Below are 55,666 nucleotides of genomic sequence, written 5' to 3' on the forward strand. Positions count from 1 at the left end.
AAGCATCATTGCTTCGTCGTAAAAGAAAGGCTTTGAATAAGCTGCTTTTAATAAGGAGTTTGAGCGTTGTACTACTCGGGTATTAATTGCGGCCATGATGAAGGGCGCTGTCCAGCTCCCTGAAATCTTGTCGAATTGCGCTAGGCCGGGATTAGTTTGACGTGCTTTTGTATCTTCGTCGGGACATAAAGAATAGGGATCAGCCATTTCCTTACGTAAGGCGGGGTTGGTAGATGCCTCTTTCATTAGGTTAAGCACGCTGGCAAAGGTGCCACCAGATAAGCCACCTTTAGCGGCTTTTACACGCATGCTAATGGTGTTGCAATTTTCGCCAAAGAGTTCTTTGCTTTGTTGTTGGGTGTAGTACACGCCGAGATCTGACGGGATGGAGTCGAATCCACAGCAATTTACGATGCGGGCACCGGATGCCTTAGCGGTGGCATCGTAGCGCTCGATCATTTTTCTAATCCACTGATTTTCACCAGTAAGGTCACAGTAGTCGGTGCCTGTTTCGGCGCAAATTTTTAATATGGTTTCGCCATATAGTGCGTAGGGGCCAACGGTCGTGGTAACGACACGGGTTTGCGCACAAAGTGCCCGCAATGCCTGCTCATCAGAGGCATCTGCAATAATGATATCTAAATCAGGCTTGCCGAGTTTGGCTTTGACCGCCTCTAATTTTGCGCTAGAGCGCCCCGCAATCGCCCAGCGTACGGCAGGCTCCTCGCGATTTTTACTTAGGTACTGGCACAGGATTTCGCCGACAAAGCTGCTGGCGCCGAAAACCACGATATCGTATTTATGCTCTGCCATTACTTTCCCCTTCTAGTCTGAGCGCATTGCGCTAAGAATTGAATTAGCGACATTCAGATGAATAGTGACTTCTTGTGGCAGGAGCTTAGCACTATTTGTTCACTGTAAACATTGTTCTTGAAAATGCCGAATATCATTCAAAGCTATAGGGTGGCGCTTCGGCGGATAAGCGTCATCTTGTAGCTTATTTATAATATGGAGTGTTGGTTTTACAGTTGCCGCGATCAGCGTCATCGAGAATTTTCTCGCATTCTTGTAGGCGCCATTCTCGTGATTGATCATAGGAGGATATTCCGCACGCACTGAGTAGGCTGATGAAAATAAGTAGCAGCAGAAACCGCATAAATTGAGACCTGTGTATAAATGAGGGTAAAGATTGTAACCGACCGTGAGCGACCAGAGTATGTATGAGGTTAATATTGGCTAAGCACAGTACCAAGCATAGCAATGGCAAAGCCAATGACGGCCCCTAGCGGTGGGCCGCGGTGTTTGCGGATGGGTATTTGTGGGGCAATATCTTGGAATATTAAATACAAAATTCCACCGCTGGCGATCAACATAATACTGCCTAGAATTTCATCTTGGCCGCCGAGAAAAGTGTAACCTGCTAAGCCAAATAGCGGGCCGAGTGGCACTAGAGCGAGCATCATCATTAATACTTTATTCGAGCTGCGGCCGGTGTCGGTAAGCTCTTTGAAGGCGTTGAAGCCTTCTGGCAAATTTTGTAAGCCAATGAGTACTGCAAGCAGCAATGTGGTATCGGCACCGCTTGCGGCAATGCCACCGAGTGCTAATGACTCAGGTATATAATCTAGCAACATGCCGGTCAATTGTGGAGCAGATCGACGGTGAATATCTAAATACTTTTCCAAGCAATAAAAAATGCCACCGCCAATTAGTAGTAGCGCGATAGCCCAGGGTGAATGGTGCAGGTGATCTAGCGCATCGGGCACTAATACCATGGCGACAGCACCGAGTAAGATTCCTGCGCCTAACGAGATAATAGAGTGGCGAAGCTCTTCATCTAACCAGTGCTGTTGAATTCGAGTTCGGCTGGCAATAAAACCGCCGATAGGAATACACACGCCGGCTGCAGCGGTTAACAGAATAATATTGAGTATGCCGTGCATAAAGATTTCTATTTATTAAGTTGTGGGTGGCAGAAATACGCTAAAGCGCGGATCTAGGCTGCGAATAAAGTGTTCTATATTTTTGGTGTAAAGTGAATCGTCACCTAGATTTGAATTTATTTGGGTGTGGGACAAATCCACACCTAATTGTTGTGCCTTCACTCCAAGTGTTTGTGCTTTTGTAACGAAGGAATGTGCCTGCGCGCAGCTATCATCGCGCTGAGTAGAGCACACTGCTAGCATCGGTTTCACATTGCTGTGGAGATGCTCAATGGCAGAGGTTTTACGCCAATAGACGGGATCTTTACCAAAGGCCCGATCATAGAGACGAGAATGTTTTCCACTCATAATTTTAGTGATGTCTAGGGCCGCGCTGTCGAGGAGAATACCACCTTGTAATTGCTTCATCGCCTCGGCGTCATAGAGGGCGGTATCAGTTAATAATAACGATACAAGATGCGCGCCGGCGGAATGACCCATTACGATAATTTTGCTTGAGTCTGCGTTCCATTCAGCACTGTGTGCCTGTACATAAGCAAGGGCTTTGGCGACGTCGCCGGCCTGTTGATACGGATCAGTATTCGGCAGCATGCGGTAATTTATTGAAACGAATACCCAGCCCTGTTTCACCCAGCGTTCAACTTTGGCTTTTACAACGCTGCGATTTTGTTTGTCGCCGATACGCCAGGCGCCGCCGTGAACCATAAATAACACGGGGTTATTCAGGGATTTTGCGGGTATGTAGATATCAAGTTTTTGCTCTTTGGCCGTGCCGTAAGGAATATCTACTAGAATTTCAGCTTGGCTGTGGGCGGCGAGAAAAAGAATAACAAAACAGCTGAAAAGAGTGACAAGTTTCATCAGAGTACTCCTTTAAGCTGTGTTGTTTAAAGGACGCCGCTGCGGAATGTAGTAGCGGCGATGTAATTGGCGTTTTACTGTTTTTCGTTGGGTAGGTCGCAAGTGGCTCTATTGGCCCAAAGCGATTCTAAAATAGCGCTGCGGGTAACTAGGCCGATTAATTTACCCTCTTCAATCACGGGGTAAGATTTAGGTTTGTTCTTACCCATTTTCTGCGCGAGGTCGATAATAGATGAATCGGCTTCAACTGCTAATACCTCCCTACTCATTACATCGTCGACAACGGGCGAGCCTTCGCAGTGATAGCTGCTGACTAATACCGCGTGTATGCAGTCTTGCTCAGAAACAAAGCCGACTAGCTCGTTGTTGTCGTTAATAACGGGCAGGCCAAAAACACCGTGTTTAAGTAGAGTTTGGACGACTTCACCGAGATCACAGCCTTGGTTTACCAGTGGTGACGGTGAGGTCATTACGTCGCGGACGAGTATTGACGTTGTCATAAGATACTCCTGTAGAGCTGAGCCCTAATATATCCCGCGTGAATTAATAGCGTAAATACAATGTTTTGATTAAAACAAACGCTTTTAGCTATTAATTGGCGAGAATTGACGAATGTGCCCATTTCTAAGTGTATTTGATGCTTGTCGATTCCGCTAGGTTCTTAGGTTTTAGGCGATGGCAAGTACGCCGTCTCGATAGTCTTTGAGTGCCTGTTCAATTTCATCTTTGCTGTTCATCACAAAGGGGCCGTATTGAACAATGGGTTCGCCAATTGGCCGCGCTGCTAATATCAGTAGCCGAGCGCTACTTTTGGCTTTTACGATTAATGTGTCGCCGCTGCTGAGTATGGCGCTGGTATTGAGGTCGAGATGTTGGTCGCCGATTGTTACGTCACCTTCGTAAACGTATACCAAGGCATTATGGTCTATCGGCAATTTGAAACTTGCGCTTTCTGCGGCGCCAAGTCGCAGGTCGATATAAATCGGGTCGGTGCTCCGCGACCGACTGTCGCTGCCATTGATATAGCCGACGGCGTCGCTGTCATTAATATTGCTGCGGCCGGCAATAAGCACGGCTTCGCTGTGCTCGCTTAATTTTAAATGCGGAATGTTGTCAGCCGAAATATCTTGGTAACTTGCGGGCTGCATTTTTTCCGCTGCGGGTAGATTGATCCACAGCTGAAAACCACGCATGCGACCGGCCTCTTGCTGAGGCATTTCTGAATGAATTACCCCTCGCCCAGCGGTCATCCATTGTACGCCACCGTCGCGTAGATGACCTTTGTTGCCGAGATGATCCTCGTGGAGCATATGCCCCTCCAACATATAGGTCACCGTTTCAAAGCCGCGGTGTGGATGTGAGGGAAAGCCAGCCAGATAGTCAGCGGGTTCATCGGAAAAGAATTCGTCCAGCATTAAGAACGGGTCATGACGAGTGGCGTTCGACTGGCCTAAGCTGCGCTTTAGTTTCACACCGGCACCGTCAGACGTTGCCTGTGCAGGAATAATGCGGGTTACGGTGCGAGTCGTCATGATTGTTCTCCAGGATGATTTGGCTAACGAATGTTTAAGCGGCTTTTTCAAGCAATTGCTTGCGGGCGTCTGCAAGTGCTTTGTCAGCGACCTCTGGCCCCATGTTTAGGCCTTCTGCATAGACGAACTCAATATCGCTGATCCCCATCAAACCTAGAATATGGCGCAAATACGGTGTTTGCGTATCCAACGGGGTGTCTTTGTATTGGCCGCCACGGGCTGCAAAGACGTAGACTTTTTTGTTGCTTAACAAGCCCTCTGGGCCATTAGCGGTATAGCGAAAGGTTTCGCCGGCGCGAGCGACGTGGTCAATATAGGCTTTAAAGGTAGACGGTATACCGAGATTGTAGAGCGGTATGCCAAGGACGATGATATCGGCATCGCGTAGTTCATTTATCAGCACATCTGATTCGGCCACGACGCCTTTCTGGGCGTCGTTTCTATCATCGGCTGGCGTAACGAATGCAAAAAAGCGTTCGCCATCTAAGTGCGGAAGTGGATTGGCATGTAGATCGCGGGACACCAGTGCAGAGCTATCTAACTTGCTGCGCAGAGCTTGAATAAATTCATTCGCCATTTGGCTAGATTTGCCACCTTCACCAAATAAGCTGCTATTTATATGAAGAATATTAGTCATGATTTGCTCCAAAACGGGTATTTACGGTTAGTATTCGATGACTTCATTAAACTATTGATAAAGTTGTTTAAAAAGCGCAATTTATTGACATTAATGATCAGAAAAGTTGATTTATATGTCTGGGCCTAGAACAAATCTTGAGCAGTGGCATTGCTTTTTGGCAGTTGTTGATGAGGGTAGCTATGCCCGCGCAGCGGAGGTTTTACATAAAAGTCAGTCGGCGGTGACCTATACCATTCAGAAGATGGAGGAGCAGCTTGGGGTAAAGGTGTTTGAAATCCGTGGGCGGAAGTCTGAGCTAACGGAGGTGGGGCAAATGCTGTATCGCCGTGGCAAGGCGTTGATTGATGAGGCGCTGCGCTTAGAAAAGTCAGCTAAGTCCGCCGCCCTTGGCTGGGAGCCGCAGTTGCGAATAGTGTGCGATACCCTGTTTCCCAGTCATGCAATGCTAGATTGTCTAGCAGATCTTAGCGAAAGCTGCCCAGATACTCGCATCGAGTGTGTTGAAAGTGTGTTAAGTGGAGCTGAAGAGGCTTTGCTTGAGCGGCGTTGCGATGTTGCGATAACAGGTATTGTGCCACCGGGGTTTTTAGGCGATCACTTATTACGGGTTAAGTTCGTTGCGGTTGCACACCGAGATCATGCGCTACATAAACTGGATCGCATGCTAGATTATCGAGATTTAAGGCCGTTTCGGCAGGTTGTGGTAAGGGATTCGGGGGTGCGGCGTCAGCGTGACTCGGGCTGGTTAGAGGCGTCTCAGCGCTTGACCGTTAGTCGCATGGAGGTGTCGATAAATGCCGTGGCGCGGGGCTTGGGTTTTGCGTGGCTTCCCGAGTTGGTTATGCGAGCAGAATTAGACCGTGGCGAAATTGTCCCACTTCCGATGATGGAGGGCGGTGAGCGTTTTGCCGACTTGTTTTTGATTTTGCCGAACCGAGATCTTGCGGGGGCGGCGGCGTTGCGTTGTGAACAATTATTGAAGGCCTCTGCGGCAAGTTTGTCGTGTTGAAATTGGGTGGCTTTGGCCATGTGTTGGACTAGTGGGGTTTGAGAAATGGGGCGTCAGCAACAATATGTTTTGATGGGCCGTTATAACCGCGATATGAATCAGCGTCTTTATGCGGCGGCACAGTCCTTAAGTGAGGCGCAGCTGGCAAGCAATGTGGGGGCGTTTTTCCAATCTATATTGGGGACGCTAAATCATCTTCTGGTGGCAGACATTATGTGGCTACAGCGCTTCGCACAGCGACCCTTTGCGGCGGCTTCGGCACTGACTGGGATTGCAGCGATGGCCGCGCCATCTGCCTTGAATGAGGTTTTACACGAGGAATTTGATGCTTTATTTGGTGCTCGCCGGCTGATTGATGCTCAGATTTGCCGTTGGACCGAGGCTTTAACAGAAGACAGTTTTGATCATCCCTTAGATTATAAAAACAGTAAGGGCCACGATTTCAGTAAGCCATTTGGTTTGGTGTTGCAGCACTTCTTTAACCACCAGACTCATCACCGAGGGCAAGTCACTACCCTGCTAAGTCAGCAGGGTGTGGATGTGGGGGTTACCGACTTATTGCTGTGGATCGACGAGTTGCCGAATGGTGACGACGGTGCTCGTAGCAAATAGATTAATTTGAGGCGACGTTATTTGATGCAACGGTCGCGCGGTTGTAAAACTCTGCGATTTCGTTGTATGCCTTGGCGACTCTTTCCATACGACCTAGGGCAATATTGTGGGCGAATGGTGAAGCTTTGCGGCCGCATTCCTGCAGTCTTTGGTCGGCGTCTTCTATATAAAATTTGACTTCTTTTTCAAGCTGAATGGCCTGCTCAAAGCTTGTTTCATTTAATTCTGGGATTTCTGGGGCGCGGTAAACGGCGCGGGAGGCACATTCGGCGAATACGCTGGTACTGATTAAGCACAACAGCAAGCTGCCGAGTAAATACGTGGCTTTTTTCATTGGTCATACCTCTTAAAAAAATGACACTGAAAGACAGTAAGGAGATGTAAGCGAGGGTGTTGATACCTATATACACAAATATTGTTACCGAAATTCGCGGAACAATCAATCGCTATTAGATTTAGATTGATAATTGATGCCCTGTTCTGCGTCGATGCGGGATATCAACTAGCTTTAAATTACAAAGAAGTGTTACTAGTGGTAGCGAGTTAGGCTAGGGTGACTTTTAGCTTTTGTAGAACGCTGCGTTTAAACATTAGGGCTAGGCTCAGCCCGCGGGCTAGATTAAAGGCGGAGAAGGCAAGCCATAGGCCGTTATTGCCCCAGTGCAGGGTTGCACGCCACAGCGGTAAAAACACAAGGCAGACGCAGAACAACATGCACCATTGCATGGCTTTGGTTTTGAGCGTGCCAATATAAATACCGTCTAATAGATAGCTTGGGGCGCACAATAACGGCAGCCATATAAGCCAGCTGTAGTATTCGCTTACTAATTCTTGAACGACAGCTAAATCCGTCATCACGACGACAATAGGCGATTTGAGTAGAAATAGTACTGCGCTCATGATGGCGGCCGTCATTACGCAGTATGTAGCACAGGCCCGGCAGGTGCTGAGTAGCATGTGGGCGTCTTGGCGTTTATAGGCCTCTCCGACTAGCGCTTCCGCGGCGTGGGCAAAGCCATCTAAGCCGTAGGCGCTAATCATCATAAGTTGTAGCAATATGGCGTTGGCTGCGAGTTGGTTTTGTCCCAATGCGGCACTTTGGGCGGTAAAAAATGCAAAGCTGAATAGAAGTGCTGCGGTGCGGATAAAAAGCTGAAAATTACTGCTAAGCAATTGCTTTATTTGGGGGCCGTAACGCCAAACCTGCTTGATACCAAATGAGGCCATGTGCCTTAAACTGTGGCGTACAGCCCAAAGCGCGAGGCCTAAACCGCCATATTCACTAATGGCGCTGGCAATCGCAGCGCCGTCGCTGTGAAGGTTTAGTTTGATAATAAAAAAATAATCTAGCGCAATGTTGAGAATGTTTGTGCTGATGGCGATGATTAAAGGCCATCGTGTGTTTTGTTGTCCAATAAGCCAGCCAATAACGACGTAAGTAGCTAACACTGCGGGAGCGCTGTATAGGCGGATATGTAGGTAGCTTTTTGCCAGCGGCAGCAATGTGTCGTCGGCATTCATAAGGCTGAGGCCAAGATAACTGAGTTTGTGGCCGGCCAGCAGTATAAATAGTGATATCAGTAAGCTTATGAGCAGTGCCTTTAATAGTAGGCCTGCACCTTCTTGTTTGTTGGCGGCCTGTGCGCTGGCGCCGGTGGTTCCCATGCGTAAAAAACCAAAACCCCAATACAGGAAGGCAAGTAGGCTGGTGCTGATGGCAACCGCGCTCAGGTAGCGGCTATCACCAAGGTGGCCGAGGATGGCGGTGTCCACGATACCGAGAAGTGGAACTGACAAATTGGCAAGAATCATGGGCCATGCGAGCGCTTTGATGCGGCGGTGAATCTGGTGGTCGCGTGGGGGCATGATCAGTTCTTAGTGCTTGCAGCCGATGTTGGGGTGAATTGCACAGAAATAGGGCGGATAGAAATTGATCTCAAGATCAAAAGCAAAATAGATTTTACCCCATATCTAGTGGTTCTGCTTGAAGAATAACCCTTTAATTGGTGGGGATAAGGCAAAAGAGCGGGTGTTACTTAGAAACTCTCGTGGTATTCCTGTGCAGTGGAGTAGCGCTGGTGCATTTAACGGGTTTATAATTGCGGCGTTTTGTCGCACCCAAAGCAGTGTTAACGGGTAATGTGATGCACAAATTACGAATGAATCTCAATACGGATTTTACAAAATTCGCACTGGGATTTGTTTGTGTCTGCTTAAGAGTTCAATTTAACGATTGTGTTCCCCCCGCAGATCAAAAACGTGTGCATCGCTTGTCCTAGCCGGCTAAGGGGTCTTTATTAACTGTACATGGAGACACGGGAATGTATTTACAAGCGAAACGGCTTTTCAAGCTGGCGCTTAGTCCTGTGCTAATGCTGCTAAGTCTGTTTAGTACCGGCGCGTGGGCCGAACAGGCCGAGCGTTGGCAAACCAATATGGCCCCCGGTATTACCGAGGTAGGTCATCAAATTTACGATTTGCATATGTGGGTTTTCTACATTTGCGTTGTAACAGGCATAGTGGTTTTTGGCGTGATGTTTTACTCGGTTTTTGCTTACCGCAAAGAACGTCATCAGGAGCCGGCAACTTTTCACGAAAATACCCGCGTGGAAATTGCTTGGACAATAGTTCCATTTCTAGTTTTGCTGTTTATGGCTGTTCCAGCCACAAAAACACTCATCGAAATCTACGACACCGATGACGCTGATCTTGATATTTTGATCACCGGCTACCAGTGGAAGTGGAAATACGAATACATCAACCCGAATGGCGACAACATCAGTTTCTTTTCTAATTTGTTAACCGATGGCGCAGAAATTGCGAACACCGAAGACAAAGGTTCTAACTATTTGTTAGAAGTTGATGAGCCCGTAGTTATTCCAGTTAACAAGAAAGTACGTTTCTTGGTTACTGCAAACGACGTATTACACGCTTGGTGGGTACCTGCACTGGCTGTGAAACGCGATGCAATTCCTGGGTTTATCAATGAAGCATGGACTAAAGCTACTGAAACCGGTGTTTTCCGTGGTCAGTGTGCTGAGCTATGCGGACGTAACCACGGCTTTATGCCGATTGTGGTTAATGTTGTTGAAGAGCCTCAATACGAAGCGTGGTTGGGCGAGAAGCAAGCCGCCGCCGCTGAAATTAAAGAATTGATGGCGAAAGACTTTTCTTTGGAAGAGCTGGTTGAGCGCGGCAAATCAGTTTACACCAGCAGCTGTGCAGCGTGTCACGGAGCAAACGGTGAAGGCGGCGTCGGTAAAGCGATTGCTGGCAGCCCAATTGCGACGGGTGCAATGAAAGAGCACACAGCGCGTGTTGTAGACGGTGTGCCCGGCACAGCTATGCCGGCATTTGGTAGTCAGCTAAATGAGGTGGATCTTGCTGCTGTAATTACATATCAGCGCAACGCCTTTGGTAACAACATGGGTGACATGTTGCAGCCAGTTGATATTTACAAATTCAAGAAAGGTCAGTAGGGGGATTACACCATGGGTGCTCATCACGGACCTGCTAAAGGTTTAACGCGGTGGTTATTTACCACCAACCACAAAGACATCGGTACGATGTATTTGTGGTTTAGCTTTGCGATGTTCTTACTTGGCGGCTCGTTCGCCATGATTATTCGCGCCGAGCTATTTCAGCCAGGCTTACAAATAGTACAGCCTGAGTTTTTCAACCAAATGACGACCATGCATGGTCTCGTTATGGTTTTCGGTGCCATTATGCCGGCCTTTGTTGGGCTGGCTAACTGGATGATTCCGATGATGATCGGTGCGCCAGATATGGCTCTGCCACGGATGAATAACTGGTCGTTCTGGATCCTGCCGCCAACATTCTTGTTGCTGGCATCTACCCTCCTAATGGAAGGTGGTGGTCCTAACTTTGGTTGGACGTTCTACGCGCCATTGTCTACAACTTATGCGCCTCCAAGCGTGACCTTCTTTATATTCGCGGTTCACGCCATGGGTATATCGTCGATCATGGGTTCTATTAACATCATTGCAACTGTAGTGAACATGCGCGCGCCTGGCATGACCTATATGAAAATGCCAATGTTTGTATGGACTTGGTTGATCACTGCGTTCTTGTTAGTTGCTGTTATGCCAGTATTGGCGGGTGCAGTAACCATGATGTTGATGGATATTCACTTTGGCACCAGCTTCTTCAGCGCTGCCGGTGGTGGTGACCCAGTATTGTTCCAGCACGTGTTCTGGTTCTTTGGTCACCCAGAAGTTTACATCATCATTCTGCCTGCATTCGGTGTGGTGTCAGAGGTTATCCCAACCTTCTCTCGCAAGCCTTTGTTTGGTTACGACTCAATGGTTTACGCAACTTCATCAATCGCATTCTTGTCGTTCATCGTATGGGCTCACCATATGTACACGGTAGGTATGCCGATTGCTGGCGAACTGTTCTTTATGTACGCCACGATGTTAATTGCGGTGCCAACAGCGGCTAAGGTGTTCAACTGGATCACCACTATGTTCAAGGGTTCTATTACCCTTGAAACGCCAATGTTGTTTGCGATTGCCAAGGTGTTCTTGTTCACCGTTGGTGGTTTCTCTGGTCTGATGCTGGCTATTGCGCCCGCTGACTTCCAGTACCACGATAGCTACTTTGTTGTTGCTCACTTCCACTACACCATGGTTGCTGGTGCGATCTTCGCCCTGTCTTCTGCTGTGTACTATTGGATTCCAAAGTGGACCGGCAAAATGTACAACGAGTCTATGGGTAAAGCCCATTTCTGGATCTCGTTCATTGGTTTCAACCTGACCTTCTTCCCGCAGCACTTTGTGGGTCTGGCGGGTATGCCGCGTCGTATTCCTGACTACAACCTGATGTTTGCTGACTTCAATATGATGTCATCCATCGGTGCGTTTATTTACGGCGCTAGCCAACTGTTGTTCTTGTTCAATATCGTTAGAACAATTACTCACGGCAAGCCGGTCAGCGATCCGAAAGTATGGGAAGGTGGCACAACTCTGGAATGGACAGTGCCTACGCCTGCGCCATACCACACCTTTACGACTCCACCGGAACTGAAGTAAGGACTGGATGTAATTATGGCGACTCAGGCAGACAAAAATATCAAAAAGCTTAGCATTAAGCTGCTGGGCTTGGTGTTTATTATGTTTGCCTTCGCCATGTGGGTAATGCCCCCGCTTTACGATGCTTTGTGTGAAGCGTTAGGTATTAACGGTAAGACCGGTCGACAGTACACAGCTGTAGAGAGTCAGGTTGATACAGATCGTATTGTGAAAGTGCAATTTGTTGCGCAAAACAATGAAATGATGCCGTGGGAATTTGCACCAAACACCAGTCAGGTTGAGGTTCACCCCGGTGAATCTAGCCAGGTCACCTACTATGCAAAGAACACGCAAGATAGGTATATGGTGTCGCAGGCGATTCCCAGCATTGTTCCGTCCCGCGCTGCTGAGTACTTTCATAAAACAGAGTGTTTTTGTTTTAATCAGCAGCCCTTAGCGGCAGGCAAAGACGCTGATTTGGCGCTACAGTTTATTATTGATCGTGATTTACCCAAAGATATCCACGTAATTACCTTGTCATATACAATTTTTGACGTAACCGAGATGGCGGCGAAGCAGGATTCTGTTGCGGCGTCATCGAAATAGAAAAGAGATTTTTCTCCCCCGAGAAAATGGAGATTTAACAATGGCGGGTCAAAGCAATACAGGGCACGAAACCTACTACGTGCCCGACAGTAGTAAGCTTGCTATCAGCGCATCGATTGGCATGACAACCATCGTTTATGGCGCTGCCAGTGTCATTAATGATAATAGTTACCGTGCAGGCGAAGAAACCAACTCCGGCTTTATTTTATGGGCTGGTTTATTTTGGCTTGCTGCTACTTTGTTTGTTTGGTTTAGCACGACGATTCGTGAAAACCGTGCAGGCATGAACAGTGCGCAGCTTAAGCAATCCTACGTGATTGGTATGCAGTGGTTTATTTTTTCTGAAGTGATGTTCTTCGGCGCTTTCTTCGGTGCCCTCTTTTACATCCGCAACCTTTCAGCGCCTTGGTTGGCGGGTGAAGGTGCAGGCACAATGAATACCCTGTTGTGGCCTGGCTTTGAATATTCCTGGCCATTGCTGGAAACACCGCAGGACGCAATTGGTGGTGTGCAAGCACAAGCGGCAGCGGGACATTTGGCAAATAACGGCGAGTTCGTTGGTGCTGAGCACAGCTTGTCGTTCCCAGGTTTTGCAAATATTGCTCACTGGTTACCGCTCTACAACACAGTAATTCTGTTGGCATCGAGCTTTACCTGCCACATTGCCCATATGGGCATTAAACAGAATGACCGTAAAAAGTTTAATTTGTGGTTGTTTATAACCGTAGCTCTAGGTTGTATTTTCTTGTACTTGCAGTACATGGAATACCACGAAGCACTTTTTGAATACGGTATTCGTCTGAATAGTGGCGTTTACGGTACCACCTTCTTCATGTTGACTGGTTTCCACGGTTTCCACGTGGCGATGGGTACCTTCATGTTGTTGGTGCAGTGGTTACGTTCTAAAACCAAAGGTCACTTCTCTGCAGAAGACCAATTTGGTTTTGAAGCATCCTCTTGGTACTGGCATTTTGTAGACGTGGTATGGGTATTCTTGTTCTTGTTCGTTTACATTCTGTAAGCGCGCACTACTAGCAGCTCAATAAATTTGGCCGGTACATCTGTTTACTTTGGTAAACAGGTGATACCGGCCAAGTTCCCTATTAAGTGTCTATGGTGTTTGTAGGACGGCTTTACCTGAATCTAAATAGCGTTGATCCCAGGGCGCGTTAGAGCCTAATTTTCCGGTGAAAACACCATAAAACAGGAAGCCCATCAGCAATGCGGCAATTATCAAGCGAACCTTTAGCGACTGCCAGGTTCGCATAGTTGTACCGCGGTCTTGTATTAAAAAGATCAGCCCGCTAAATAGGCTGATGACGAGTGCGATAAACAGCACGACTATGACAATCTTTAACCACATACCGGTAAGCCTCCTCTATTGTTTGCCGCAGTATACACAATAGGATTTCATAAATGGCCAGCCAGCGGACCAAGTTTCAATGGCAGCTCGATTGGAAGTCAGTGCTGGCAATCATTTTAATATTGCCGGTGTTGGTGAGTCTCGGGTGCTGGCAATTGCGCCGCGCGGATGAAAAACAAGCCTTGTTGGCTAATTTTGAAGAGCGTCGTTTACTACCAGCAGTGAATGTTACTGGGCTAGATGATTTTCTCAATTACCGCCCCGCTTACGCTGAGGGCAAGTTTGATTCTGAAAAATACTGGTTGTTAGATAATCGAATTTCTCACGGCCGATTCGGATATGAGATAATGGCGGTTTTTATCCTGAACGATGGAAAAGAGCTGTTAGTTGATCGTGGTTGGATTGCGGGTGATGCTTCTCGCCGCACATTGCCGGTGGTGTCCATACCCGAAGGCCTTGTGAGGATTAGTGGCGAATTGTATCGCAGCGACGAGAAGAATTTTAGCTTGGGTAGTGAAATTCAGACTGTGTGGCCGCGTCGTCAGCAGTGGTTAGATATAAATACAGCAAAGCAGGAATTTGAAAACATGCTTCCGACTAGTCTGCGACTAGATGGTAGCAGTGTTGGGGCATTGCAAACTGAGCGATTGATTGTGAATGTCTCGCCGGCAAAGCATACCGGTTATGCCGTGCAGTGGTTTGGGATGGCTATCGCCTTAGGCATTATTTTTATTTTTCTTAACACAAATCTGGCGGTGCTACTTAAGCGCGGCAAAGATGAAGAGAACAAAGAGTTATGACAACAGCAGCAGATCCAAAGCGTGGCAAGCGTCTTCTTAGTTTGATATTAGGTATCCCTATCGTCGTCATTTTATTGTCCAGCGCTGTTTATTATTTGGCGAAGGAAAATATTATTAATTTTCGCACTGTCAATCGCGGCACCTTGATTGATCCACCTGTGCAGCTTGGCGAATTACATCCCCAGCGTAGCGACGGTGGTGAGTTCTTATTTAACCGAGCAGAATCGCGTTGGGTATATATGGTGGTTGGTGGTCAGGATTGTGTTGATGCCTGTGAGCGTATGCTTTATCTAACGCGACAAACTCATACTGCGCTGGGTAAAAAAATGGATCGTGTCGAGCGTATTTATCTCGCTGTTGACGGGCCATTGTCGCCAAAGTTACGCGACTTCATCGAAGCGGAACATAGCGATATTAATGTTTTATATGCGGATGGCACGCCGTTTTTAAGTAAGTTAAAGAATCTAGAAATTAATCCTTTTGATTCGCGGGCCTTCTATGTTGTTGATCCGATGGGCTGGGTAATGATGTATTACCGCGCAGGAGATACTGAGCAGCAAACACTGACTACACTAGGCAAGGACGTCCTCAAAGACATGGGGCGCCTGATTAAGTAATCGGCGCGGAAAGAATAGCGAATACGGAATTTATCAATGGCTCTTTTTAATACGCCGGCGCAGCGCAAAGCAGGTTTTCGTCTGACATTTATTGCCTGTCTTGTCGCCGTTATTGTGCTGGGAATGGGCGTTTTTACTCGTTTAGCTGACGCCGGATTGGGGTGCCCTGACTGGCCAACCTGCTATGGCCATGTGTTGTGGCCTAGCGAAGATCATGAAGTTGCACGTGCTAATGAGGCATTTCCAGAAACACCCGTTGAGCATGATAAGACTTGGCCAGAGATGATTCATCGTTATTTGGCATCAAGTTTGGGTTTGTTCACTATTGGGATTTTGGTGTTTTCTCTACGTAGTCGTGAGCCTAAGCAGCCTGTGAAACTGCCCATGTTTCTGTTGGCTTTTATTATATTACAGGGCATGTTTGGCATGTGGACCGTAACCTTAAAGTTATGGCCACAGGTGGTTACCGCTCATCTTCTTGGTGGATTCACAACGCTTAGTTTACTGTGGCTACTTACTCTCCGGCTCAATAATTTTCATTGGCAAATTCCAGCTATTGCTGAAGATAAATTAAATTCGATTCGACCATTGGCCGTCATTGGTTTGTTGGTTGTTGTAGCGCAGATTGCTTTGGGTGGCTGGACGACGTCGAACTATGCCGATATCGCTTGCCCCGATTTTCCAACCTGTCAGGGTGCGTGGTTGCCGCCAATGAATTTTGCGGAAGGCTTTAATATAACCCAACATATTGGCCCTAACTACTTGGGCGGCACGATGGACAATGCTGCGCGGGTGGCCATTCATTTTAGCCACCGAGTAGGCGCGATTGTGACAGCAGCGTATTTACTGTTTTTAGCAATAAAACTCTGCGGCTTGGGTTTGGCGGCGGCGAAAAAACTTGCTGTTGTAATTGTAGTTGTGCTGATGGCGCAGATCAGTTTGGGTATTAGCAATGTGGTGTTTAATTTTCCGATTGACGTTGCCGTCGCACATAATTTAGTAGGTGCCCTACTGCTCCTTACTCAGGTTACGACCACTTATCTTGTTTATACAGCGGCGGTAAACCGCGGGGGAATTCGAGTATGACGCAGCCAAAGGCCGAGTCAGCAAACTGGCGAGATTATTACGAACTGTGTAAACCCAACGTTGTACTCTTGATGTTGCTAACCTCGGTAATCGGCATGTTTATGTCGGTACCGGGTATGGTGCCTTGGGAGGCTTTGGTTTACGGCAATCTCGGTATTGCGCTGTGTGCTGGTGCGGCGGCGGCGGTAAACCATTTAGTCGACAGCCGTATCGATTTGGTGATGGCCCGTACCCACAACCGCCCTATTGCGCAGGGGCGGGTGAAAACCCGTGACGCTGCAATTTTTGCGGCGGTGATCGGCGGTTTAGGTATGGCGGTTTTACTTATTAAAGTGAATGCCTTAACTGCGTGGCTGACTTTAGCGTCGCTACTCGGATATGCCGTTGTATATACCCTCTTTCTTAAGCGCGCGACACCGCAGAACATTGTGATTGGCGGCATTGCTGGTGCAGCGCCACCGCTATTGGGCTGGACGGCGGTAACTAATCAGGTAGACGGTCATGCATTGTTGCTGGTGCTGATTATTTTTATTTGGACGCCGCCGCATTTTTGGGCCCTGGCTATTCATCGTCGCGATGATTATGCCAAGGTCGAGATTCCGATGTTGCCAGTCACCCACGGGATTGGTTATACCAAATTACACACCCTGCTTTATACAATACTCTTATGTGTTGTTACGCTGCTGCCGTTTGCAACGGGCATGAGTGGATCTTTGTATTTACTCGGTGCAGTGTGTTTGGGAGCTGGATTTCTATACTGGGCGATTGTGTTGATGCGCGGTAATGATCCGAAGGCACCGATGGCAACGTTTAAGTATTCCATTATCTATTTGATGGCATTGTTTATGATCATGTTATTGGATCACTATCTATTGCCGGCGATGACTATTTTTGAGGTTGAATACTGATGACTGAAGAGAAGCAGCTTAGTTCGACTGCGAAGCGTGATCGCGGTATACGTTTAACGGTGTTGGCTATCGTTTCAATCGCTATTATTTTGGTGGGTGGATTCTTTTATGCCTTTACCCGCGCGCGGGTAATGACGACGGAAGAACTTAAATCCCAAGGCGCGTATTTGTACGAAAATCCGCGGTTATTACCTAATTTTACCTTAGAAAATGATCGCAGCGAGCGCGTTACGCCCACGACTTTTCAGGGACAGTGGGGCTTAGTGTTTTTTGGTTTTACTTATTGCCCAGATGTTTGTCCAACAACCTTGGCGCAATTAAAGGCGTTTTACCAAGAGTTGGATCCTGAGGTGCAGGCCGACACGCAAATTTGGCTCGCGAGTGTAGATCCTGCCCGTGATACGCCGGAACAATTGCACAGTTATTTGGATTTCTTCCATCCTGCGTTTCGCGGTATTACTGGTGATTTCTTAGAGATCCACCGTTTTGCAACCTCACTGAATATTCCATTCACTAAGGTGCCGGGTGGCGGTAGCAATTATTTGGTTGAGCACAGCGCCAATGTTGCCTTGATTAATCCCAAGGGACATTCTGTTGGCTTTTTTAAAGCGCCCTTAGAAATTAGTAAACTGAAGCGTGCCTATCTATCTATTCGGGAATATTATTGAGGCCTTTGCGCGGATTTATTTTGCCAGAGAATAAAATATTAAAGGCCTTTATTATCTCCAATTTAGTTACGGCGTCGGTAGCTTGGCGCCAATTGTCCTAGTACAAATAAACTCCCAGCCCCAAGTACAATACTTGGGCCTGCGGGGGTATCCCAGTACCAAGCTCCAGCTAAACCACAAACTACGGCAATTGCACCGCAAATAATGGCGAGTACCGCAGCTTGTTCTGGGCTGCGGGCAAAGCGACCTGCTGCAGATGCCGGAATAATTAGCATCGCGGTAATAAGCAAAACCCCCACTATCTTCATAGCGACCGCGACGGTAGCGGCAACCATCAACATTAGCAACAAGCGCAGACGTTTTACCGGCAGGCCTTCTATTTCCGCCAGCTCCGCGTGGGCGGTAATGGCAACAAGAGCAGGCCAGTAGCGTAGTAGTAGTGCAATGACCAAAACACAAATGATGCTTAGGCTGATTAAGTCTTCGCGCACAATGGCTAACAAATCTCCGAATAAAAAGGCATTTAAATCCAATTGTTGGCCGTCTAAAAACGACAGGCAGACCAAACCGAGGGCAAGGCTGCTGTGGGATAAAATGCCGAGCAGGCTATCTAGCGCAATATCTCGCCACCACTGCAGGGCAAACAATAGGCTGGCAATTAGCAAGCAGGTGATTAACACGCTGTACTGTAAATTTACTTGCAGTGCTAAGCCTAGTGCTAGGCCCAGCAGCGCAGAGTGAGCGAGCGTGTCGCCGTAATACGCCATGCGTTGCCAGGTTACCAGTGCGCCGAGTGGGCCGCACAAGACAGCTACCAGCAAGCCTGCGAATAAGGCGTTTAATAGTATGTCAGTCATGGTGATGGTGCTCGCACACAACATCGCCGTGGATGTCGTGCTGATGATCATGGTCGTGTTGATAGAGCGCGACTGCCTCGGCGTGGCGGCGGCCAAACAGCGATAAATAGGCGGGATCGTTGCTCACATGTTCTGGGTGACCGTGACAGCAAATATGCTGATTTAGACAAATAACGGTGTCGGTTTGCGCCATCACCCAGTGAAGATCGTGTGACACCATCAGTACCGCGCAACCTAGTGAGTCGCGCAATTGGTTTATCAATTCATAGAGCTCAGTTTGGCCGTTGATATCGACTCCTTGGGCGGGTTCATCCAGCACTAATAAATCTGGCTCACTCAGCAAGGCGCGGCTCAATAGTACGCGCTGGGTTTCACCGCCAGATATGTCGTGTAGCGGGCGCTTGCGTAAATGGCTAATGCCTGTGCGCTCAAGTGCGGTATCGATATTGCGGGTATTCGCCATTGCTAAAAACCGCTCCACGCTTAGGGGCATGAGGGGGTTGAGTGAAAGGCGTTGTGGCATATAGCCGATCCGTAGATTCGGCTGCTTGAGTACGGTGCCGCTGTCTGGTTCGATTAGACCCAGGGCTATTTTGACTAAGGTGCTTTTTCCTGCGCCATTGGGGCCGATAATGGTCATGATTTGGCGTGGCGAGAGGCTAAGGCTAACGTCGTCGAGCAGGCTTTGTTGGTGATGCTTTAGCGATATGTGGCTGAGTTCCAGTAGTGGCGGATTATTCATTGTCGCTTAACTCCCGGCAGCCCGCGCAACAACCGACGACTTCAACGCAGGGTGTTTCGACCACAAAGCCATATTGGGTGGCTGCGGTGCTAATTGCGCTATTAATGATATCGGCATCCAGCTCTATTACATTTCGACATTGCCGGCATATTAAAAAGTGGCCCTGATGGTGATGGCTAGGATCCTTGCAGCCAACAAAGGCATTTAACGAGGCAATGCGGTGTACAAGGCCATTGTCGAGTAAGAAGTCGAGGGCGCGGTATACGGTGGGTGGCGCGGGGCGACGATCGCTCTCTTTCGCAATTTCTTCGAGAATGGTATAAGCCCCTACCGGCTGATGGTTTGCCCACACGCAGGCCAAAACTTGCTCGCGAATGCGGGTAAATTTTACTTGGCGGCGCAGGCATAACTCCCGTGCGCGGGCCATGGCGTCATCAATACAATGCTGATGATCGTGCGGTTGGGGCATATTGTGCATCGAGTTCTAATTCGCGCCGAAATAAAATGTTATAATATTGCATTAGCGTGGTAATAAACAATGGGGAAGATCAGTTGAAAGCAGTAGTTTGGGGTGTATTAACAGCTTGGATGCTCAGTAATATCGCGTGGGCAGACAGCAACAAGCCCGTTGTGCTGTCCAGTATTATGCCGCTGCAATTAATTGTTCAAGATGTTGGTGGTGACGCCATTAGCGCGGAGCTTCTCGCGCCGGCGACGGTGTCGCCCCATGACTTCCAGCTGCGTCCCTCAGATGCTCAGCGCGTGCATTCTGCAGACTTAGTGATATGGATTGGGCCTGTTCTGGAGACTTACCTAGATAAGCTGCTGCGTAAACAAGAGAATGCCGTCGCCCTTTACCCTGATCTAAAGCATGATGAAGATCCTCATTTGTGGATGGATGCTGAGGAAGTGCAAAGTATAGCGCGGCGTGTTGCGCGTTTGTTATCAGATCGCCTTCCGTCTCGCGGTGCGTATTTTCACGCCAATGCGGCGCGGTTTAGCTCGGAATTTCGACAATATGATAAACAGCTGCGGGAGGAAATAGGCCGTCGCGAAAGACGTCCTTACTTGCTGTTACATGATGGTTTTAGTCGTTTTGAAAACCACTACGGTTTGCCCGCTGGAGAGATGGTTATATCTGGCTCAGATCGTCTGCCAGGAGCAAGGCATATTGTTGAATTGCGCAAACGTTTGCAGGCTGAAGAGTTTGCCTGTGTGTTTCGCGAGCCGCAATACGCACCGGCGATGCTTAAAGCATTGACCGTAGGCCTTGAGATACCTGTGATTGAAATAGACCCCTTGGGTGCGAGAAGCGTCGCTGGGGCAAAGGAAGGTGCTGACGGGTTTCTGGAGTTATACCGTCAGCTCGGGCAGGCATTTCTGACCTGTTTTGATCATTAGCAGCCAGTAAAGACGCGTCATAAGCGGTTAGCGCTTAGTCGTCTATACGTGGTGTCATCACACTGCTGATTTTGTCATCTAGCTCTAAATTTAAGCTGGCGGCAACAACATCCAAGTTTTTCTCAAGAAAGCGCGCTGCTGAGTTTTCGCTAGTGTACTCGACGGCGGGTTCTAGTGGCTTGCTGCCGTTAGTCTGGTTGTAGGCTAAGACCATCGGCTCAGTAACTGCGACATTGGGTTCTGCGGCAATTGCTGTGGCACTGGCAACCAAGATAAGGACTGCGCTGATAGTTTTGTTCATGTGAGTTACTCCTCTCAATATGGGCATGTTTGGCCCTGCACAAGATAAAAGGTTACCTTGTGTTACGTAAGGTAACACAACAGAAAAAGAAGTCTGCTTAATTTTTGTTAATTTCCCGTTAATGTGGCAAATTGCCAAGTTTTAGTGACTGTGGGGTTGAGAAAATCAGTAACACATCTCCGATTTAGATTGGTTAATGATGCTGGTGCTGGTGCTGGTGCGGGTCGTGGTACACTGCCGACTCCCAATTATCGACGTGCCAATTCGCTCCCATGACAGCAATAAAGCCCCTTGTTTTAGTAGATGGTTCCTCTTATTTGTACCGTGCTTTCCATGCCCTGCCGCCGCTAAATAACTCAACGGGGCAGCCTACCGGTGCAATTAAGGGCGTCATCAATATGCTGCGCCGTTTAAAAAAGGACTATCCCGGCAGTCCGATTGCAGTGATATTCGACGCCAAGGGCAAAACCTTCCGTGACGATATGTACCCGCAATACAAAGCGCAACGCCCGCCCATGCCTGATGATTTACGCAGCCAGATTCAGCCGATTAACGACATTGTTGACGCAATGGGCTTGCCGCGATTGGTTATTGAAGGTGTTGAGGCCGATGACGTGATTGGGACTTTGGCGGCTCAGGCGGGAAAGGAGCGCCCGGTATTGGTATCTACCGGTGACAAGGATATGGCTCAGCTGGTAAATGAGCATGTAACCCTAGTCAACACCATGACCGATACCGTGATGGATATCGCGGGTGTGAATGAGAAGTTCGGAATTCCACCAGAGTTAATTATCGACTTTTTGGCGCTAATGGGCGACAAAGTCGACAATATCCCCGGTGTTGCTGGCGTGGGGGAGAAAACTGCACTGGCCTTGTTACAGGCATTGGGCGGCTTAGATGATATCTATAAAAATCTCGACAAGGTGCCGGATTTACCGATACGCGGCGCCAAAGGGATTGCGAAAAAACTAACGGATAACCACGAGCAAGCCATGCTGTCTTATGCTTTGGCGACGATCAAATGTGATGTGCCCTTAGAGGTGTCGGTAGCAGATTTATTGCCTACGGAGCCTGATAATGCGCGTTTATTAAGCCTGTTTACGGAGCTTGAGTTTAAAGGTTGGGTTGACGAAATAAGTCGGGCTGATCGTGCGGAGTCTTTGGTTCAGGCGGTGCCGCTGGCGCAAGATGACGACGCGCCTAGCGACAATGAAAGCGCAGCGCCGTTGTTTTCTGGCGAGGCGGACTATCAGCTGATCCTCTCTCAGGCACAGTTGGATGAGTGGTTAAAAAAGTTGCAAGCCGCCCCGCTTTTCGCCTTCGACACCGAAACTACCAGCTTAAATTATATGCAGGCGCGGGTTGTTGGAGTGTCTTTTGCCGTGGAGGCGGGTCAAGCCGCCTATTTACCTTTCGGGCACGATTATTTAGATGCGCCTGATCAGCTCGATGAGTCAGCCGTATTGGCTGCCCTCAAACCGATTCTTGAAGACACCAACAAGCGCAAGCTGGGGCAAAATTTAAAATACGATGCCAATGTACTTGCGAATCACGGCATTACACTGCGCGGCATTGCTGAAGACACCATGTTGGAGTCCTATGTGTTGGACTCCGTGGGCAGTCGCCACGATATGGATTCTTTGGCCTTAAAATATTTAGATCACACCACGATCCACTTTGAAGATATTGCCGGTAAAGGCGCAAAGCAAATAACGTTTAATCAGATTGCTTTGGAGCAGGCTGGGCCCTATGCCGCCGAAGATGCTGATATTACCTTGCGGCTACATCAAGCCATGTCACCACAACTTGAAGCAAGTTCGGCGCTGATGTCGGTTTATCGCGACATTGAGCTGCCATTGGTGCCAGTCTTGTCTCGTATTGAGCGCAATGGCGCGCTGGTGAGTCGCGACTTATTGAGAGTTCAGAGTCACGAGCTGGGTTTGAAAATGCAGGCTCTAGAAAGCGAGGCCTATGAGTTGGCGGGGGGCGAGTTTAATTTGGCGTCGCCAAAGCAGTTGGGCGAAATCCTGTTTGAGCGTTTGCAAATCCCTGTTATTAAAAAGACCCCGAAGGGTGCGCCCTCCACTGCGGAAGAAGTGTTGGCTGAGCTTGCGCATGACTACCCCCTTCCCAAGGTCATTCTTGAGCATCGTGGCATGGCAAAGCTCAAATCCACCTACACCGACAAATTGCCGCTGCTGATTGCCCCCGCTACAGGTCGCATACACACTTCATATCATCAGGCCGTAGCGGCTACCGGACGTTTGTCGTCCTCTGATCCAAATTTACAGAATATTCCAATTCGCAGTGCTGAGGGGCGAAGGATTCGTCAGGCTTTTATTGCGCCAGAGGGCTATATCATTCTAGCGGCAGATTACTCTCAAATTGAGTTGCGTATTATGGCGCATTTGTCGGGAGATCGCGGTTTAATCGACGCATTTGCCGCAGGTGAGGATATTCACAAGGCCACCGCCGCAGAGGTGTTTGGGGTTGCCCTAGATCAAGTGAGCGATGATCAGCGCCGTAACGCCAAAGCCATTAATTTCGGCTTAATTTATGGTATGTCTGCCTTTGGCCTTGCGCGGCAGCTACATATTGGTCGTAAAGAGGCGCAGGAATACATCGATCTGTATTTTGAGCGCTACCCTGGGGTGCTGCGCTATATGGACGAAACGCGTATGTTGGCGTCGGAAAAGGGCTATGTAGAAACCCTGTTCGGCCGACGTTTATACCTGCCCGAAATTAATGCCAGCAACGGTATGCGCCGTCAGGCAGCGGAGCGAACTGCGATTAACGCGCCAATGCAGGGCAGCGCGGCGGATATTATTAAGCGTGCGATGATTTCAGTAGACCGCTACCTTAGCGACAGTGGGGTTGACGCAAAAATGATTATGCAGGTGCATGACGAATTGGTCTTAGAGGTATCCCCTGCGGCATTAGACACAGTGAAGAAAGACGTTGTGGCGCTAATGATGGCGGCTGCGGATTTATCGGTGCCATTAGAGGTGGGGGTAGGCACTGGCGCGAATTGGGATGAGGCACACTGATTTGCATAATCGCAAATCTGCGTCTACTTTTAATAGGCTGTTGCTCTTAAATGTATGTAACAGCCCCGCGTTAGGAGACTTGTCTCCCCCTGACTCCTGAGGAGTAGGATTGCCCGGTGAGTTCAGCGCGCCGGGCCTTTTTGCGTCACTTCTTTTTAAGTTTCACCATTGCTTTCCAATCCATCGGTATCAGCGCTTATCACTTCATCAAATGCTCGTGTGTCTAGCCACTGATCTAGTTGGTTGCGCAGATCTTGCAAGCCGTCGCCGTTGTGGGCAGAAAATAATTGCACACTAATTAAATCTCCATATTCCACTAGATCTTTACGCACTGACAGCAAGGTTGCCTGCGCTGGCCCGCGTTTGAGCTTGTCAGATTTAGTGAGCAAGATGTGCATGGGCATGGCGCTTTTGGTGGCCCAGCCCACCATTTGGCGGTCGAATTCTGTGAGCGGATGGCGAATGTCCATCATCAGTACCATGCCACGCAGCGACTCGCGCTTTTGCAGATAGGCTTCAAGATTACGTTGCCACTCGTTTTTTACCGCCAAGGGGACTTTGGCAAAGCCATAGCCCGGTAGGTCGACGAGTCGTTGCCGGCCGGTTTCATCTAAGACGAAAAAATTTAATAATTGCGTTCGCCCAGGTGTTTTACTGGTTTTGGCTAGTTTTTTGTTCTCGGTCAAGCGATTGATTGCGCTGGATTTTCCCGCATTTGAACGGCCGGCAAAGGCAACCTCAGCCCCAGAGTCATCTGGGCAGTGCATGAGGCCGGGTGAGCTTTTTAAATAGCTGGCGCGACGGTAGTTAAGCGTGGGCGAAGAATCCATAATATGTCCGAGAAAATTGCTAATGCAGGGGCATATTAGGGCAATAATTGGCCCCCATGCCGACTAGTTGTGTATAATGCCGCAGTTTTTGTGCGGGGTCACTTTAGCTACTAAATAGCCCCCTGCTTTCTGAAAAGCGGTGTTTGCTTACTGAAATTTGGAGACGTAGATCATGTGTAAATGGTTAGTAGCGGCACTGTTTTTGGTATCTAGTGTATTCGCAGTTGCCGCCGAGCAGGCGATTGTAGATCGTTATCAGGCATCCTGCTATGCCTGCCACGGATTTGGTGCGAACGGTGCGCCAAAAACGGGTGTTGCGGCAGATTGGGCGCCGCGCATGGAAAAAGGTATGGAAACCCTAGTGAAACATGCTGATGAAGGTTTTAATACAATGCCGCCAAAGGGCTTGTGCTTCAGCTGCAGCGCTGACGAATTTAAAGCATTGATTGAGTATATGGCGACGCCAAAATCTTAAGCTGTGCATGACAGAATTATCTTGATTAAAGAGTGTGTGACAATGAATAAACCACTACTAGTAATGATTGCCTCATTAATGTTTGCCGGTTCTGCTATGGCATTAGAGGGTAATGCCTCAGCCGGTAAAGCAAAGGCAGCACCTTGTGCAGCTTGCCATGGTGCTGACGGCAATAGCGCAGCACCAACCTTCCCCAAACTAGCGGGGCAAGGCGAACGCTATTTGGCCAAGCAAATTCATGACATTAAATCTGGTGAGCGTCCTGTGCCAATGATGGCTGGACAGACCGACAATTTGTCAGACCAAGACATTGCCGATATTGCCGCGTTTTACGCGAGTAAAGCCGGCAGCACTGGCCAGACCGATCCTGCATTGCTAGAAAAAGGCGCGGCTATTTACCGCGGTGGTATTGCTGACCGTAGCGTGCCAGCTTGTGCAGCGTGTCACTCACCTACTGGACGTGGTATGGCGGCGGCTGGTTTCCCTGCGTTGACTGGTCAGCATGCGGATTACACGATTGCTCAGTTGAAAGCTTTCCGTGCTGCGGCCGATGGCCGTGAAGGACGTGAAAATGATGGTGATACCCAAATTATGCGTTCAATTGCCTTTAAAATGAGCGATTCTGAAATTGAAGCGGTAGCAAGCTTCATTCAAGGTTTGCATCAATAAGAGCAAACAGATAAAAAAAGGCGGCTTAGGCCGCTTTTTTTATTGCTGTAAGATGGTGGCATGTCGGAATCATTGGGTTTTAATATGGTCTCAGACAACTTATAACAATTTTATTAATATTTCTTTGCCATTCTCCAGAGTGTGACTGGTAAGACGTTTTTAAATGAGGGGGCTTCATGTTTAAGAAAATGTTCTCACTGGCGACGGTATTCAGCTTTTTGTTATTGGTGTCTGCCTGCAGCGACGGCGCAGAGCCTGCGGCTGCCAAGGTCGTGCCGCCAGCGGCAAGCGCCGCCCAAACCCAAGCTCAGCCGACGGATGCTGGTGACAAAGGCGAGCGCTTTATTCGTATTGCCCAGCCGGTAAGAACAAGCAATCCAGATAAAATAGAAGTGGTAGAAGTGTTTTGGTACGGCTGCAGCCACTGTTTTCATTTTGACCCCATGTTAGAAGCGTGGAATAAGCAGCTGCCTGCAGATGTTGATTTTCATCGCTCCCCTGCCATGTGGAATGACTTGATGGTGGTGCATGCCAAGGCCTACTACGCGGCGTTGACCTTAGGTGTGTTAGATAAGGTGCACGAGCCTATTTTTAATGCCATCAATGTTGATCGCAATATGTTGAAGGACGCAGATGCGCTGGCGAAATTATTTACCGAGCATGCGGGGATTGATGCGGATACTTTCCGTAAAACCTTCGATTCTTTCGGTGTGAATAGCCAAGTGAAGCAGGCTGATGCGCGGGCTCGTTCTTACGGCATTGCCGGCACACCAGAATTGATCATTAACGGTAAGTATCGAGTAACGGGTCGCTCAGCGGGTGGTCGTGCGGAAATGCTAGAAGTTGCCGAAGAGTTGATCGCTAAAGAGCGTGCAGCAAAATAAGTTCTGGGCGATCTGAATTCGGTCGCCTTCGCTCTTAGATTATTATTCTGCCTTGGTTTTTATCTTCGCGCAGAATATGAGCCAGACATAAAAAGGCCGCTTAGCACATCGCGCTAAGCGGCCTTTTTCGTTTGAAAAACTATGGATTACTCGGGGGGGAGTCCATAGCCTCATTACTTATGCTGGACAACACCTCAGTCGCTAAGGGTTCGTTACGAGTGATTAATGATGGTTGCGCAAATTCACGCTGGCAGAAAGCTAAGCGCTTTGCTGGTGAGGGTTTGTGTATACCCTTGGCCGCAAGACGATCAATTTCTTTTTCTACGGTGCGGCAGCGTGCGGCTAGCCCTGCGTCGTTGGCGATCTGAATATTGAGACCGGGACGGGCATTTAACTCTAGCATGAGTGGGCCGCGGTCCTTATCTAGCACCATATCTACACCCAAGTAACCCAAGCCTGTAAGCTCATAGCAACGGGTGGCTAGCGACATAAATTCGTCCCAGAACGGCAGTTGTACGCCGCGTACCGGATTGGTGGTGTCTGGGTGGCTGTTAATGAATTTGTTCAGCCACGTGCCGTCTAGGGTGATGCCTGTAGCCAAATCAACACCAACACCGATTGCGCCTTGGTGAAGGTTGGCCTTGCCGCCGGACTGCCGCGTAGGTAGGCGCAGCATCGCGAGTAAGGGGTAGCCTTTCAAAACGATAATACGAATATCCGGCACGCCTTCGTAGCTGATGGCGCTAAAGATGGGGTCGGGGGTAACCCTAAATTCAATTAGTGCGCGGTCGCGGTGACCGCCCAGCGAGTAGATACCAGATAAAATGCCAGACAGGTGAAACTCAAGGTCATCGCGGCTTAGTAAGCGACCAGACGTTGTGCGGTAATAACCTTCGAACTGATCGGCAATCACAACAATACCGTCCCCACCCGCACCTTGAGCGGGCTTAATCACAAAGTCGCGGTGGTCTTTTACAATCTCAGAGAGTTTGCTGATTTGCTTGTCGGAGTCTATAACCCCATACATGGGTGGTACATGAATACCGGCTTGCACCGCGCGCTCTTTGGTTTTAATTTTGTCATCGACCAGCGGGTATAAATGGCGTTGGTTATAGCGCAACACAAAATCTGCATTGCGCTGGTTAATACCCATCACCCCTTTTTTACGTAGGTCTTTCCACGTGCTGAATAAGGACATGTTATTTGCCTTTAATCATGGCGTTAAAGCGGAATAGTTCGGTTAGGCGATAGCCTCGGTAGTGGCCTAGTGCCAGCATCAGCGACATAAACACCAGTAACATGCCTGGGAAGGTGAACACGAAATAGGCCCAGGGCTCGTAGGTCATCATTAAGTGCGACAGCGTCGCAGCGATAAGGGTGCCGATGCCCACTTTGCCGGCATGAACGCCACCGCGCTCCTCCCAAACAATCGACATACGCTCAATCGACATGGTCAAAATAACCATTGGGAATAAGGCGATAGAGAGGCCGCGATCTAGTCCTAAACGGTGACCAAGTACGCTGATCAGTGCCATGATAATGACCACGAAGGTCAGCACCACAGACAGTCGTGACAGCAATTGTAAGTGCAGATGTTCGAGGTAGGATCGCAGCGACAAGCCGAGCGCGGTAATGAATGTAAATAGAATGACACCCCAGAAAACCTGGGTTTCCCTAAATGCGAGACCAATCAAAACCGGCGTAAAAGTGCCCAGTGTTTCTAAACCGATGACATTGCGCAGCAGCAAAATAAGCATAACGCCAATGGGAATCATAAGAATGATTTCAAAGGTTTGTTGCGATTGAAGTGGCAAATCATACAGCGACAATGCCCACAGTTTATTCTCTTTGCGCTCGGCAATAGACTGCGCGAGCATAATGGAATTCATGGTTCTTTGATTAGCGGTGACTTCAATTTTAAGATTGCGTCCGCCCTCAACAGAGGCCATTGGCTCGTCACCGGTCCACCACACAACGCGATCATTGGGGAGGCCTTGGGTGCCGGTTTCTGGATTGAAATACAACCAGCGTTTGCCGTTGTAGCTGCGCATCCATAATTCCGACACCTGCGCTACGCTGCTAACTAACCGTAGGGTATGAACCCGTTCAACGGGAATATGTGCAGACGACAGTAGCAGTTCAAGAACGCGGGATTTATTGTCCTGTGTGTAGTCATTACCCAGCAGCAAGCGGGAATTGTCGTTGCTGGGTTCGTTAATAAGTTTAATGGCTTCGCGAATAAATGTTTCGATATCGGCAGATTGTTCACGAATAGGCTTGAGAAGTGCTTCTACCGCGACTTTCTCAACACCGATAAGCTCAGGGCTTTCGCTGAATTGTGGCCCAGGCTCAGACTCTGAGAAGCGTGAATTACTGCGCTTGGTGAGCATTAATCGGTAAAACAGTTGTTGGTTGCCGTCAGCGCGTCGAGCAGACCAGACCGCTTGACGATTATCGCCAACAACATCGGTATTCACGCCGTAACTTTTAGAAATAAAACTTTCGTTCAGGGTGATGAATTTGCTCCACACCGGCGGCAGGTACATTTGTACCTTTACGGGGCTATTGTCGCGGGCATTAAAGCTGAGCTTGGCGTCGATCACCCATACCGGTTCGGTGGTTTCTGAGGATACTGGAATATTGAGAACAAAAATCTGCCATGCGGTGCTGGCGACACCAATAAATAATAGTGCCAGCGCCAGTACCCTGACATGCAGTTTTACGCCCTTCATTCTTTTTGCTCCTCGGATTTATCTTGTTTGGCGCAGAGCGTTTTGTCCTGCAGATATTTTTTACTGGGGTCGACTAAGGCATTAAACGCAGATAGCGGCTCCGAGCCAACCAGCATGGGCTTGGAAAACTGTCTGCGGTCGGCCAAATTCACTTCTACTTTATGGGATTCACCGCCAACACAAAGGGTGAGCTCTAGCACGGGACGGCGGCTGTAGTCCTTTTCGTCTTCATCGTAATCAGATGCGCGGCGCTTTATACGAATATGTTTGCTAAGCGGCAGGCTCACCGATTTAAGGGTGTCGTCGGGCAATACTAAATCGAAGTGCACAATGTCATCAGCACCGTCTTTGCCCTTTTCTACCTGTGAGTTTATCGCATTGATAGAGGCACTTTCTGCGCCGGTATCAATTTTCGCCTTGTAGCGAACACCTAGTTCTTCGATATAAACGTATTCGCTTAAGCCAAATATTTTATGAGAGCCTTCATCGGCGTAACTAGCTGTGGTGAATAAAAGGGTGTTGGTCAGTAGTAGCGTAAAGAAAACAAATCGCACGGTCTCTCCTTTTCATCTTATTGTGCCCCCAAGTGCCTATATAGAATAGATCAGGCTGGCTAGTGTTAGCCAGTGCAGTATAGCTGCAGAGCATTAAATATGTCTGAGTGGGCTTAGTCTCTTATTTGTTGAAAAAGTGCGAGGGTAATATTCCTACTTTCTTTATGATCGACAATCGGGGGTGGATAGCCCGCCGTGGCGGGTACTTGGTGTAGTTGCTTGCCCTGTAGGCCCTTTAACTCTGGTACAAAGCGCAATATGAATTGACCCTCGGGATCAAAACGTAGGCCTTGGGTGGTGGGATTGAAAATTCGAAAATACGGCGCTGCGTCGGTGCCGGTAGAGGCGGCCCACTGCCAGCCGCCGTTATTTGAGGCGAAATCGGCATCGATGAGGTGTTCTAGAAAGTGCCGCTCGCCCCAGCGCCAGTCGATGTGTAGATCTTTGCAGAGAAAAGATGCGGTGATCATTCGCAGTCGATTGTGCATCCAGCCGGTTTCTTTAAGCTGGCGCATTGCCGCGTCAACAATGGGGTAGCCGGTTTGTCCTTCACACCAAGCCTCAAATAGCGCGGGCTTATTGGGCCATGGAATCGCGTCGGTGTAGCTTTGAAAAGCTCGCCCTTTTACAACACGGGGAAAATGAAAGGCAACGTGGCGGTAAAATTCTCGCCACAGCAGCTCGTTTAGCCATGTTCCAGCATCGCTTTTGGCATCCCATATGTCTTCTCCGCATTCTTGCTGCAGACGGGCTAGGCATTGGCGCGGGCTTATTAAGCCGAGCGACAGGGCTGCAGAAAGTCGAGAGGTGCTGTCTAGTGCGGGAAAATCACGGTGTTTTTGATAATCGCCCGCCCGCTCGGCACAAAACTGCCGTAGTTGCTGTAGCACGCCTTCCTCATCTGCAGGCCATGCGCTGGAGTCCTTCTCATCGCCAAAGATCGGGCATGGTGTAAATGCACTTGCTGTGATGGGCGTTTTAACGGGCGGTCGACGCATTACCCTGGGAAGCTGGGAGGCGAGTAGGTCGCGGCAGCGCCTAGAAAAGGGTGTGAAGACTTTATAGGGTGTGCCGTCAGATTTGCTCAGGGCGAGTGGGCTGATAAAGCTATCGTCAATAAGATGCAGCGGTATGTCTAATTGCTTGGCGCAGCGCTCATCGCGGTCAATTTCATCCACTAGCCACTCGCGGTGAGCGTAAACAGCACTTATGTCGTGTTTGCTGCAATAATTCTGCAAGTGGCTGGGGGTGTGTTTAAAGTGCTCGGCCTCGACAATATCTAAGGGAATACCAAGGCTAGATAGTTGGCGCTGCAATTCATCTAAGGCGCGGCGTAAAAAATGTCGTCGAATGGGCGCAATGCCGTGCTCGTTTAATTGTTGTGGACATAAAAAATAGACTGCGCGCAACGACGCATGGTTTTTGCTGGCGCTACATAGTGCGGGGTGATCGAGACTGCGCAAATCGTTGCGAAACCAAATAAGCCCAGTCATTGCTTATAAACCGATACGCAGTTTGAGGTCGCGCGGGTAAGGCGTAAAGTAGTATTGGTCTAGTAAGTAATCGATCTGATATTTTTTCAGAAACATGCTGAGCATTTCTAGCGGTACTAATAGGGGCAGCATGCCGGCGGCATACTCTTTAATTACGTCGCTGAGTTGAGCTTTATCACTAGAATCTAAATGATCTTTGAAGAAGCCTTGAATGTGCATCAGCGTATTGGTGTGGTTTTTAATGGTGGCGGGCTGACGAATGGCCTGCATAAACTTTTGAATATAGCGGTCTGCCATATCATTCAGATCGCCAGACTCAGCAACTATGGGGCCTAGTTCGCGGTAAAGCGGTTGATTGTGCGCGAGCAGTAAAAACTTGTGACGACGGTGAAAGTCTTGCAAGCGCTTGGCACTTAGCCCTTCGGCCATCATTGTTTGCCAGCGAGAATAGGCCACGACGCGCAGCACAAAATTTTCACGCAAATGCACATCATTTAGACGGCCATTTTCTTCTACTGGCAGCAAAGGCTGGGCGTCCATCAATTGCTTAGCAAACAGCCCGACACCGATTTTGCCGAGGCCCGCGCCTTCCTCCGAATACACCGGCACCCGCTCCATGCCACAGCTGGGCGATTTCGCACATAGAATATAACCACTGATGTAGTCGAGTGTCGCCGCCGTGTCGCGGGCGAACACCGTCATTTTTTCGGTCACATCTAGGCTGCTGTCAGTACTGCCAAGCAAGCGTGGACTGTCGGCGTCGCCGACTAAGCGTATCGTAGGTCTTGGTACGCCCATGCCAATCGCTTGTTCGGGGCAGATTTTGATAAAGTCGAAGTGCCGCGATAACTCCTCAGAGGCAAAAGGAAGCCGCTTGTGGCCGCCATCGTAACGCACCTGATCGCCCAGCAGGCAGGCGCTTATACCAATGCGAATTGACGGGGTGTCACTCATAGCTTGATAAGTCCTTGCTCATAAATTTAGTTTGGCTATTACGAGCTTAGCCTATTGCCAGATCAGTGTGGGGCCAAGAGTGATGTTTTTATCGGTTTATCAACAAAGTTTGTGATTACTCACGTTGTCCCGAAAGGAATAAAATTAGCTGGGTAAATTCCTCGTCGCTGCAAGCGATGCACATGCCCTTGGGTGGCATGCTGTTAATGCCGTGAATCGTATTATGGAGTAGTACGTCCATGCCCTTTTGCAATCGCGGCGCCCAATCTGCGATATTGCCGCTACGCGGCGCGCCAGCAGCTCCGGAGCTATGGCAGCCGTAGCAGCTTTGAATATAGAGTGATTTTAATGCGGAGTCGCTCGGCATACGGCTACGGGGGGTACTCGCAACGCTTTGGCTCGCACCGTTGCCTGCCTTTGATGACGGGTCTGGGCTGGGCCCGCAGGCCGAAAGGCCAAGGAGTATAGTGGTGGATAATAAAATATTGAGTATTCGATATTGAAAACGCATAAACGTGTCCGGCTAAAGTCGATAAAGCCCAAAGTTTACGCGTGAACCCGTTGCCTTGTCTCTTTGCTTTACACCGCCGCCGCGTCTTTGCGTGCGAGCAGCTTAATCGTGGGTTTTAAATTGGGCCGGAAATTAATTTTTCGAAAATGATGGGCCTCTAGCAGCTTAGCCAGCGAGGGCTTTGAAAAGTACAGCAGATGCTCCGGCGGTCGCACGGCGGTCCATTCCAGCAGGTTTTGTTGAACAGAGAAGTGCGCGATGTCGGGGGTGGTTAAAAACAGCACACCGTTTTCATTGAGCAAAGTGTAAAGCGCACTCACAAAGCTATGTGGCTCCGATAGATGCTCTATCACTTCGCAGCAATAAATTATATCGAAGCGTTCGGTGCTGGCCGCCAGGTCTTGGGCGCTAACTGTTCTGAAATCGCCCATCGGGTACTCCTGGCGGGCAAACCTTATACTCGCTTCATCTAAATCGATACCGCAGGCCTCTAAGCCCAAGCTGCGGGCGGCTTCTACTGCAAAACCGGCGTTGCAGCCAACATCCAAAAATTTACTACCTTTGGTGAGACGCTTTAAAGACCAGATGCGTTTCTTTGCTCGGCGCTGCTTAGATTTTAACTTGCGGGTGTACTGCGGGGTTTTGTGATAATCCTGATAGTAGCAGATTAGCTCATCTGCGGCGGGCATGGGGTGAACATGAAGTAGGCTGCAGTTGGCGCAGCGGTGTAACTTGTGTCCGTTTTTGCTGCCCACTAAACTTGATTCGGTGCTGTGGCAGGTGGGGCACTCCATTCGTAATTCCTAATCTGGCAGCCTTGCTGGCTCGGTGATTAGTCTGCCAATGTACAGGTTGAATGTGGCGCTTATATGACGGCGGCGATTTAAACTTCTTTATTGTCAAAGCCGAAGGTTCGATTCTCCTCCTCACTTTGGCGGTCAATTGCGCCAACATCCAATAGCGGTGCGGCGTCTATATGCTGGGCGTCCATCATGTGGGCGACACGTTGGAGAGCGCTGATGATTTGCGTTTGCTCCCAGTCCTGTAAATCGCTGAATTGGCGAATAAAGTAATCTTGTAGTGGCATGGGGGCATTGCGAATTAATTCGTTGCCGGCATCAGTAAGGCAGGCGTAGACCTTGCGTTTATCTTGCTGTGAGCGCTCCCGCATCACCAATCCGCGTTTTTCTAGACGATCCAAAATGCTGGTGACAGTTGCTTGGCTAAGGCTAATTTGGTGGGCGACATCGCTAATAATCGCGTCGCCTTGGTCGCGCAGGGTTTGCAGAATCAGCATTTGCGGGGCGGTAAGGCCGGCGGTCTTCATTAGATGCTTTGAGTGCAAATCAATGGCGCGGGTCACTCGCCGCAGCGAGATTAATACTTCGTCAATTCGATTCATTTCAATTTTCTTAGATTCCTTTAGCGGCCCAATGGTAGCGGCTTGGCGCCAGTTTTGCACCAGATAAACTACGTTGTTGTCAATACCTAAACTTGAAGTTACTAAGATAAATCGCGTATAATGCTTCGTGTACTAAGTAATTAATCAGGAGGTTGAGTTCACAATTTAGTGATTAAATAAGATATAAAGCGATAATTACGGTACTTTATATACTATTTGCTTATTAAATTAGAATGAACACAAATAAATTGTGTTGAAATCAAATAGCGCGATGCACGCCGACGCTGCCACGCTTCGTTTTCGCCAACCAACGGCGGAAGATGGCTATGCCCTAAATCAATTAGTGGCGGCCAGTCCCCCACTAGATACCAATTCTGTTTACTGCAATCTACTGCAGTGCACCCACTTTGCCGCGACCTCGGTTGCTGTAGAAGAAGATGGTCGTTTGGTTGGTTTTATATCAGCCCACCGCCCACCAGAAAAAAGTGACACGGTGTTTGTATGGCAGGTAGTTGTAGATAAATCTCAGCGTGGCCGTGGTTTGGCAAAAAGAATGCTGAAGGAAATTGTAAAGCGCCCTGCCTGTGCGGGAGTGAGCTTTTTAGAAACCACAATTACCCCAGACAACGAGGCCTCTTGGGCGCTGTTTCGCAGCTTTGCCAGAGACCTAGACACCGAATTGAATCACGACATTTGGTTTGAAAAAGACGCCCATTTTGGGGGCCAGCACGACAGCGAAGCGTTGCTGCGAATAGGTCCATTTTCTGCGCGAAAATAGCCATAAGGCTGGCGTCGTAGAAACAAATTTAACTTAGTAAGGGATACTAGGAGGAGTGAATATGACTATCTTTGACAGGCTCGAATCAGAAGTACAATCTTATGCCCGATCTTTCCCCGTGACCTTTGATAAGGCGCAGGGTGAGCATTTGTACGACACCAACGGCAAGCAATACATCGACTTTCTCGCCGGTGCCGGCACACTTAATTACGGGCATAACAACCCAGTACTAAAGCAGGCGCTTGTCGATTACATCATGCGCGACGGCATCACCCACGGCCTAGATATGCATACTTTGGCGAAAGGTGATTTCTTACAGGCGTTCAATGAACATATATTGGCGCCGCGCGATATGGAATATACCTTCCAGTTTACCGGCCCTACCGGCACAAATGCGGTAGAAGCCGCGCTGAAATTAGCGCGTAAAGTGACGGGTCGTACGTCGATAGTTTCGTTTACCAATGGTTTTCACGGCGTGACTCTTGGCGCGGTTGCGGCAACGGGCAATAGCCATCATCGCGGTGGTGCAGGTGTTGCACTGGGCGATGTAAACCGCATGCCCTATTGCGGTTACTACGGTCGTGATGCCGACAGTCTTAAAATGATGGATAAATTATTGTCAGATCCGTCATCTGGTGTTGATCTTCCTGCGGCTATGATTGTTGAGCCAGTGCAGGGCGAGGGTGGCTTAAACGTTGCCAATAATGATTGGTTGCGCGGCCTAGAAAAGCTGTGTCGTAAACACGATATCTTATTAATTGTTGATGATATTCAAGCGGGTTGTGGTCGAACTGGCACCTTCTTTAGCTTCGAAACCAGCGGCATTAAGCCAGACATTATCACCATGTCAAAATCATTAAGTGGTTATGGCCTGCCCTTTGCGATTGTATTATTGCGCCCCGATTTAGATGTATGGGAGCCGGGTGAGCATAACGGCACCTTCCGTGGTAATAACCACGCGTTCATCACTGCTGCGGCGGCTATTCGCCACTACTGGACTGATGAGAAATTTGCAGCCGAGATTGTTGAGAAATCAGCCATCGTTAGCCACCGCTTCAAGAAAATATCTGACCGCTATGGCGTGACAAAATTACAGCCTAAAGGCCGGGGCATGATGCAAGGCTTGGCATGTGCCGATGGCGAAACCGCCGATGAGATTGGTCGTGCCTGCTTTGAGCGGGGGCTGATTATTGAAACCTGTGGTAATCGCGGCCAGGTCGTTAAAGTCTTTTGCCCACTCACTATTGAGAAGGCTGAGTTAATGCGCGGCCTAGATATTCTCACCGACGCTATTGCTGAAGTATTAAGCGAAACGGTCGAAAAAAAAGCCTCTTGAATGAATGAGTAAAGCGCTTCTTCTGCAGGATACATTCTGTGGAAGAGGCGCTTATTAACGGTTTGTTTATGCCGCCCCTGCCTTAGTAGCAACTGCGGCATTAATTATTTAAGAAAGAAAGGACATTTAAATGATTGTTAGAACTTTAGCAGAATGTGAAAACTCAGAGCGTCGCGTAGCTACCGACACTTGGCAAAGTGTGCGCATGATTTTAAAGAACGACAATATGGGTTTTTCGTTCAACATAACCACTATTTTTGCGAATACTGAAACGCCCATACATTATCAAAATCACCTTGAATCGGTGTACTGCATATCCGGTAACGGTGAAATTGAAACCGTAAACGACGGTAAAATTTATAAACTAGAAGCCGGCACCATTTATCTTTTAGATAAGCACGACAAACATTTGCTGCGGGGCGGTAGCGAAGATATGCAAATGGCTTGCGTATTTAACCCTCCGCTTAGTGGCAAAGAAGTGCATGATGAAAATGGCGTCTACCCTATCGACTAATTCTGCTGAAAACCGAAAGCCTATTTCAGTTATTCAACGGAGAGAAAAATGACACACAGTGTAGAGAAAATCGGCGGCACCTCAATGACCAATTACGACGCGGTTAGAGACAATATCGTGCTCGCCGGTGGTGAAGATGGCAATGTTTATGGTCGCATATTTGTCGTCTCCGCCTACGGCGGCGTAACCGATTTACTGTTGGAAAATAAGCGCAATAGTCATCCTGGTGTTTACGCCCTGTTTGCCGACGATGGCGCAGAAACACTTTGGCGAGATGCCCTGAGCAAAGTGGGTAACACGCTTAAAGAAATTAATGCCGGTTTGTTTCCTGATGTAGAACAATTAGCAGAAGCAAACAAATATATTGAAGGTCGTTTGTTTGAGGCAGAGCGCTGCATGGATAATTTGCACCGCCTTTGTCAGCATGGTCATTTTGGTTTGGAAGATCACTTGCTAACGGTGCGTGAAATGTTGGCGAGTATTGGCGAGGCGCACAGCGCATGGAATACCGCCGCCTTACTAAATCGCGACGGTGTGAATGCGCGCTATGTTGATCTTTCCGGTTGGCGCGCCGACGAGGCCCTGCCTTTAGATGACCATATTAGCGAAGCACTTGCTGGTATCGATTTGTCAACCACCTTGCCAATTGTGACGGGATACGCTCATTGCAAAGAGGGCTTAATGGCCAGCTTTGACCGTGGCTATAGCGAAATGACATTTAGCCGTATGGCAGTTATTAGTGGCGCACGCGAGGCGGTAATTCATAAAGAATATCACCTTAGCAGTGCAGATCCACGTCTGGTAGGTGCAGATAAAGTAGTGCCGATTGGTCGCACAAACTACGACGTAGCTGACCAGCTCGCTAATTTGGGGATGGAGGCAATTCACCCTCGTGCCGCAAAAGGTTTGCGCCAACAGAAAATTGCACTGCGGGTAAAAAATACCTTTGAGCCGAATCACGCGGGCACTCTAATTGATTGCGATTACCGCAGCGAAAAGCCCTGTGTAGAAATTATTGCCGGCCGTAAGCAAGTTTACGCCTTAGAAGTATTCGACCAAGATATGGTCGGTGCACTTTGGCAGTATGAGCAAAAAATACTGGCGGCAATCGAACGCTTTAAAGGCACGGTGATTACCAAGGATATTAACGCAAACACGATCACTAATTACCTTGGTGTTAATTTAAAAACGGTTAAACGTATTGTTAGCGCAGTAAAAGAGCTGTTCCCTAGCGCTGAAGTGAGTACCCGTAAAGTCGCGATTATTTCTGCGATTGGCAGCGATATGCAAGTACCAGGTATGTTGGCTAAAACGGTTGCCGCATTGGCATCAGCCAATATCAGCGTATTGGCGATGCACCAATCTATGCGTCAGGTAGATATGCAGTTTGTGGTGAATGAAGACGATTATGAAATGGGCGTAGCCAGCTTGCACCGTTGTCTTGTTGAAGTACATGACCACGGCGAAGCGATATGCGCAGCATAGTAAAAAAACTTTTCGTAATATGCTGCGTTTGTATTCCGCTGACCTTGTCAGCGGAAGCTGCCAGCAGCCCCAGCGATGAGGCAGTAGATGCGTCTATTAATAAATTAAGTGAGCCACTTTACTCGCCATTTATTGAGCGTTATATGCTTGATGAAATCCGCAGTCTACGTATCGATATGGAACGTTCGCATCGAGAAATGGCGGCAGAAGTCGTTGATCGCGAACTAGGTGCTGCCGACAAGGCAGTGTCTTATGCCACGAGCACAGTTACCTATTTTTTCTATTTAATTGCGGCGGTGAGTTCTGCGTTGGTGTTAATTGGTTGGAACTCAATTCGCGATATTAAAGATAAGGTCCACAAAGTAGCCAATGAGCAAGTGGCAGAGTTGGTTGAAGAATACGAAAAGCGTTTGCGCACAATAGAAAAACAATTAAAGCAAGAAACCGCACATATAGAGTCTAATCGCGAAGAAATCACCCTTACCCAAGAAATGCATTCTCTTTGGTTGCGTGCCAGTCAGGAATCTAGCCCTGCCGGGAAAATTGCGATTTATGATCAAATACTCGCGTTGCGTAAAGATGACATCGAAGCCATAACTTACAAGGCAGACGCGGCGCTAGATCAGAACGAGCCCCAGTGGGCAATAAATCTATGCCATCAAGCATTGGTTTTAGACGACGCAAATGCCCATGCTTTTTATCAATTAGCATGTGCGCACACCTGCCAAGGTAATTTAGATGATGCTGCGCGTTATTTTACTCACGCTGTGGCGCAGTCTGAATCTTACCGAGACGAACTGCACCGAGATCCGGCTTTGTCTGAGCTGCGAGAGCACCCTTTATTAATTGAACTACTTACACCGATAGCGACAAACGCATAAGTCATCACGGAAACCAATACCTGCAAACATCACGGAATTAAATATGATAACAGCCTGGAGTTTTGCCGCCTTTCTCAGTGTATTTGTGCTTATTGGTTTGTCGTCTTTATTTTTTAATACCCACCAAAGCAAAGACTATTATCTAGCTAGTAACACCGTTAAGCCATGGTTGGTTGGCTTGTCTGCGGTGGCAACTAATAACAGTGGTTATATGTTTATTGGGGTCATTGGCTATACCTACACAGTGGGTCTGTCGGCGTTCTGGGTGATGGTCGGCTGGATTTTTGGTGACTTCCTTGCCTCCCACTTTGTACATAAAAAATTGCGTGGCATGACGGAGAAAAGCGGCGAAGTAAGCTATCTCGGTGTGTTGGCAAACTGGAATGGCAGCATATTGCCTGGCTATCAACGGCTTGCCGCACTGATTTGCCTATTGCTTCTTACCGCTTACGCGGCGGCGCAATTATTGGCGGGTAGCAAGGCCTTGCATGTATTGTTTGATTGGCCGACATGGGCCGGCGCGGTGTGTGGTGCAGTGCTAGTCGCAGTGTATTGCTTGGCCGGCGGCATTCGGGCGTCCATATGGACAGATGCGGCCCAGTCAGTAGTGATGATTACCGCCATGGGTATACTCATGTGGGTAGCCATCGCAAATTTAGGCGGCGTATCAGCAACAGTTAGCGCGCTACAAGATGTACCAAATTACATGGATTGGTTCCCAGAAGATCTCGCCTTCCCCGGCGTACCGGGAGCCTTCCTATTTGCATTGGGTTGGCTGTTCGCGGGCCTTTCGGTTGTTGGTCAGCCCCATGTGATGGTGCGCTTTATGGCATTGAGCAGTGGCGACGATATGAACCGCGCAAGAGCGTGGTATTACCTGTGGTTTACCGCATTCTATTTAATGGCGACAACGGTTGGCTTGCTCTCACGCCTATATTTGCCAGAGGTAGGTAGCTTTGATGCCGAGTTAGCATTGCCGACTATGGCACAAACTTTATTACCTCCGGTATTGGTTGGCCTTATTCTCGCGGGTATTTTTGCCGCAACATTATCCACCGCCGACTCTTTAATTCTTAGCTCGTCTGCTGCATTTACCCACGACCTAATGCCCAATAATATTGAGCGCCCGTTTTTGATTAAAGCCTCTACTTTGGGTGTGTGTATTCTGGCCTTGGCTTGGGCTTTACTCAGTGCGCAGAGCGTATTCGCGATGGTGGTGATGGCGTGGTCAGGTTTGGCCAGCGCCTTTGTTCCTATGCTAGCGGTACTGATTTTTGGCGGCCGACCAAGCCAGAGTGTTGCCATTGCAATGAGCTGTGTGGGCATAACAACTGCCCTAGCATGGCGATACTTTGATTTACACAATATGGTTTATGAAGGCTTGCCGGGCATTCTTGCAGGGGTGTTGGTGTACTGGTTGGCGAAGCCTTTTGTTAAAAAGACCGGCTCTGTTGTTGGGGCTTAAAAATTATTTAAAGTGCGGCAATTTCTTTACTTAAACCATAAAATGGCAGCATGGCCATTTTATGGTTTATAACTGTTTTGCTAGACGTTGGGCAGAAATTTTATGCTGAATACAGCGTGCCGGTCTCCCCTTAGTCTTTTTTCTCAATAGTTATTTCAAGTGATTTGGTATTGCCAGCAAACCACTTTTGAACATACAAAGAACCAATGATGGGAGGGGTTCCATCATCTGGAATTTCTTTATAACGCACACTATTTTTTGTTTCTTTCTCGTACTCAAACTGCACTATTTTTTTCGTCATACTATTTTCTCATTAAGTTATTTTTTGTTGAACAGTGGCAATGATGTAGCTCGCGATCTTATTATGAAGCAGTGGGTTCAGCGAACTGCGCAGCATCTTGAACAAGCTTCAAGTCCTCTTCTACATTAAGTGCCAGCCGCGCACGTTTCAGCGCCAGTCGGCCATGATATTCGGCGGCATTTCGCATTTCCGGGTCGCCGATTGATGCAAGAGAATCCAGTACTTTTTGTAAGCGCAGGGCCACTTCAACAAAACCGGCACCGTCTCTAGCAATTGCCGTAAAGGCGTCATCGAACATGTCTTGAATCGATAGCGCGGGCACTTCTACGCGGTCGTAGCTTGGCGTCTGCTCCTCTTCAGCCGCTGCGGAGTCATTCCACAGCGTAAAGAGGCGTAGCAGTGTTCCAGTGATATGGATCGCGGTACCGGGATCATTGACGGCGGGAGAAAGCGCGCGGCCGGCAATTTCTGACAGAACTACCAAGCCAAATCGCGGATCGTCGTCGAAGCGGCGAATAGGGCCTATTTCAAATGACTCGATAAGTCGCGTGTAATCAATGTCGCAGTCGCCGCTAACGTAGGCTAATGGCCGGCTTGGTGCGGCTAAGACACCAGGTAAGGCAGCCACTACCACCCGCACATCGACTTGCTCCGCCCAGGCTTGGAGAGCGGCGATATCCACATGTTGAATGTAACCGACATCCGCTGCGAACACGGCATGTCCGCGTGCTTGGGAGCTCACTGAGGTGCCGCGAAGGTGTGGCTCAGCCCGTCGTCGCTTTAATGCGGCCGCAGTGGCACTCTCAACTTTAGCGATGGTTGATCCCATACGGCCAAGACGTGCGATGCCATCGACCCAGCGTACAAATGTAATAATAACGGTGCCGAATATGGTCACCGTCAGGACAAAGAGAATAAAGAGACCGGCGGTTTCGAAGTAGTCGTTCTTGACTGCCGTGAGAGCGACGATACTGAATATGAATGAACCAACAAAAGTCGACAGCGCGTTTTGTGATGCGTCGTCGGCAACCACTAAAGTGAATGATCGCGGCGTGGCGGTGCTGGCGGCTGAGGCGTAGGCCGATACCATCGATGCCACCGAAAATGTGGCAATGACCAGCATGCTGGCGGCCATGATGGACAGCAGCGCTTCAATAGAGTCCGCCATAATGACCGGCGCTATTTGTGCAAACGCAGTGCCGTCGGCAAGTTTTGCGCCGAATGCCGCTGCGATTGACAACAGGCAAACGGTTAATGGCCTCACCCAAAGTCGGGCGCGAAGCCGATTGATGAAAAACCTAGCGCGATCGGTTGACATGAACAATGTCATTTCAGTCTCCTTTGCGCGGATTAATGAGGCTGGCGACTAAGGTATCTAATCTCAGGGAGCGTCGTCGATCTACTATTGTTAGCCATTTAATATTCATGTGAAATTTTTCGTCGATCGTTAATTTTTATATCACGGTACTAGCACGGCATCTCAATTTCCTATGCCAGCTACTATACAGTAGCGCTTTCACGGTGCATCTACCTTAACTTTTCGCGCCAGTGAACACGTTTGATACCCGCGACCGGACAGTGGGTAAGCTGTTGTAGCTTGCATAAATATAAGCGATTTATAAATTAAAACGCCCAAAATTAATGGGTGGAATAACTAGCGCGGTATAAACTCACTGTAAAACGTCGCGTAGAGTTTATGTCCTTATGAAGAAGTCGATTTTTGCTGCGTTGCTTGTGGTGGCGCTGTACCAAGTTTACCAACAGAATCCACAGTTTGCTGAACAGGTTCAGGCGGTATTACCAGCAGGCTTAGCGCCCAATGCGCCGGGTAGTCGTGCTGAAGCAGCCGGAGAGCGGCAATTAGCCGAGGCTTATCAAAACCGAGTCAGCGATGTTCAGGTGGGCGGTAGCGGCCGAGTGATCAAGATTTTAGCGGATGACACCAAGGGTAGTCGCCACCAAAAATTCATTCTTAAACTCGTCTCCGGTCAAACGCTATTGGTTGCTCACAATATCGATTTAGCGCCTCGCCTTGATGGTTTGCGCGTAGGCGATAGCGTCACATTCTATGGTGAATACGAGTGGAATAAGCACGGTGGGGTCTTGCATTGGACACACCACGACCCCGCCGCAAGACATGTTGGTGGCTGGTTAGAGCTTCATGGCCGACGTTATCAATAACACCTAACCTTCTAGCGCTTTCCATAGCCCCAAGGCGCTTATCAATAATAGTGTTATACCCAATACCCTAAAAAATACGGGTGTTTCTGCTTTTAGCATGCGCTCGTGGAAGCGCAGGCCAATAAAATGACCGATGGCGGCGCAGGGCAATAACCAGAGATGATGAATTAGCTGCAAGCTCACACCGGCATAAATAAATGCCGCGAGTTTAATGCTGACTAAAATAAACCACAGTGCAAATAAAGTGTCGCGCAGACGCTCGCGGGCGACGTGTTGTGCGGCTACGGCAATAATCAAAGGTGCGCCGATAAGTGAGGTGCCGCTTATATAGCCGCCGGCCATTAAAAATATGGCGTCGACAAATTTGCTATTACTTTTGAAGGGTTTATTGGCAATGTAGGTGATGGCGTAAACCGATACCACCACAAAAATAATAATGCTGAGAATATTGGCAGGCATGGTGATCAAACCAAAAACCCCCAGTAGTTTTGGAACAATCATTATCGCGAGCATATACCTAAGATAGGGCCAGTCGACGGTGCTTTTGTGAGTGCGCTGGGCGGCGGTAGATTTGCGGTTATTTAGCGCCAGCGTAATTGATGAAAAAAATAATAACTGAACTGAAATTAAAGGTAGAAACACCAAGGGCTGATTGTGAACCAGAAGCAAAAACGGCAGCGACAATACCGCGCCGCCAAAGCCTAAGCCAGAGCGGACAAAGCCGCTCCAGATGAAAATCAAACCAATCAGTAAATACTGATAATAGTGAAGGTCAGACATTGGAATCCAAAGAGTTTGGGTGATCTAAAGGCAAATGCGAAGAAGGCAAATTGTAAGGCGCAGCGCCATGTATTGGTAGCATTGGCTTATATTGGGACAATATTTATTTTTTGATTTCTGCCCTCGCCTATAGCTAATGGTAGCAAAGGGCGTACTCTGGAGGAGCCACAGTTGACGCCGTGGCATCTCAAAGATCTATTCGCTTTATCGGCTGATGACTTCTCAACGAAGTCGTCACCTCACAGAATGGAGTTCGGCAAATGAGTAAAGAACAGAAGAGTAATAAAGAAACGAAGAAAAAGCCGCTGTTAACACAGAAAGAAAAGAAATTAGCAAAGAAGGATAAAATGAGCACGACCAAAAGCTCGCCTTTCTCCTGATAAGAAACGAATTGTAGGTGTCTTGGCACCTACATTCCTTGTGCAGAACACCTTCACCGCCTAGCCCATCTATAAACACCGTCTTCCGCTGCTGCCTTCCGCTAAGGGCTGGGTTAGTATTGGCATAAATTCTAAACAGCAGAGATCTGACGTTGACGAAAGCGACGGGGCAGGTACATCAACAGATTGAGGCGCTATATCGGTCTGAGTCGCGCCGTGTATTTGCGACCTTGCTGCGTCTGCTTGGCGACTTTCAATTGGCTGACGAGGCCTTGCAAGACGCGTTTACCGCTGCGCTAAAGCAGTGGCCTCTTGACGGTGTGCCGGCAAATCCTCGGGCGTGGTTGGTGTCTACGGGACGATTTAAAGCCATAGACGGACTGCGCCGTCAGTCGCGCTTTGTGCAGGGTATTGACGAGTTTGCCGACCAGCTTGAAGTAGATACCCCAGATTTTGTCGCCTACGCGGATGAGGACATTGAGGATGACCGTCTGCGACTTATCTTTACCTGTTGCCACCCCGCTCTTGCTGAAGAAAGCCGCGTTGCACTGACGCTACGCGAAGTCTGCGGGCTGACGACGGAAGAAATCGCCAGCGCCTTTCTCAGTCGGCCCACCACCATTGCCCAGCGCATTGTGCGCGCCAAAGCAAAAATCCGCGACGCGAATATCCCCTACCAAATACCCAGTGCGGCGGAATTGCCGGAACGTATGAGTGCGGTATTGCAGGTGCTTTACCTGATGTACAACGAGGGATATTCGGCGTCGTCTGGGGCGAATGTAACGCGGGCGGATGTATCCACTGAGGCAATTCGCTTGGCGGAGTTATTGTTAGATTTGAATCGAGATAGCAATGCCGACACGGAAATAGCCGGGCTGCTCGCGCTCATGTTGTTGCAAGAGTCGCGTCGTGCCGCTCGCAGCGACGCGCAGGGCGAATTGGTGCTGATGGCGGATCAAGATCGCCGTCTTTGGAATCGCGACTATATCGACAAGGGTGTGGTCCTAGTGCGCCGCGCTCTCAAAGATGGCCGTTTCGGCCCCTACTCTATTCAAGCCGCTATAGCTGCAATTCACGCCGAATCGGTTTCGGCAGAAACCACTGACTGGGCTGAAATTGTAGGTCTGTACGACGTTCTGCTGAGGGTCAATGCCAGTCCGGTTATTGCCCTGAATCGCGCGGTTGCCCTTGGAATGCGTGACGGCCCAGCAGCGGGGGCAATGGCCGTTGATGAGATTTATGAACGCGGTGACTTGGCGGACTACCACCTTTTACACGCCGCGCGGGCCGACTTTAATCGTCAGCTTGGGCAGTATCAGGCAGCCTTGGTGGCTTACCAAGCGGCGCTTGGCTATGCCCAGCAAATGCCAGAAATTCGATTTTTAGAAAAGCGTATTGCCGAAATGCGCGCGAAATTAACGAAATAATATTGGGCTTGTTGTCGATTTAGACGGCCCCAATTCGACTAGGATAAGAACAGGTATTTAGAGGGCAAAATTCATGAAGTATTTATGTTTAGTTTACGGCGAAGAAGCAAAAATAGCAGCGATGGACGACGCTGAGTGCATGTCCTGCGCTGAGGGTTTAGTAGAGAGCGGTCATTTCATTGCCGGCGAAGCACTACAACCGGTGGAGACGGCGACTACTTTGCGTATTCGCAATGGCAAAGTTTCTTATACCGATGGCCCCTTCGCTGAAACCAAGGAGCAGTTAGCGGGATTTTATTTGCTAGATGCTCGCGACCTTAACGAGGCGCTAGACAAGGCGGCAAAAATTCCACCGGCCCGTGTCGGCTCCATAGAAGTGCGGCCAATACGCGAGTTACAGCCAGATTAGGCGGGCTCAGTTTTGCCGTGAAGCTCGCCCAAGAGCTGATCTTTATGCGCCCATAATTCAGACACCCACTGCTGAAACTCGGCCCTAAACTGCTGATCGCTCAAATAATCACGGCTTAAAAAGCGGGGTGGAATGTTTTGTCGCTCTATACGAACCACTACTTTGCGTATTCTGCCACACAGAAAATGCCAAAAGCTGCGGTCATCGCTGGGGTAGTGAATCGTAATATTTAAGAGGGTGTGCAACTGCTCCCCCATTGCCCCCAGCACAAAGGCCGCGCCGCCGGCCTTGGGTTTGAGCAAGTACTGATACGGCGACTCTTGGCTGCGGTGTTTGTCTGGGGTGTAGCGGGTGCCCTCCATAAAATTAAACACCGTGACCGGGGTGTATTTAAACTTCTCGCAGGCCTTGCGGGTGGTTTCTAAATCCTTGCCCTTCAATGCCGGATTCTTTTCGATCTCCGCCGCCGAATAGCGCCTCATAAACGGAAAATCCAGCGCCCACCACGCCAAGCCAATCACCGGAACCCAGATAAGTTGTTGTTTAAGAAAGAATTTAAGCATTGGAATCTTACGGAATAGAGCCTTCTGCGCAACCAAAATATCTGCCCACGACTGGTGATTACAGGTAACAAAATACCAGTCTTTGGGATCCAGCCCTTCAGCGCCGTCAATGTCCCATTCAATGTCATTAACGACACTGAGCAGCAAATTGTTAAAACCTACCCAGAGATTAGCAATCTCTATCGACACAATCGTAAACCAGCGGCGGGTGGTCGCCAGCGGAATAAGTAGCTTGAGCATCGCTGCAAGAAATAAAAATGGGACTAGCATTAGCGTAGAGCAAATAATCAGCAGCATAATTAGGCTGCCGCGCACGAAGGGGGGAAGGAATGTCAGCATGGTTTCGTATCTGTAACTTTTATGATGTTTGCCATTGTAATGCCAATATTGGGTGTGAGTAAAAACTTTGCCAAATACTGTATACCGGCGCGATGTGACGAACGGCAGATGGGGGGTGAGAAAAAATATTTTGTATAACCTGTCGAATTGACACATAGCCCTTCGACTAATGATAGAAATTGATTAATAAAGGAGTGATTTATGAAATGTATCGTTTTAATGAAGGCGAGTGCCAGCAGCGAAGCGGGCGTAATGCCAAGTGAGCAGTTACTCACTGAGATGGGCGCCTTTAATGAAGAATTGGTAAAGGCTGGCATTATGCTGAGTGGTGAGGGCTTACACCCAACTAAGACCGGTGTGCGGGTACACTTTGGTGAGGGCGAGTCTCACGCAGAGTACGGCCCGTTTGCTGAGGGTAAAGAACTAGTAGCGGGCTTTTGGATGTGGCAGGTGGCGTCGATGGAAGAAGCCATTACGTGGGCCAAACGCATTCCGAATACCGATGGCGAACATAGCAATGTCGAAATTCGTCCGGTATTTGAAGGCGAGGATTTTGGCGAAGAATTCACCCCAGAATTGCAAGAGCAAGAGGCGCGCTTACGCGAGGCTATGGAGCAGCAACAACAATAGTTTGAATGGAACTTAGGAGAGCAAAAATGAAAATTAATCCCTATTTGAATTTTTCCGGTAATTGCCGGCAAGCCTTTGAATTCTATGCTGCGTGTTTTGATCTTGAACCAGTGATTATGGCGGTGGCAGAAACTCCAGCGGCGGAACATTTCCCCGCCGACAGTCAGCACCATGTCATGCATGCACAAATTGATAACGGCGATGGCTTAATCTTAATGGGTTGCGATGCCCCCGCCGAAATGTATGAGCGGCCCGCCGGTAGCAGCGTAGCGATTCAAGCAGATACGATTGCTGAAGCCGAGCGTATTTTTGCGGCACTGTCTGAGGGTGGCAATATCACCATGCCAATAGCAGAAACCTTCTGGTCTCAGCGCTTTGGTTCCTTTGTCGATAAATTTGGTATTTCGTGGATGGTAAATGGGCCTGCGCCGCTTGGGGTTGAGCCAGACTGTGCTTAGATAATTGCGGAGATAAAAGTGATGAACTACGTAGATGGTTTTGTGTTGCCTGTGCCAGAAAAAAACTTGGATGCCTATTTTGAAATAGCCAAGACCGCGGGTGAAATTTGGAAGGAGCTTGGTGCGCTAGAGTATATGGAGTGTGTCGCCGACGACGTAAAAACCGGCGTGCACACTTCGTTTCCGCAAAGCGTTAAGCTAGAAGAGGGCGAAGTGGTGGTCTTCTCTTACATTGTTTACACCTCGCGCGAAGATCGCGATCGAATTAACGAGGCGGTCATGAAGGATCCGAGAATGCAGGCGATGATGGGCCCAGATATGATGCCATTTGATGGCAAACGGATGATTTTCGGTGGTTTCAAAGCGCGGGTAGCTTTATAGCTAGCCACATTTCCTTTTGCACCAGACGACAAAGCTTGGTAGCTTCAAAGGCAAGTAGCTTTTTGTCTATGCAGAAGGTGATCAATGCCGTTTAGCGTCAACCTAGGTCATCAGCATTATGTTTTTGGCGACCTAAAAACCTTGCTCGCCAAGGCGACCCCTGCCCGCTCTGGCGATGTGCTTGCCGGCATCGCCGCCAGCAGCAGTGAAGAGCGTGTTGCGGCGCAATATGCCTTGGCCGATTTGCCCCTTCGTCATTTTCTGAATGACCTTGTTATTCCCTACGAAGATGACGAAGTAACGCGGCTGATTATCGATAGTCACGATTCCCAAGCCTTCGCCCCCGTTTCCCAATTAAGTGTTGGCGAATTTCGCGATTACTTGCTATCAGATGCGACCACGACAGAATCGCTGCGCCAATTGGCGCCGGGCTTAACACCCGAAATGGTCGCGGCGGTGAGTAAATTAATGCGGGTGCAAGACCTTATTCTTGTTGCCAAAAAGTGTGAGGTGGTCACGCGCTTTCGCAATACCCTCGGTCTTGCCAATCATTTTTCAACGCGTTTGCAACCCAACCACCCCACCGACGACGCAGCGGGAATTGCGGCGAGCATCGTTGACGGTTTGTTATACGCCAGTGGTGATGCGGTCATCGGTATAAATCCTGCGTCAGATAACACCCAAACCGTGTCGCGCTTATTGTATTTATTAGAAGATGTGATTACCCGTTTTGACATTCCCACCCAGTCCTGTGTGCTTACCCACGTTACCACTACGTTGGAATTGATTAATCAGGGCGCGCCGGTCGATTTGGTATTTCAGTCTATTACTGGCACAGAGGCGGCAAATAACAGCTTTGGTGTGAATCTATCAATATTGGCGGAGGCTCATGCGGCTGCGCAATCTTTGCAGCGTGGCACCGTGGGTAACAATGTAATGTATTTTGAAACTGGGCAAGGTAGCGCGCTGTCTGCCAATGCGCATCACGGCGTTGATCAGCAGACCTTAGAAACCCGTGCCTATGCCGTGGCGCGAGCATTTTCACCGCTGCTAGTAAACACCGTGGTGGGCTTTATTGGCCCAGAATATTTGTACAACGGTAAGCAGATTATTCGTGCGGGTTTAGAAGACCACTTCTGTGGAAAATTGCTGGGCCTGCCCATGGGTTGTGATATTTGCTACACCAATCACGCCGAAGCAGATCAGGATGATATGGACATGCTGCTTACCCAGTTCGTGGCGGCGGGCGGTAATTTCATTATGGGCATACCCGGTGCCGACGACATTATGCTCAACTATCAAACAACCTCATTTCATGACGCACTTTATATTCGCCGCCTTTTAAACTTGCCGCCAGCGCCGGAGTTTTTTCAGTGGCTGCAAAGCTCAAATATTATGGACAGTCAGGGTGCGTTGTTTTCCGGTGAATTGCCGGCGCGTTTTGCTCAGGCGCTTTCTTTGAAGGGGCAGGCATGAAAGAGCTGAATACACAGAGAGATGTATGGCAGGTGCTGCGAGAATACACCCCAGCGCGTATTGCCCAAGGTCGTGTAGGGGTGTCACTGCCGACGAGGGCGAATTTACTATTTCAACTCGACCACGCCCGAGCCCGCGACGCCGTGCACTGCCCTTTTAATGCTGCCCAATTTGCCAGAGATTACCGCGCCAAGTTTTCTGCTGAGCAGGCGGCCTTAATACTACAAAGCGAGGCCGCAGATCGCGCGCAGTATTTGCAGCGCCCAGATCTTGGTCGCCGGCTAGCAGATGCCCAATGGCATAAGCTAAGACAAACCGCGAATGATGCCCAGCCTTTTGATATTGCGATAGTCGTGGCGGATGGTCTGTCGTCGGCAGCCGTCGAGCATCATGCTCTGGCTCTATTGGAATTCATTGTTCCCGCAATGCATGCACAAAACCTTAGACTTGCACCGCTGAGTATTGCAACTCAGGCGCGGGTCGCCTTAGGCGATGATATTGGTGAGGCACTAAAGGCGCGTTTAGTCGTTGTGCTCATTGGCGAGCGCCCAGGCTTGAGCTCACCGGACAGCTTGGGTGCGTACATCACCTATGCGCCACAGCGAGCTTGCACCGACGCTCAGCGCAATTGCATTTCAAATATTCGTAATGGTGGCCTTAGCTACCAACAAGCTTGCGATACGGCCATGTATCTCATTACCACTGCCTTAAAAAAATCGCTGACAGGCGTTGGTTTAAAAGACGAGTCTGTATTGCTAGAGGGACAGACTACAAAACATATCCCATTCTTTAGATCGTCTAAGTAAGCTTTTTCACCCATTTACCGAACCTAAATATCATAGGGATAAGCCCGTATGGGACAGCCTACGGCTGAGGGTCACAATGTCACAACGATTCAAAATGTTCACAGCGATAAATTTTGACGCCAAATAAGGCGCCGAAGGATGGCTTATGTTGAGGTGCAGTAGTGGAAATCCCCCGAACACCAGATAATGAGAGCAAGCGCTTAGCCTCTCTGCAATCGCTGAACATTTTAGACACGCCCTTTGAAGAGCGCTTTGACCGCATTACACGTTTTGCCAGCCAATTATTTGATGTTCCCATCGCCCTAGTCAGCTTAATTGACCACGACCGCCAGTGGTTTAAGTCGGCGCAGGGCTTGGACGTGCGAGAAACCTCGCGGGCTATCTCCTTTTGCGGCCACACCATATTAAGCCGCAAAATTATGAGCACCGCAGATGCGCGTGTTGATGAACGTTTTTTCGATAACCCCCTAGTTTTAGGCGACCCTCATATTCGCTTTTATGCGGGTTGTCCTCTCCTAGCAGAAGATGGCAGCGCGCTGGGCACCTTGTGTCTTATCGACCGTCGCCCACGAGTGTTAAGCCAAGACGATCTCGATGTGTTTAGAGATCTTGCTTTAATTATTGAGCGAGAAATTATTCGTCCAGAATTCGACATCTTGGATGAGGTCACCAGCATCAGCACCCGTAATAGCTTTTCGGTACTGGCAGAAAAAGGCCTTGATTTATGTGCCCGTCGTAATATTTCGGCATCTTTGGTTTTTTTAGAGTTAGATGTTGTTGAAAATAAAAATGAAACAGAAAACGCGGAGCGCAATAAAATGCTCATGCGATTTAGTGAATGTTTGAATGCTGACCTAGAGCAATCTGCCCTAGTGGCGAGAGTGGGCGAGAATCAATTTTCTGCACTCTTAGTTGACACGTCGGCAGCTGAAGCAGAATTGGCAGTGATGAAATTTAAAACCAGGATTGATGAACTAAACCGCCATGAAGAATCAGGGTTGCAATTAGCAATCAGTCACGGCGTCGCCGAATTTAATTCTGGCAAGCATTCTACCGTAGAAAAGTTGATCACAGATGCTGATTTAATTATGTATGATAATAAGAAACAAAAGCGTTATGCCGCAATGAAAAGTGAATGTATCTAGTAACAAATTTATTAAACAGATTTTAATTGCTAAGGTAGCCCAGTAATAACTTCACGCCCACATTGCTTTGTTGTAAAACCGCCGCTTTCGGCGTTACTATGTTTGCCATTCAAATATCCATCCCTTATTAAAATTGGGAGTTTGTATGGCCGATATCCAATACCCTATCTCGGGTTCCTGTCAGTGTGGCAATGTGCGCTATCAGTTGCTGTCACCACCATTAAAGGTGATGGCCTGTCATTGCAAAGAGTGTCAAAAATTATCGACTAGCGCTTTTAGTCTCACTGCCTTAGTCACCGCAGATACCGTCGTATTTGAGGGTGAGTTACAGCAGTGGGAGCGACTAGCGGAAAGCGGCAATAAAAACTATGCGAAGTTTTGCCCAGTTTGCGGAAATCGCATATACCACTTTAATCCTGACCAGCCGGACGTGATTAAACTTAAACCGGCAAATTTGAGTGACACCAGAATTCTTCAGCCAGAAGCCCATATTTGGGTTAGCCAAAAGCAAGATTGGTTTCACATCCCTGATGACGTGCCGCAGTTCGACAAACAGCCTTAATATGACGGTACGGACGTTAACAAGCATTACCGCTATCGTGGCGTTGGCTAGTGCCAGCGCCTGCAGTAACAAGCGGATTTACGAGGCGAGCCATCAAAATCGTTTGCAGGAATGCGAAAAGCTACCCGCTAGCCAGCGGCAGACTTGCAAGGCGGAATACAGCGAATCCTATGACGAGTATCGTCGTCGCTTAGCGGCAGAAAAACAGTCGCAGATGTAATGCGCTGCTTCTGCCCGGCCGCTGCGACATCATGTCACATTACCCAGTGTTTAAACTTTGCTAAAATACGCCGCCTGCTCAGCGCTGCGCGGGAGAGCTATGTGATTAGCCCCTCAGCCAAGTCGAGTTTAAAGCAGCTTTTTTGCCGCATACTAATGGGTCATCTCTTATGTCTAGCAATTCCCCGCGCCGTCCATCGTCGCTTATAGGCTGGTTGCTGCGCTGGCATCCTCGGCTTGGCGCGGTAGTGGGCTTGGCAATTATTGCATGGGGTTTGAGCGGCCTAGCTCACCCAATTATTTCTCGCATACAACCCTCCGCTGAGGCATACCTTTACAAGCTAGAGGCGTTTTCAACGGCAGACTTGCTCAGCGTTAGCGAAGCTGCAAAACACGCTGGTGTAGCGCAGCCATTGACCGCCGTGCGCCTCTTAGCGTGGCAAAAGCAAGCCTATTACCGCCTGCAAACCGAGTCAGACATTATCTGGCTGAATGCGAATAGCGGCGCAGTCGTCGACAATGCCGAGCGTGATTACGCGGAGTTTCTCGCGCGCCACTACTTGGGCGACCAGCACAGCGCAGTAAAATCTATCAGCCTGCAAACCGAATTCGACGAAGATTATGTATTTGTAAACCGCCTGCTGCCGGTGTGGCGAGTCGCCTTTGAGCGCGAAGATGGTATGCGGGTGTACGTAGACACCGCCAGCGATCGCCTCGGCACCGTGGTGAATAACACCAAGGCGGCGACGAGCGTGTTCTTCCGCTACGCTCATTCATGGATATTTATTAAAAACGACAGCCTGCGTTTGGCATTAATGAGTATTTGCCTTGTCGGTGGCGGAATCATCGCGCTGGCGGGCATGCTGCAATATTTTTTGCAATGGCGTGCTGGTCGCGGTTGGCGACAAGGCCGCCCTGCCCTTAAGGTTCATCGCCTATTGGGTGTCACCGTCGCCATTACCGCCGTCACCTTCACCAGCAGCGGCTTATACCATTTATGGCAAAAGCAATTTGTATTACAGCCCTTGGTGGCTCCGGTACAGAGCTTTAGTGCAGAGCAATTAACAGTGAATTGGTCGGCCCTGAACGCTAAAATCGTGCAGGCAGATTTGGTCGCTATCAATGAACAGGCCTATTTCCGCACCTGGTATGAGGGTGAACTACATTATATAGATGCGAGTAATGGCAAAGTCCTAGCCGATGGTGAGCGCTTACATGCTATAGCCTTGGCGGCGCAATATATGCCCACGGACGCGCCAATCAAAGCGACGCGAACCGTAGAATCTTTTAATGACGAATATGGCTTTGTAAACAAGCGCCTACCCGTTGTTGCAGTAGATTACGAGCGCGCCGATCACCTCAGCGTATATGTAGAGCCACGCAGCGGCGCCTTGGCAACGGTGGTGAGAGACGCCGACCGCTACGAAGGATTCAGCTTTGCCTTTTTGCATAAATGGCATTTTATCGACGGCCTAGGCCACACCGCACGAGACATCATTTCAGCCTGCTTTGCCGCCGGCATTGCCCTTACCTTTTCATTAGGGATGTTTCTAGTCATACGCCGAGCCAGGCGCTGATCTGGCTTTTCGCTCGCCTAAACGCTGCCATTTCAAGCAAGAAATGAGTACAGTAAGCCCACGTTTTATCCCAATCTTGTCGATTATTAAGCAGTGAGTACCCATGTCCCGCAAAACCATAGACCTACCAGAACGTTTTCAATTTAGTACCGAATACACCGTCCTCTATTCAGACGTAAATGTGGCTAACCACCTAGCCGCAGATCGCATCCCCGCCATCGCCATTGAAGGGCAATTGCGCTTTGTTATCGCCCTAGGTTACGAGCACGCCACCGCCTTTGAAGAAGCCGGATTAATAATGGCCCATTCAGAAATCTCATACCTAAGCGAAACCGACTACGGCGACAGACTGCGCATCGACGTCGCAGCCGTCAACTTTACGGCCAAGAGCTTTGAACTCGCGTTTCGCCTATTTAATATAAGCAAAAATATCGAAACCGCCCGCCTCCGTAACACCATGTTATTTTTTGACTACAATACAAAATCGGTTTGCGAAGTACCGGCGGGCTTTAAAGAAAAAGTAGCGGCAATGTAATTAATTATTGAAGCTAAGCCAAAGAAACAATGGAGTAATCATCAAGTGCCGATTTTCGATATTTCAGGAGACAAGCTATCTGCCGTCGAGCAGAAGAACTTTGCTCTGGAAAAGGATTTGCAGTCCCTGATGGAGAAAAATCTCGAAACGGTCTTCAATTGCAGATTTGTTGCCAGTGAGTTTTCAACCGGCGCGCAGCATGCAGGTCGAATTGATAGCCTCGCCCTATCGGAAGAAGATAATCCGGTGATTATTGAGTACAAAAAAGTCGAATCATCCGAGCTTATTAATCAAAGCCTTTTTTACTTACACTGGATCCAAGATCACAAGGGTGATTTTGAGATCGCGGTACAAAAGCGGCTAGGAAATAGTGTAAAGGTTGATTGGTCTGACGTGAGGGTTATTTGCATTGCCCCAAACTATAAGAAATATGATTTGCATGCAGTTCAGGTAATGGGCGCAAATATTGAACTATGGAAATACCGCTTATTTTCCAATAACTCACTTTATC

62 protein-coding genes (2 of these 62 only partly in view) are annotated in these 55,666 nt (G+C 48.9%); 36 read left to right on the forward strand and 26 right to left on the reverse strand.

The window, feature by feature from the left end; translation table 11 throughout:
• The 6 genes from GVJ32_RS12530 to GVJ32_RS12555 all read right to left on the reverse strand — a co-directional run.
• Positions 1-813, reverse strand: the 5' portion of a protein-coding gene (locus GVJ32_RS12530; RefSeq protein WP_159240444.1) for a saccharopine dehydrogenase family protein. It extends 405 nt beyond the left edge of the window; the window shows 813 of its 1,218 coding nt (coding positions 1-813); it begins with the start codon at positions 811-813; its stop codon lies off the left edge, out of view.
• Between the two features lie 413 nt (positions 814-1,226).
• A complete protein-coding gene (locus tag GVJ32_RS12535) occupies positions 1,227-1,943 on the reverse strand; it encodes a ZIP family metal transporter (RefSeq protein ID WP_159240445.1) in 717 nt (238 codons plus the stop codon).
• Positions 1,944-1,958: 15 nt separating this feature from the next.
• Positions 1,959-2,804, reverse strand: coding sequence for an alpha/beta hydrolase (locus GVJ32_RS12540; RefSeq protein WP_159240446.1), 846 nt, complete (start codon positions 2,802-2,804; stop codon positions 1,959-1,961).
• Positions 2,805-2,878: 74 nt separating this feature from the next.
• The gene (locus GVJ32_RS12545; RefSeq protein WP_159240447.1) at positions 2,879-3,304 is read right to left on the reverse strand and encodes a CBS domain-containing protein; all 426 of its coding nucleotides are present in this window, start codon (positions 3,302-3,304) and stop codon (positions 2,879-2,881) included.
• 168 nt (positions 3,305-3,472) lie between these two features.
• A complete protein-coding gene (locus GVJ32_RS12550; protein WP_159240448.1) occupies positions 3,473-4,336 on the reverse strand; it encodes a pirin family protein in 864 nt (287 codons plus the stop codon).
• A gap of 34 nt (positions 4,337-4,370) precedes the next feature.
• Positions 4,371-4,973 carry an FMN-dependent NADH-azoreductase gene (locus GVJ32_RS12555; protein ID WP_159240449.1) on the reverse strand — a complete coding sequence of 201 codons (603 nt, stop codon included), beginning with the start codon at positions 4,971-4,973 and terminating at the stop codon, positions 4,371-4,373.
• Between the two features lie 115 nt (positions 4,974-5,088).
• Here GVJ32_RS12555 and GVJ32_RS12560 point away from each other — a divergent pair, with 115 nt between their 5' ends.
• Positions 5,089-5,985, forward strand: a complete 897-nt coding sequence (locus GVJ32_RS12560; protein ID WP_159240450.1) for a LysR family transcriptional regulator — start codon at positions 5,089-5,091, stop codon at positions 5,983-5,985.
• Positions 5,986-6,030: 45 nt separating this feature from the next.
• Positions 6,031-6,597 carry a DinB family protein gene (locus tag GVJ32_RS12565; RefSeq protein WP_159240451.1) on the forward strand — a complete coding sequence of 189 codons (567 nt, stop codon included), beginning with the start codon at positions 6,031-6,033 and terminating at the stop codon, positions 6,595-6,597.
• Between the two features lies 1 nt (position 6,598).
• On the opposite strand, the gene GVJ32_RS12570 is transcribed toward GVJ32_RS12565, so the two are convergent.
• Positions 6,599-6,931 (reverse strand): hypothetical protein, encoded by a 333-nt coding sequence (locus tag GVJ32_RS12570; protein ID WP_159240452.1) that lies wholly within the window; start codon positions 6,929-6,931, stop codon positions 6,599-6,601.
• Between the two features lie 209 nt (positions 6,932-7,140).
• Complete coding sequence (locus tag GVJ32_RS12575; protein ID WP_159240453.1) at positions 7,141-8,463, reverse strand: MATE family efflux transporter; 1,323 nt, start codon at positions 8,461-8,463, stop codon at positions 7,141-7,143.
• Positions 8,464-8,918: 455 nt separating this feature from the next.
• Here GVJ32_RS12575 and coxB point away from each other — a divergent pair, with 455 nt between their 5' ends.
• The 4 genes from coxB to GVJ32_RS12595 are packed head-to-tail and all read left to right on the forward strand — an operon-like array spanning position 8,919 to position 13,254.
• Positions 8,919-10,076: a cytochrome c oxidase subunit II gene (coxB, locus tag GVJ32_RS12580; protein ID WP_159240454.1), complete on the forward strand. Its 1,158-nt coding sequence runs from the start codon at positions 8,919-8,921 to the stop codon at positions 10,074-10,076.
• A gap of 12 nt (positions 10,077-10,088) precedes the next feature.
• A complete protein-coding gene (gene ctaD, locus GVJ32_RS12585) occupies positions 10,089-11,648 on the forward strand; it encodes a cytochrome c oxidase subunit I (protein ID WP_159240455.1) in 1,560 nt (519 codons plus the stop codon).
• A gap of 15 nt (positions 11,649-11,663) precedes the next feature.
• Positions 11,664-12,233, forward strand: a complete 570-nt coding sequence (locus GVJ32_RS12590) for a cytochrome c oxidase assembly protein (RefSeq protein WP_159240456.1) — start codon at positions 11,664-11,666, stop codon at positions 12,231-12,233.
• A gap of 40 nt (positions 12,234-12,273) precedes the next feature.
• Complete coding sequence (locus tag GVJ32_RS12595) at positions 12,274-13,254, forward strand: cytochrome c oxidase subunit 3 (RefSeq protein WP_159240457.1); 981 nt, start codon at positions 12,274-12,276, stop codon at positions 13,252-13,254.
• A 90-nt stretch (positions 13,255-13,344) separates the two neighbouring features.
• On the opposite strand, the gene GVJ32_RS12600 is transcribed toward GVJ32_RS12595, so the two are convergent.
• Positions 13,345-13,596 carry a DUF2909 domain-containing protein gene (locus GVJ32_RS12600; RefSeq protein WP_159240458.1) on the reverse strand — a complete coding sequence of 84 codons (252 nt, stop codon included), beginning with the start codon at positions 13,594-13,596 and terminating at the stop codon, positions 13,345-13,347.
• Between the two features lie 53 nt (positions 13,597-13,649).
• On the opposite strand from GVJ32_RS12600, the gene GVJ32_RS12605 reads away from it, so the two are divergent.
• From GVJ32_RS12605 to GVJ32_RS12625, 5 genes are read left to right on the forward strand one after another with little or no spacing between them, the layout of a single operon-like run.
• Positions 13,650-14,396 (forward strand): SURF1 family protein, encoded by a 747-nt coding sequence (locus tag GVJ32_RS12605; protein WP_159240459.1) that lies wholly within the window; start codon positions 13,650-13,652, stop codon positions 14,394-14,396.
• Positions 14,393-15,013 (forward strand): hypothetical protein, encoded by a 621-nt coding sequence (locus tag GVJ32_RS12610; protein ID WP_159240460.1) that lies wholly within the window; start codon positions 14,393-14,395, stop codon positions 15,011-15,013. Before GVJ32_RS12605 ends, GVJ32_RS12610 begins: the two co-directional genes overlap by 4 nt.
• Before the next feature lie 36 nt (positions 15,014-15,049).
• Positions 15,050-16,099 (forward strand): COX15/CtaA family protein, encoded by a 1,050-nt coding sequence (locus tag GVJ32_RS12615; RefSeq protein ID WP_159240461.1) that lies wholly within the window; start codon positions 15,050-15,052, stop codon positions 16,097-16,099.
• A complete protein-coding gene (gene cyoE / locus GVJ32_RS12620) occupies positions 16,096-17,007 on the forward strand; it encodes a heme o synthase (RefSeq protein ID WP_159240462.1) in 912 nt (303 codons plus the stop codon). Before GVJ32_RS12615 ends, cyoE begins: the two co-directional genes overlap by 4 nt.
• Positions 17,007-17,675, forward strand: coding sequence for an SCO family protein (locus GVJ32_RS12625; protein WP_159240463.1), 669 nt, complete (start codon positions 17,007-17,009; stop codon positions 17,673-17,675). Before cyoE ends, GVJ32_RS12625 begins: the two co-directional genes overlap by 1 nt.
• A 62-nt stretch (positions 17,676-17,737) precedes the next feature.
• Here GVJ32_RS12625 and GVJ32_RS12630 read toward each other — a convergent pair whose 3' ends face one another.
• The 3 genes from GVJ32_RS12630 to GVJ32_RS12640 are packed head-to-tail and all read right to left on the reverse strand — an operon-like array spanning position 17,738 to position 19,743.
• Entirely contained in the window at positions 17,738-18,532 is a 795-nt protein-coding gene (locus GVJ32_RS12630) for a metal ABC transporter permease (protein ID WP_159240464.1), read from the reverse strand.
• A complete protein-coding gene (znuC, locus tag GVJ32_RS12635) occupies positions 18,525-19,274 on the reverse strand; it encodes a zinc ABC transporter ATP-binding protein ZnuC (protein WP_159240465.1) in 750 nt (249 codons plus the stop codon). The genes GVJ32_RS12630 and znuC overlap by 8 nt, the downstream gene beginning before the upstream one ends.
• The gene (locus tag GVJ32_RS12640; RefSeq protein ID WP_286187617.1) at positions 19,267-19,743 is read right to left on the reverse strand and encodes a Fur family transcriptional regulator; all 477 of its coding nucleotides are present in this window, start codon (positions 19,741-19,743) and stop codon (positions 19,267-19,269) included. Before GVJ32_RS12640 ends, znuC begins: the two co-directional genes overlap by 8 nt.
• Before the next feature lie 83 nt (positions 19,744-19,826).
• Between GVJ32_RS12640 and GVJ32_RS12645 the strand changes: the two genes are divergently transcribed.
• Positions 19,827-20,675, forward strand: coding sequence for a metal ABC transporter solute-binding protein, Zn/Mn family (locus GVJ32_RS12645; protein WP_159240467.1), 849 nt, complete (start codon positions 19,827-19,829; stop codon positions 20,673-20,675).
• 34 nt (positions 20,676-20,709) lie between these two features.
• On the opposite strand, the gene GVJ32_RS12650 is transcribed toward GVJ32_RS12645, so the two are convergent.
• Entirely contained in the window at positions 20,710-20,976 is a 267-nt protein-coding gene (locus GVJ32_RS12650; RefSeq protein ID WP_159240468.1) for a hypothetical protein, read from the reverse strand.
• 272 nt (positions 20,977-21,248) lie between these two features.
• Here GVJ32_RS12650 and polA point away from each other — a divergent pair, with 272 nt between their 5' ends.
• On the forward strand, positions 21,249-24,023 hold the full coding sequence (gene polA / locus GVJ32_RS12655) for a DNA polymerase I (protein WP_159240469.1): 2,775 nt from the start codon (positions 21,249-21,251) through the stop codon (positions 24,021-24,023).
• Positions 24,024-24,178: 155 nt separating this feature from the next.
• On the opposite strand, the gene yihA is transcribed toward polA, so the two are convergent.
• Complete coding sequence (yihA, locus tag GVJ32_RS12660; protein WP_159240470.1) at positions 24,179-24,853, reverse strand: ribosome biogenesis GTP-binding protein YihA/YsxC; 675 nt, start codon at positions 24,851-24,853, stop codon at positions 24,179-24,181.
• A 172-nt stretch (positions 24,854-25,025) separates the two neighbouring features.
• Here yihA and GVJ32_RS12665 point away from each other — a divergent pair, with 172 nt between their 5' ends.
• The 3 genes from GVJ32_RS12665 to GVJ32_RS12675 all read left to right on the forward strand — a co-directional run bounded on the left by GVJ32_RS12665 (position 25,026) and on the right by GVJ32_RS12675 (position 26,881).
• A complete protein-coding gene (locus tag GVJ32_RS12665; RefSeq protein ID WP_159240471.1) occupies positions 25,026-25,328 on the forward strand; it encodes a c-type cytochrome in 303 nt (100 codons plus the stop codon).
• Between the two features lie 42 nt (positions 25,329-25,370).
• Positions 25,371-25,997, forward strand: a complete 627-nt coding sequence (locus GVJ32_RS12670) for a c-type cytochrome (protein ID WP_159240472.1) — start codon at positions 25,371-25,373, stop codon at positions 25,995-25,997.
• Positions 25,998-26,173: 176 nt separating this feature from the next.
• Entirely contained in the window at positions 26,174-26,881 is a 708-nt protein-coding gene (locus GVJ32_RS12675) for a thiol:disulfide interchange protein DsbA/DsbL (protein ID WP_159240473.1), read from the forward strand.
• Between the two features lie 139 nt (positions 26,882-27,020).
• On the opposite strand, the gene GVJ32_RS12680 is transcribed toward GVJ32_RS12675, so the two are convergent.
• From GVJ32_RS12680 to GVJ32_RS12715, 8 genes are all read right to left on the reverse strand, one after another.
• A complete protein-coding gene (locus GVJ32_RS12680) occupies positions 27,021-28,079 on the reverse strand; it encodes an alpha-L-glutamate ligase-like protein (protein WP_159240474.1) in 1,059 nt (352 codons plus the stop codon).
• Between the two features lies 1 nt (position 28,080).
• Positions 28,081-29,613: an inactive transglutaminase family protein gene (locus GVJ32_RS12685; RefSeq protein ID WP_159240475.1), complete on the reverse strand. Its 1,533-nt coding sequence runs from the start codon at positions 29,611-29,613 to the stop codon at positions 28,081-28,083.
• Positions 29,610-30,167 carry an ATP-dependent zinc protease family protein gene (locus tag GVJ32_RS12690; RefSeq protein WP_159240476.1) on the reverse strand — a complete coding sequence of 186 codons (558 nt, stop codon included), beginning with the start codon at positions 30,165-30,167 and terminating at the stop codon, positions 29,610-29,612. Before GVJ32_RS12690 ends, GVJ32_RS12685 begins: the two co-directional genes overlap by 4 nt.
• A gap of 113 nt (positions 30,168-30,280) precedes the next feature.
• On the reverse strand, positions 30,281-31,660 hold the full coding sequence (gene phrB / locus GVJ32_RS12695; RefSeq protein WP_159240477.1) for a deoxyribodipyrimidine photo-lyase: 1,380 nt from the start codon (positions 31,658-31,660) through the stop codon (positions 30,281-30,283).
• 3 nt (positions 31,661-31,663) lie between these two features.
• Positions 31,664-32,614 carry a YbgA family protein gene (locus tag GVJ32_RS12700; RefSeq protein WP_159240478.1) on the reverse strand — a complete coding sequence of 317 codons (951 nt, stop codon included), beginning with the start codon at positions 32,612-32,614 and terminating at the stop codon, positions 31,664-31,666.
• A 115-nt stretch (positions 32,615-32,729) separates the two neighbouring features.
• Entirely contained in the window at positions 32,730-33,125 is a 396-nt protein-coding gene (locus GVJ32_RS18365) for a c-type cytochrome (RefSeq protein ID WP_159240479.1), read from the reverse strand.
• Positions 33,126-33,193: 68 nt separating this feature from the next.
• Positions 33,194-33,919: a class I SAM-dependent methyltransferase gene (locus tag GVJ32_RS12710; RefSeq protein ID WP_159240480.1), complete on the reverse strand. Its 726-nt coding sequence runs from the start codon at positions 33,917-33,919 to the stop codon at positions 33,194-33,196.
• Between the two features lie 89 nt (positions 33,920-34,008).
• Positions 34,009-34,527, reverse strand: coding sequence for a MarR family winged helix-turn-helix transcriptional regulator (locus GVJ32_RS12715; RefSeq protein ID WP_159240481.1), 519 nt, complete (start codon positions 34,525-34,527; stop codon positions 34,009-34,011).
• 250 nt (positions 34,528-34,777) lie between these two features.
• On the opposite strand from GVJ32_RS12715, the gene ectA reads away from it, so the two are divergent.
• From ectA to GVJ32_RS12745, 6 genes are all read left to right on the forward strand, one after another.
• A complete protein-coding gene (gene ectA / locus GVJ32_RS12720) occupies positions 34,778-35,305 on the forward strand; it encodes a diaminobutyrate acetyltransferase (protein ID WP_235035130.1) in 528 nt (175 codons plus the stop codon).
• Positions 35,306-35,366: 61 nt separating this feature from the next.
• Positions 35,367-36,641: a diaminobutyrate--2-oxoglutarate transaminase gene (gene ectB, locus GVJ32_RS12725; protein ID WP_159240482.1), complete on the forward strand. Its 1,275-nt coding sequence runs from the start codon at positions 35,367-35,369 to the stop codon at positions 36,639-36,641.
• Between the two features lie 130 nt (positions 36,642-36,771).
• Positions 36,772-37,155, forward strand: coding sequence for an ectoine synthase (locus GVJ32_RS12730; RefSeq protein ID WP_159240483.1), 384 nt, complete (start codon positions 36,772-36,774; stop codon positions 37,153-37,155).
• 48 nt (positions 37,156-37,203) lie between these two features.
• On the forward strand, positions 37,204-38,640 hold the full coding sequence (locus tag GVJ32_RS12735; RefSeq protein ID WP_159240484.1) for an aspartate kinase: 1,437 nt from the start codon (positions 37,204-37,206) through the stop codon (positions 38,638-38,640).
• Entirely contained in the window at positions 38,628-39,521 is an 894-nt protein-coding gene (locus tag GVJ32_RS12740) for a TPR end-of-group domain-containing protein (protein WP_159240485.1), read from the forward strand. Before GVJ32_RS12735 ends, GVJ32_RS12740 begins: the two co-directional genes overlap by 13 nt.
• Positions 39,522-39,564: 43 nt before the next feature.
• A complete protein-coding gene (locus tag GVJ32_RS12745) occupies positions 39,565-40,986 on the forward strand; it encodes a sodium/proline symporter (RefSeq protein WP_159240486.1) in 1,422 nt (473 codons plus the stop codon).
• 130 nt (positions 40,987-41,116) lie between these two features.
• Here GVJ32_RS12745 and GVJ32_RS18240 read toward each other — a convergent pair whose 3' ends face one another.
• The gene (locus tag GVJ32_RS18240) at positions 41,117-41,287 is read right to left on the reverse strand and encodes a hypothetical protein (RefSeq protein WP_200841415.1); all 171 of its coding nucleotides are present in this window, start codon (positions 41,285-41,287) and stop codon (positions 41,117-41,119) included.
• A 61-nt stretch (positions 41,288-41,348) separates the two neighbouring features.
• The gene (locus GVJ32_RS12750; RefSeq protein ID WP_159240487.1) at positions 41,349-42,617 is read right to left on the reverse strand and encodes a DUF2254 domain-containing protein; all 1,269 of its coding nucleotides are present in this window, start codon (positions 42,615-42,617) and stop codon (positions 41,349-41,351) included.
• A 374-nt stretch (positions 42,618-42,991) separates the two neighbouring features.
• Here GVJ32_RS12750 and GVJ32_RS12755 point away from each other — a divergent pair, with 374 nt between their 5' ends.
• Positions 42,992-43,468 (forward strand): DUF3465 domain-containing protein, encoded by a 477-nt coding sequence (locus GVJ32_RS12755; RefSeq protein ID WP_159240488.1) that lies wholly within the window; start codon positions 42,992-42,994, stop codon positions 43,466-43,468.
• Between the two features lie 3 nt (positions 43,469-43,471).
• On the opposite strand, the gene GVJ32_RS12760 is transcribed toward GVJ32_RS12755, so the two are convergent.
• The gene (locus tag GVJ32_RS12760) at positions 43,472-44,248 is read right to left on the reverse strand and encodes a sulfite exporter TauE/SafE family protein (protein WP_159240489.1); all 777 of its coding nucleotides are present in this window, start codon (positions 44,246-44,248) and stop codon (positions 43,472-43,474) included.
• A gap of 532 nt (positions 44,249-44,780) precedes the next feature.
• Between GVJ32_RS12760 and GVJ32_RS12765 the strand changes: the two genes are divergently transcribed.
• Positions 44,781-46,055, forward strand: a complete 1,275-nt coding sequence (locus tag GVJ32_RS12765; protein WP_200841416.1) for an RNA polymerase sigma factor — start codon at positions 44,781-44,783, stop codon at positions 46,053-46,055.
• A gap of 73 nt (positions 46,056-46,128) precedes the next feature.
• Positions 46,129-46,464 carry a YciI family protein gene (locus GVJ32_RS12770; protein ID WP_159240490.1) on the forward strand — a complete coding sequence of 112 codons (336 nt, stop codon included), beginning with the start codon at positions 46,129-46,131 and terminating at the stop codon, positions 46,462-46,464.
• Here the strand turns inward: GVJ32_RS12770 and GVJ32_RS12775 are convergent.
• Positions 46,461-47,366 carry an acyltransferase gene (locus GVJ32_RS12775; protein ID WP_159240491.1) on the reverse strand — a complete coding sequence of 302 codons (906 nt, stop codon included), beginning with the start codon at positions 47,364-47,366 and terminating at the stop codon, positions 46,461-46,463. The genes GVJ32_RS12770 and GVJ32_RS12775 overlap by 4 nt on opposite strands.
• 201 nt (positions 47,367-47,567) lie before the next feature.
• On the opposite strand from GVJ32_RS12775, the gene GVJ32_RS12780 reads away from it, so the two are divergent.
• The 11 genes from GVJ32_RS12780 to GVJ32_RS12830 form a co-directional block, all read left to right on the forward strand.
• Positions 47,568-47,996 (forward strand): YciI family protein, encoded by a 429-nt coding sequence (locus tag GVJ32_RS12780; RefSeq protein ID WP_159240492.1) that lies wholly within the window; start codon positions 47,568-47,570, stop codon positions 47,994-47,996.
• Positions 47,997-48,022: 26 nt separating this feature from the next.
• A complete protein-coding gene (locus GVJ32_RS12785; protein ID WP_159240493.1) occupies positions 48,023-48,454 on the forward strand; it encodes a VOC family protein in 432 nt (143 codons plus the stop codon).
• 21 nt (positions 48,455-48,475) lie between these two features.
• A complete protein-coding gene (locus tag GVJ32_RS12790) occupies positions 48,476-48,835 on the forward strand; it encodes a DUF1428 domain-containing protein (RefSeq protein WP_159240747.1) in 360 nt (119 codons plus the stop codon).
• Positions 48,836-48,919: 84 nt separating this feature from the next.
• On the forward strand, positions 48,920-50,311 hold the full coding sequence (locus GVJ32_RS12795) for an ethanolamine ammonia-lyase subunit EutB (RefSeq protein ID WP_159240494.1): 1,392 nt from the start codon (positions 48,920-48,922) through the stop codon (positions 50,309-50,311).
• On the forward strand, positions 50,308-51,117 hold the full coding sequence (gene eutC, locus GVJ32_RS12800) for an ethanolamine ammonia-lyase subunit EutC (protein WP_159240495.1): 810 nt from the start codon (positions 50,308-50,310) through the stop codon (positions 51,115-51,117). Before GVJ32_RS12795 ends, eutC begins: the two co-directional genes overlap by 4 nt.
• A 161-nt stretch (positions 51,118-51,278) precedes the next feature.
• Entirely contained in the window at positions 51,279-52,262 is a 984-nt protein-coding gene (locus GVJ32_RS12805; protein ID WP_159240496.1) for a GAF domain-containing protein, read from the forward strand.
• Positions 52,263-52,407: 145 nt separating this feature from the next.
• Positions 52,408-52,824: a GFA family protein gene (locus GVJ32_RS12810; protein WP_159240497.1), complete on the forward strand. Its 417-nt coding sequence runs from the start codon at positions 52,408-52,410 to the stop codon at positions 52,822-52,824.
• 1 nt (position 52,825) lies between these two features.
• Positions 52,826-53,044, forward strand: a complete 219-nt coding sequence (locus GVJ32_RS12815) for a hypothetical protein (RefSeq protein WP_159240498.1) — start codon at positions 52,826-52,828, stop codon at positions 53,042-53,044.
• Positions 53,045-53,213: 169 nt separating this feature from the next.
• The gene (locus GVJ32_RS12820; RefSeq protein WP_159240499.1) at positions 53,214-54,620 is read left to right on the forward strand and encodes a PepSY domain-containing protein; all 1,407 of its coding nucleotides are present in this window, start codon (positions 53,214-53,216) and stop codon (positions 54,618-54,620) included.
• A gap of 103 nt (positions 54,621-54,723) precedes the next feature.
• Positions 54,724-55,155, forward strand: coding sequence for a thioesterase family protein (locus GVJ32_RS12825; protein WP_159240500.1), 432 nt, complete (start codon positions 54,724-54,726; stop codon positions 55,153-55,155).
• 45 nt (positions 55,156-55,200) lie between these two features.
• A protein-coding gene (locus tag GVJ32_RS12830) for a DUF5655 domain-containing protein (RefSeq protein WP_159240501.1) crosses the window boundary here: on the forward strand, positions 55,201-55,666 show its 5' portion. The gene runs 485 nt beyond the window's last position; 466 of the gene's 951 nt are visible here — the first part of the coding sequence; it begins with the start codon at positions 55,201-55,203; its stop codon lies beyond the right edge, outside the window.

The organism is Zhongshania aliphaticivorans (assembly GCF_902705855.1).
GTDB classification, from domain to species: domain Bacteria; phylum Pseudomonadota; class Gammaproteobacteria; order Pseudomonadales; family Spongiibacteraceae; genus Spongiibacter; species Spongiibacter aliphaticivorans_B.

Bases quoted from the DNA above. Each gene is read 5' to 3' on its own strand.
- GVJ32_RS12680 (WP_159240474.1), bottom strand. From the start codon at position 28,079: ATGTCCTTATTCAGCACGTGGAAAGACCTACGTAAAAAAGGGGTGATG.
- ctaD (WP_159240455.1), top strand. From the start codon at position 10,089: ATGGGTGCTCATCACGGACCTGCTAAAGGTTTAACGCGGTGGTTATTT.
- GVJ32_RS12605 (WP_159240459.1), top strand. From the start codon at position 13,650: ATGGCCAGCCAGCGGACCAAGTTTCAATGGCAGCTCGATTGGAAGTCA.
- GVJ32_RS12560 (WP_159240450.1), top strand. From the start codon at position 5,089: ATGTCTGGGCCTAGAACAAATCTTGAGCAGTGGCATTGCTTTTTGGCA.
- GVJ32_RS12615 (WP_159240461.1), top strand. From the start codon at position 15,050: ATGGCTCTTTTTAATACGCCGGCGCAGCGCAAAGCAGGTTTTCGTCTG.
- GVJ32_RS12775 (WP_159240491.1), bottom strand. From the start codon at position 47,366: ATGCTGACATTCCTTCCCCCCTTCGTGCGCGGCAGCCTAATTATGCTG.
- GVJ32_RS12685 (WP_159240475.1), bottom strand. From the start codon at position 29,613: ATGAAGGGCGTAAAACTGCATGTCAGGGTACTGGCGCTGGCACTATTA.
- GVJ32_RS12795 (WP_159240494.1), top strand. From the start codon at position 48,920: ATGCCGTTTAGCGTCAACCTAGGTCATCAGCATTATGTTTTTGGCGAC.
- GVJ32_RS12760 (WP_159240489.1), bottom strand. From the start codon at position 44,248: ATGTCTGACCTTCACTATTATCAGTATTTACTGATTGGTTTGATTTTC.
- GVJ32_RS12740 (WP_159240485.1), top strand. From the start codon at position 38,628: ATGCGCAGCATAGTAAAAAAACTTTTCGTAATATGCTGCGTTTGTATT.
- GVJ32_RS12735 (WP_159240484.1), top strand. From the start codon at position 37,204: ATGACACACAGTGTAGAGAAAATCGGCGGCACCTCAATGACCAATTAC.
- GVJ32_RS18240 (WP_200841415.1), bottom strand. From the start codon at position 41,287: ATGACGAAAAAAATAGTGCAGTTTGAGTACGAGAAAGAAACAAAAAAT.
- GVJ32_RS12715 (WP_159240481.1), bottom strand. From the start codon at position 34,527: ATGAATCGAATTGACGAAGTATTAATCTCGCTGCGGCGAGTGACCCGC.
- GVJ32_RS12590 (WP_159240456.1), top strand. From the start codon at position 11,664: ATGGCGACTCAGGCAGACAAAAATATCAAAAAGCTTAGCATTAAGCTG.
- GVJ32_RS12550 (WP_159240448.1), bottom strand. From the start codon at position 4,336: ATGACGACTCGCACCGTAACCCGCATTATTCCTGCACAGGCAACGTCT.
- GVJ32_RS12600 (WP_159240458.1), bottom strand. From the start codon at position 13,596: ATGTGGTTAAAGATTGTCATAGTCGTGCTGTTTATCGCACTCGTCATC.
- GVJ32_RS12790 (WP_159240747.1), top strand. From the start codon at position 48,476: ATGAACTACGTAGATGGTTTTGTGTTGCCTGTGCCAGAAAAAAACTTG.
- GVJ32_RS12625 (WP_159240463.1), top strand. From the start codon at position 17,007: ATGACTGAAGAGAAGCAGCTTAGTTCGACTGCGAAGCGTGATCGCGGT.
- yihA (WP_159240470.1), bottom strand. From the start codon at position 24,853: ATGGATTCTTCGCCCACGCTTAACTACCGTCGCGCCAGCTATTTAAAA.
- GVJ32_RS12665 (WP_159240471.1), top strand. From the start codon at position 25,026: ATGTGTAAATGGTTAGTAGCGGCACTGTTTTTGGTATCTAGTGTATTC.
- GVJ32_RS18365 (WP_159240479.1), bottom strand. From the start codon at position 33,125: ATGCGTTTTCAATATCGAATACTCAATATTTTATTATCCACCACTATA.
- znuC (WP_159240465.1), bottom strand. From the start codon at position 19,274: ATGAATAATCCGCCACTACTGGAACTCAGCCACATATCGCTAAAGCAT.
- GVJ32_RS12700 (WP_159240478.1), bottom strand. From the start codon at position 32,614: ATGAGTGACACCCCGTCAATTCGCATTGGTATAAGCGCCTGCCTGCTG.
- GVJ32_RS12545 (WP_159240447.1), bottom strand. From the start codon at position 3,304: ATGACAACGTCAATACTCGTCCGCGACGTAATGACCTCACCGTCACCA.
- GVJ32_RS12825 (WP_159240500.1), top strand. From the start codon at position 54,724: ATGTCCCGCAAAACCATAGACCTACCAGAACGTTTTCAATTTAGTACC.
- GVJ32_RS12780 (WP_159240492.1), top strand. From the start codon at position 47,568: ATGAAATGTATCGTTTTAATGAAGGCGAGTGCCAGCAGCGAAGCGGGC.
- GVJ32_RS12535 (WP_159240445.1), bottom strand. From the start codon at position 1,943: ATGCACGGCATACTCAATATTATTCTGTTAACCGCTGCAGCCGGCGTG.
- phrB (WP_159240477.1), bottom strand. From the start codon at position 31,660: ATGACTGGGCTTATTTGGTTTCGCAACGATTTGCGCAGTCTCGATCAC.
- GVJ32_RS12755 (WP_159240488.1), top strand. From the start codon at position 42,992: ATGAAGAAGTCGATTTTTGCTGCGTTGCTTGTGGTGGCGCTGTACCAA.
- GVJ32_RS12640 (WP_286187617.1), bottom strand. From the start codon at position 19,743: ATGCCCCAACCGCACGATCATCAGCATTGTATTGATGACGCCATGGCC.
- polA (WP_159240469.1), top strand. From the start codon at position 21,249: ATGACAGCAATAAAGCCCCTTGTTTTAGTAGATGGTTCCTCTTATTTG.
- ectB (WP_159240482.1), top strand. From the start codon at position 35,367: ATGACTATCTTTGACAGGCTCGAATCAGAAGTACAATCTTATGCCCGA.
- GVJ32_RS12565 (WP_159240451.1), top strand. From the start codon at position 6,031: ATGGGGCGTCAGCAACAATATGTTTTGATGGGCCGTTATAACCGCGAT.
- GVJ32_RS12745 (WP_159240486.1), top strand. From the start codon at position 39,565: ATGATAACAGCCTGGAGTTTTGCCGCCTTTCTCAGTGTATTTGTGCTT.
- cyoE (WP_159240462.1), top strand. From the start codon at position 16,096: ATGACGCAGCCAAAGGCCGAGTCAGCAAACTGGCGAGATTATTACGAA.
- GVJ32_RS12575 (WP_159240453.1), bottom strand. From the start codon at position 8,463: ATGCCCCCACGCGACCACCAGATTCACCGCCGCATCAAAGCGCTCGCA.
- GVJ32_RS12770 (WP_159240490.1), top strand. From the start codon at position 46,129: ATGAAGTATTTATGTTTAGTTTACGGCGAAGAAGCAAAAATAGCAGCG.
- GVJ32_RS12820 (WP_159240499.1), top strand. From the start codon at position 53,214: ATGTCTAGCAATTCCCCGCGCCGTCCATCGTCGCTTATAGGCTGGTTG.
- GVJ32_RS12785 (WP_159240493.1), top strand. From the start codon at position 48,023: ATGAAAATTAATCCCTATTTGAATTTTTCCGGTAATTGCCGGCAAGCC.
- GVJ32_RS12650 (WP_159240468.1), bottom strand. From the start codon at position 20,976: ATGAACAAAACTATCAGCGCAGTCCTTATCTTGGTTGCCAGTGCCACA.
- GVJ32_RS12570 (WP_159240452.1), bottom strand. From the start codon at position 6,931: ATGAAAAAAGCCACGTATTTACTCGGCAGCTTGCTGTTGTGCTTAATC.
- GVJ32_RS12595 (WP_159240457.1), top strand. From the start codon at position 12,274: ATGGCGGGTCAAAGCAATACAGGGCACGAAACCTACTACGTGCCCGAC.
- GVJ32_RS12815 (WP_159240498.1), top strand. From the start codon at position 52,826: ATGACGGTACGGACGTTAACAAGCATTACCGCTATCGTGGCGTTGGCT.
- GVJ32_RS12670 (WP_159240472.1), top strand. From the start codon at position 25,371: ATGAATAAACCACTACTAGTAATGATTGCCTCATTAATGTTTGCCGGT.
- GVJ32_RS12750 (WP_159240487.1), bottom strand. From the start codon at position 42,617: ATGACATTGTTCATGTCAACCGATCGCGCTAGGTTTTTCATCAATCGG.
- GVJ32_RS12540 (WP_159240446.1), bottom strand. From the start codon at position 2,804: ATGAAACTTGTCACTCTTTTCAGCTGTTTTGTTATTCTTTTTCTCGCC.
- GVJ32_RS12710 (WP_159240480.1), bottom strand. From the start codon at position 33,919: ATGGAGTGCCCCACCTGCCACAGCACCGAATCAAGTTTAGTGGGCAGC.
- coxB (WP_159240454.1), top strand. From the start codon at position 8,919: ATGTATTTACAAGCGAAACGGCTTTTCAAGCTGGCGCTTAGTCCTGTG.
- GVJ32_RS12555 (WP_159240449.1), bottom strand. From the start codon at position 4,973: ATGACTAATATTCTTCATATAAATAGCAGCTTATTTGGTGAAGGTGGC.
- GVJ32_RS12675 (WP_159240473.1), top strand. From the start codon at position 26,174: ATGTTTAAGAAAATGTTCTCACTGGCGACGGTATTCAGCTTTTTGTTA.
- GVJ32_RS12610 (WP_159240460.1), top strand. From the start codon at position 14,393: ATGACAACAGCAGCAGATCCAAAGCGTGGCAAGCGTCTTCTTAGTTTG.
- GVJ32_RS12810 (WP_159240497.1), top strand. From the start codon at position 52,408: ATGGCCGATATCCAATACCCTATCTCGGGTTCCTGTCAGTGTGGCAAT.
- GVJ32_RS12630 (WP_159240464.1), bottom strand. From the start codon at position 18,532: ATGACTGACATACTATTAAACGCCTTATTCGCAGGCTTGCTGGTAGCT.
- eutC (WP_159240495.1), top strand. From the start codon at position 50,308: ATGAAAGAGCTGAATACACAGAGAGATGTATGGCAGGTGCTGCGAGAA.
- GVJ32_RS12730 (WP_159240483.1), top strand. From the start codon at position 36,772: ATGATTGTTAGAACTTTAGCAGAATGTGAAAACTCAGAGCGTCGCGTA.